The sequence below is a fragment of the Bordetella sp. FB-8 genome (genome assembly GCF_000382185.1).
In the GTDB taxonomy this organism is placed as follows: domain Bacteria; phylum Pseudomonadota; class Gammaproteobacteria; order Burkholderiales; family Burkholderiaceae_B; genus Bordetella.
Genome location: NZ_KB907784.1, coordinates 3669951 through 3725953, shown reverse-complemented (window position 1 = coordinate 3725953; position 56003 = coordinate 3669951). Strand labels below are relative to the sequence as shown.

Genomic DNA, 56003 nt, shown 5'->3' with positions numbered 1-56003 from the left:
GACGGCAAGGCACATGGCGCGGCGAGACGGCGGTTTCAAGCCTTGATGAGGGTGGCCTGTTCGGGCGCGGCCACGCGGAAATAATCGGCGGTGCGCATCACGATGGAGGCATCCAGCCTGCCCGCGTTGAAGGCGATCTCTTCGTGCCGGGTGCCCAGCGTGGGGTCCACCAGCAACTGTAGCTGCGCATTGAAGGTGAAGGGCGGAATGGCGCCGATCTCGCAGCCGGTCAGTTCGCGTGCCAGCTCGTGCGGCACCAGCGAAGCCTTCTTGCCGCCCACGGCCGCGGCCACCGCGTCCAGGTCCGCCTGGCGATCGGCGGGAAACACGGCCAGCACGTGCTTGCGCGTGTTGGAGGTGATCTTTACCCGGCACACCAGTGCCTTGGCGCCCTGGCTGACCTCGGTGCCGCGCAGGGCGGCCACTTCCTCGGACTTTCCGGCCGCCGCGTGCTGCACCAGCTTGTAGTCGATCTGATGGGCTCGCAGCAGTTCTTGCAGTTTGTCGTAGGTGGTCATGGATGGGTGTCGGGAGATGGCGTCCAGGGCGCGGCGCGCGGCCGCTTCAGGCCGGCAGATATTGCCGGGCGACGGATTCGAAATCCTTCAGGGTGGCGGCCTTCCAGACCTCGTCGCGGCCGAGTTCGTCGGCCAGGATGCGCGCCACCTCGGGCGCGGCGGCCAGCGCGGCGCGCACATCGAGGAACAGGGCGCGGTTGCGGCGCGCCAGCACGTCCTCGATGGTGCGCGCCAGCTCGAAGCGCGCGGCGTGGCGTACGTGTGCCTCGGTCAGGCCGCTGGCGGCGACCAGCATATGTTCGGTGCCGGGCAGAGCGCGCAGGGCAGGCAGGTCGGTGCCGTAATAGCTGTCTGGCGTGCCGGACTTGGCCGCCAGCCTGGCCGGATCGCCCGGCGAGCCGTGCAGCGGCAGCGACTCGGTACGGCAGGCTGCGGCCGGCAACAGGTGCTTTTCGATCGCGGTATCGAGCACGTCCTGGGCCATGCGGCGGTAGGTCGTCCATTTGCCGCCCGTCACGGTGACCAGGCCGGAACGCGACACGAGGATGGTGTGCTCGCGCGACAGCGTCTTGGTGGCGGCCTCGCCCGTATGTTTGACCAGGGGACGCAGGCCGGCCCAGACGCTGGTGACGTCGGCGCGGGTGGGTGCGCGGCTCAGGTAGCGCGCAGCCGTGCCCAGGATGAAATCCACGTCGGCATCCGAGGCCCTGGGCTCGAGCGGCAGGTCGGCGCGCGGCGCATCGGTGGTGCCGACCAGGGTGTGGCCGTTCCAGGGCACCACGAACAGTACGCGCCCGTCGTCGGTCTTGGGTATGAGTATGGCGTCCTCGCCCGGCAGGAACTCGCGCGGCAGCGTCAGGTGCACGCCCTGGCTGGGTGCCACCATGCCCGGAGCGTCGGGCTCGTCCATGCGGCGCACCGCGTCGACCCAGACGCCCGTCGCGTTGACCACGCAATGCGCGCGCACCGCGCCTAATTCGGCGCCGGTTTCCGCGTCTTCCAATTCAACCCCGGTGATACGGCCTTCGGCCTGCACCAGGCCGCGCGCGCGCACATAGTTGACCGCGGTGCCGCCCAGGTCTTGCAGGGTGCGCATCAGCGCGATGGCCAGCCGCGCGTCGTCGAACTGGCCGTCGTAGTACAGGATGCCCCCGCGCAGCGCCCGGCCGCCTTGCTGCTGAGCCAGGGTGGGGGCATGCGCCAGGGCCTGGTCGCGCGAGAGCCAGCGGCTGGGCTTGAGATTGAGACGACCCGCCAGCAGGTCGTAGATCTTCAGGCCTATGCCATAGAAAGGTTTGTCGATGAGGCGATAGGCCGGCACCACGAAGCCCAGCGGCCAGGCCAGGTGCGGCGCATTGCGATGGAGCAGGCCGCGTTCGCGCAGGGCTTCGCGCACCAGCGAGATGTTGCCCTGGGCCAGGTAGCGCACGCCGCCGTGCACCAGCTTGGTGGCGCGGCTGGAGGTGCCCTTGGCGAAATCGGCCCCTTCCACCAGCAGCGTGCGAAAGCCGCGCGAGGCCGCGTCCACCGCCGTGCCCAGGCCGGTGGCCCCGCCGCCGATGACCACCACGTCCCAGGGCGTTTGTGCAAGCGAGGAAAGCAGGACGGAGCGGTCCGACGTGTTCGGGAAAGAAGCGGGCAGGGTCATGTCTATGGGCATCGGTGGGCGCTGGCCGGCCAGCAAGGGGGCTGAAAAATCAGTAAATATGATGAAATATGCTGCAATGTATCGTACGGGTGTCGCGACGCAATCGTGCCACAATCTGACTCGAGGCGCCGCTTTCGCGAGCGTCCGTTCCAAGAAGGAGGTATGTCATGCTCAATCCTCTCGTCCTGTCACGGCGTGTGGCTCTGGTCCTCGGGGGCGCGTCCGTGTTTGCTTTGGCCTCGGGTGTGGCTTTGGCGGCCCAATCGGCAAGCGTAAGCCCGGCCCAGAAGGCCGGTATCGAAGCCCAGTACCAGCGCCAGGTGGCGCTCTGCAAATCCGGCCATACCAGCGAAGATTTGGCGACCTGCCTGAAGGAAGCCGGCGCAGCGCGCCAGCAGGCTTTGCTGGGCGGCTTGACCGAAGGCAGCCAGAACTATAACCAGAACGCGCTCGATCGCTGCAAGCTCCTGCCTGCCGACCAGCAGGCGACCTGCAGGGAAATGATGCAGGATCCCACGCGCACCGAAGGCAGCGTGGGCGGCGGCGGCGTGCTGCGCGAGTATCAATACCAGGTGCCCGCGCAGCCGAGCCAGACCGACTACGCGCCCGTCCCCGTTCCGGCGGCGCCGGCCCAGAAGTAGTCATCCGCCGCGTCCCTTCATGTCCGACGTCATCGCTCTGGTTTTCGATTTCGACGATACGCTGGCGCCCGATAGCACCACGGGCTTGCTGGAAAGCCTGGGCGTGGACACCGCGGCTTTCTGGAAAGAATCGGTCGGCCCGCTGCTGTCGGATGACGATTGGGATCCGGTTCCCGCTTATCTCTACCGCATGATCGAGCTGTCGCGCGCCGGCGCGCACGGTGGCCCGATCACGCGCGAGAAACTGCGCGATTGGGGCGCGCGTCTGCCTCTGCATGATGGCGTCACCACGCTGTTCCAACGCCTGCGCGATGCGGTGCGCGCCACCCACCCCAAGGTGCAGCTGGAGTTCTACCTGATCTCCAGCGGCATCGGCGACGTGGTGCGCAACACGCCTATCGCGCACGAGTTCACCGAGATCTGGGCCTCCGAGTTCGCCTACGGCGAAGACGGCGGCATTGCTTTTGCGCGGCGTCTGGTCAGTTTCACCGACAAGACGCGCTACATCTTCCATATTCAGAAGGGCATCATCGGAGCCGAGTTTCGCGGCAAGCCTTTCGAGGTCAACCGCAAAGTGCCCGCCGACCGCTTGCGCGTGCCGCTCAGGCAGATGGTGTTCGTGGGCGACGGCTATACCGATATCCCGTGCTTCTCGCTTATCCGGGGCCAGGGCGGCTACGCCTTCGGCGTATGGGACCCGCGGCACAAAGACCAGCGCAGCCGGGCCTGGGGCTTCATCGAGGAAGGGCGGGTGTCCAACCTCAACCAGGCGCGCTATGACGACAATGCCGAGCTGTACCAGCTGCTGGAAGTGGCCGTGACCAGCCTGGCCAGCGGCATCACCTTGAACGCGCGGGCCTATCGTGGCTGATATGGCGGCGGCCCAGGCGGGCCCGCCCGCTGCGGTGCCGGCCGTCGATCTGGATGAGCGCATGATGGCGCTGGCCTTGGAGCAGGCCGGCTTGGCCGCCGCAGCCGGCGAGGTGCCCGTGGGCGCCGTCGTGGTCGACGCGGTCGGCACCGTGCTGGGCACGGGCTACAACCGCACCATCACCGACAGCGACCCCACCGCGCACGCCGAGATCGTCGCGCTGCGCGCCGCAGCCGCGCATCTGGATAACTACCGCCTGCCTGGCCTGTCGCTATACGTCACGCTGGAACCCTGCGCCATGTGCATGGGCGCCATGCTGCACGCGCGGCTGGCGCGGGTGGTGTTCGGTGCCGCCGATCCCAAGACCGGCGCCTGCGGCAGCGTGCTGGACCTGGGCGCGATCGATCAACTCAATCATCACACCACCTTACGCGGCGGCGTCATGGCCGAATCCAGCGCAGACATTCTGCGCGGATTCTTCCGCGAGCGCCGACGCAAGGAAACCTAAAGCATGAACCAAAAAAAGCAGAACAAGAACGCGCGGGCCAAACATGGCGAGGCAGGACATCTGTGCGACGACGCGTGCGAACATCGCGACGACCCCCATCATCACGACGACGGGCACGGCGCCCATCCTCGCGCGCATGCCCCGATGACCCGCGGCGCCTATCTGATCTCTCCGTCGTCGGCGGTGCACAACCCCCAAGCGCTGGATCTGGCCTGCGAACGTCTCGCGGCCGAAGGCTTCAAGGCCGCCATCGACCGCGCCGCGAAAGCCGTGCACCAGCGCTTCGCGGGCACCGATAAGCAGCGTCTGGCCGGCCTGCAACGCGCCATCAGGCAAAAGCATCCCATCGTCATGGCCACGCGCGGCGGCTACGGCCTGTCGCGCCTGCTGCCCCTGATCGACTGGAAGGCCATGGCCGACAGCGGCAAGCGCTTCGTGGGCCTGAGCGACTTCACCGCCTTCAATCTGGCGCTGCTGGCGCGCACGGGCACGGTCAGCTATACCGGGCCTTGCGCCGCCTCCGACTTCGGCGCCGACAAGCCCGACGAACTTACCCTGGCCTTGTTCGGCGAGCTGATGCGCGGCGAGCTGGAAATCCTCAGCTTCGAGACCCGGGACGCAGACCCGGTGGACGCGCGCGGCATCCTGTGGGGCGGCAACCTGGCCATGGTGGCCTCGCTCCTGGGCACGCCCTATCTGCCCAGGGTCAAGAAGGGCATCCTCTTCCTGGAAGACGTGGGCGAACACCCTTACCGGGTCGAGCGCATGCTGGCCCAGCTATGGCAGGCCGGCGTGCTCGAGCAGCAGAAGGCCATCGTACTGGGCCATTTCAGCGACTATCGCCTGGCGGCGCACGATGCGGGCTACGACATGCCCGAGGTCGTCAAATGGCTGCGCAAGACGCTCAAGGTGCCGGTCGTCACGGGGCTGCCCTATGGCCACGTGCGCACCAAGGCTACGCTGCCGATCGGCCAGAAGGTGGGCCTCGCCACCGAGAAAGGCATGGCCCACCTGGTGCTCGACGAGCACGAGCATTGAGCGGCGCGGCCTAGGGCCGCGGCACCGCCAGCTCCCGCACAGGCCGCACCTCGATGCTGCCGTAGCGCGCGGGCGGTATTCCCGCCGCGATCTGGATGGCCTCGTTCAGGTCCTTGGCGTCGACCAGGTAGAAGCCGGCGAGCTGCTCCTTGGTTTCGGCAAAAGGGCCGTCAAAGAGCGAAGTCTGGCCGTTGCGCACGCGCACCGTCGTGGCGTGGCTGACCGGGTGCAGCGGTTCGGCGGCCAGCAGGAGGCTGATCCGGGCGCCTGATCGATCAAGCGCCCGGATCGTCGTCCCGCTCGATCACCCAGGCCGGCTTGCGCTTTTCCAGGAACGAAGCCAGGCCTTCGCGGCCGTCGGGCGTGGCGCGTTGCGCGGCCAGCCGGGAAATGGTTTGTTCGATGATCGGGGCTCCGATGGGCTGGCCTGCCACATCGCGGATCAGGCGCTTGCATTCGGCCATCGCCGCCGGGGAGGCCAGCATGAAAGATTCGAGCAGCTGGCGCACGCGCTGGTCGATCTCGCCGGCCTCGCACAGCTCGTGCACCAGACCTATGCGCCAGGCTTCGGCAGCCGTGATGACTTCGCCGGTCAGGAACCATCGACGCGCGGCCCGTTCGCCCATGGCGCGCAGCACATAGGGCGAGATCATGGCCGGAATCAGGCCCAGCCGGGTTTCGGTGAGTGCGAACTTGGCTTGCTGGGCGGCCACCGCCACGTCGCAGGCCGAGATCAGCCCCAGGCCGCCGGCCATGCAGGGGCCGTGAATGCGGGCGATCACCGGCTTGGGACAAGTGTGCACGGTGTGGAGCAGGGTGGCCAGCGCCTGGGCGTCGGCGCGGTTCTCGGCCTCGGGCGCCTGCGCGCTTTCCTTCATGCGATTGAGGTCGGCGCCGGCGCAAAAAGCCTTGCCGTGCCCGGCCAGGACAAGTGCGCGGATGCCCGGGTCTTCGCCCAGGACGTGGAAAGCCTGGGTCAGCTCGCTGATCAGCGTGGGGCTGAGCGCGTTGCGCACGTCCGGGCGGTTCATCCAGATCGTGGCGGTTTGCGGGCTGTAGACGACTTGAATGGTTTCAAATGAGTCAGGCACGGGGGTTCTCCTTGCGGTACGGCAGGATAACGCAGGTTCGCTACGCGGATATGGCATTGCCTGGGGCCTGTTAACGCGGAAAGGAGCCACGCACCGGCGGGTACCCCGCCCACTTCGAGGCGTAAAGGCCGATTCTGGAAAAGAACGTAAAATGCTTGGTTTTACTAGCATTTTTCGACGCCCCTCCGTGATCTCCACTGCCAATCTCACCATCCAGTTCGGCCCCAAGCCGCTATTTGAAAACGTCAGCGTCAAGTTCGGCGAGGGCAACCGCTACGGCCTGATCGGGGCCAACGGCTCGGGCAAGTCGACCTTCATGAAGATCATCGGCGGCGACCTGGAGTCGTCCAGCGGCAATGTGTCGCTCGATCCCGGCGTGCGCCTGGGCAAGCTGCGCCAGGACCAGTTCGCCTTCGAAGACCTGCGCGTGCTGGACGTGGTGATGATGGGCCACACCGAGATGTGGGCCGCCATGAACGAGCGCGACGCCATCTACGCCAACCCCGAGGCCAGCGAAGACGACTACATGCGCGCCGCCGACCTCGAAGCCATGTTCGCCGAGTACGACGGCTACACTGCCGAGGCGCGCGCCGGCGAGCTGCTGCTGGGCCTGGAGATCGCGGTCGACCAGCACAACCTGCCCATGCGCGAAATCGCGCCCGGCTGGAAGCTGCGCATCTTGCTGGCGCAGGCGCTGTTCTCCAACCCCGACGTGCTGCTGCTGGACGAACCGACCAACAACCTGGACATCAACACCATCCGCTGGCTGGAAGGCGTGCTCAATGGCTACCGCAGCACGATGATCATCATCAGCCACGACCGCCACTTCCTCAATCAGGTCTGCACCCACATGGCCGACCTGGATTTCGGCGAGCTGCGCATCTACCCCGGCAACTACGACGACTACATGCTGGCCTCGGCCCAGGCGCGCGAACGCCAGAGCAACAGCAACGCCAAGGCCAAGGAACGCATCAGCGACCTGCAGGACTTCGTGCGGCGCTTCTCGGCCAACAAGTCCAAGGCGCGCCAGGCCACCTCGCGCTTAAAGCAGATCGACCGCATCAAGGCCGAGCAGGTCGAGGTCAAGCCCTCGTCGCGCCAGAATCCCTATATCCGCTTCGAGCAGACCAAGGTCATGCACCGCCTGGCGGTCACCATCGAAAACCTGGGCAAGCGCTACACGGACGAGGCGGGGTTCGTGTTCAAGGGCTATTCGGCCATGATCGACGCGGGCGAGAAGGTCGCCATCATCGGCGCCAACGGCGTGGGCAAGACCACGCTGCTGCGCCTGCTGGCCGGCGACCTGGAACCCACCCAGGGCACGGTCAAGTGGTCGGAGAACGCCGACCTGGGCTATATGGCGCAGGACGTGTCGGACCAGTTCCAGCAGACCGACATTAATCTGTTCGACTGGATGGACGACTATCGCCAGCCGGGCGACGACGACCAGTCCGTGCGTTCGGCGCTGGGCCGCCTGCTGTTCTCCGGCGACGACCTGCCCAAGGCGCCCAAGGTGCTGTCGGGTGGCGAGAAGAACCGCATGACCTTCGGCCGCCTGATGCTGGGCCGGCACAACGTCATGCTGCTCGACGAGCCCACCAACCATCTGGACATGGAATCGATCGAGTCGCTGCAGTTCGCACTGGAAAAATACGAAGGCACGCTGTTCTTCGTCTCGCACGACCGCGAATTCGTCAGCGGCCTGGCCAGCCGGGTCATCGAGATCAAGGCCGACGGCAGCATCAACGACTACCGCGGCAACTACGAAGACTTCCTGACCAGCCAGGGCGTGGAGTAAACGCGCCTAAGCTCTGCTGGCGGTGGCGCTGTCGGGGCTGCTGCTCATTCGTCAGGGGAGTGCACCGTCGCCTCCCCGACCACCACGCTTTTCAGCCTATTGCGCAGCGCGACACCCGTCTGCGCGCGGTTCAGCTGCTCGAACGCGGAGCAGGCCGCTATTGCCGGTCGCAGAGGCGGCAGCCTGATTGGTTGGCGACACAGAGTTCGTTATGACGCTCTGGTCGATTTAGTTCCGCAACCCATCGATCCATCGCGCTGCCGCATCCGCCGTATCTTGCGGCGTCGTATTGAAGGCGATGGCCGCGCAGGGGGCACCCTGGTGCACCGCGTTCACCAGTTGCTCGAAGAGCAGCAGGCTCTTGGGCGGGATGCGCAGGCCGCCTCCGATGACGACGGCGTCATAGCTCACGTCGGCGAGTCGCTGCTTTACCGCATCGGCTGCGGACGCGTCCGGCTGCACGAGACATAGGTCGGCCGCCCAGCCGCGATCGGCCATCAACTGCATGCCGATCGCGATGCCGGCATGGATTTTCGCGGCGTCGAAACCGGGCGGGAGCGCCGGATCCGAAAAATCGACTGTCTCGGGCGATTGGCCGATGAACAGCACACGCTTGGTTTCGGTGATTGAGGTCATGATGGGTTCCTTGATGGTCGGCAGGTTTTCGAGGTTGGACGGAATCGCGTTATCGCCGGCCTCATGAAGGCGGCATGGCGGTTTGTCCCGGTGATTGAAGATTATTACGTCTCGAAATCGGTGCATAGACTAAAATATTGAGATTGTTCGTCTCAAATATGGAACCTTCTTGGACCTTCTCGCTCTCGCCGACTTCAACCTCGTTGCGGTCCACGGCGGTTTCGGCCGCGCCAGCCGCGCGAGCGGCCAACCCAAAGCCACGCTGTCTCGGCACGTACGCGAACTGGAAGACAGCCTCGGCGTACGCCTGATCGAGCGCGGGTCGCGCACCTTGCGGCTCACCGAAGAGGGCGCCGTCCTGCACGCGCGCACCGGGTCGAGAATCGGCGAGATCGCCGAAGCGCTGCAGGACGTCAAGGCCGGTCTCGGCCGTCCGAGCGGGCGGCTGCGGGTCAGCGTGCCCATGCTGTTCGCCCACACCAGTCTGGGCCCGCTCGCGGCCGCGTTCCGCGACGCCTATCCGGAGGTTCTGCTCGAAGCGTCGTCGGACGATCGGTTCGTCGACCTGGTCGCCCAGGCGTTCGATGTCGTCGTGCGCGTGAACCCGCCCGACAGCGATCTGGTAGGCCGATGCTTTCTTCGCAATCGCCAGGTGCTCGTCGCACCGCCCGGTCTTGCGCGCCCCGCCGCCGCTGCACAGGCGGGTCCGCCGGCCAGGTTTCCCGCCGTCATGCGCCCCGGGGTGTCCGACGACAAACCATGGCATGTCGTCGACGAGGCAAGCGGCCAGGAAGCGCAGTTCCATCCGCAGGCGGTATTGCGCCTGGCTTCACCCCTGTCCATTCGCGATGCCGTGATCGCCGGAGCCGGGGCGGCAATGATCCCGCGCTCGATCGCCGTCGACGCGCTTGCGTCAGGCCGCCTCGTAAGCTGGGGGCTTTCGGCAGAGCCCGCGGCAGAAGTCTGGGTGCTGCATGGGTCGCAGCGATTGGTCAGCCCGAAGGTGCGGGCGTTTGTCGACTTCGTCTGCGATTATTTCGACAAAGAGGCCAAGCGAGACGTGCTGACGCAGGGATGATGAAAGGCTTGAGCGGATCTTCAATAGATCTGCTCGATGTCTATAGCGAGACAGGCAACGGGGCCCGACGACAACAGGGCCTGCATTTCCCAAGGAAATTGGGAATATGGTCGAAAGCTGGTCCGATAACGGTCTCTTGTTGGCCAGAAGCAGACGCCCAGTGGCACGTAGCTTCGGACGTCCGAGGGGCCGCTTTATGTGCCAGATGCGGCAGTGGCTCCATCGCAGCCATTTCCCGAAATGCCGCGCGCCAGCGACCAACTGGAAATGAACATCCGACCGAGGGCGACCAGATCCGCATGCCCATCCGTAGCGCGCTGTGCGGCGCTTTCGCCGGTAAAGCCGTTTGCCGCGATGAACGTCCCCCGATAGATACGCCGGATGTCCTTCGACTCTCATGTATCCTGTTTGCACGGCGTAGACGGCGAACATCTTCTCGCCGGCGGGAGCTGCGCCGCAAGGGCGTGACATTGCAGTTGCTGTGGGAAGAGTGCGTCGCAGCAAACCCAGGCCAGCGGACCTTGCGCTACACGCAGTTCTGTCAGCGATACATCAGTTGTCGCCCTTTTCCGAAAAGTCGCGGACCTGCTCGACCGTCCAAAGCGGCTCGTCGGCATCCCGCGTTGCACGCTCACGCGCCCGCACCGCCATCCATCGCCGATAATCGGACACGGGATGCTCCTCTTCGAGTGCCTTTATGGCCGCATAGGCCTCAGAGCCGGGCACCTCGACCAGCATGTTGAACAAGGTGTTGCGACCGTCCTGCGCATTGTCGCGAAGCATCGGCGAATAGACACCCTTCCCAATGCGATCGGTATCCTCGTCAGTCCGGATGTAGCGGTGCATCAGAACATAGAGCCGCTTTAGGTCGCCGGGGTTGCGATATGCGCCAACGCGCGTGACGGCCACGCTCCTTGATCCGACGCGCACGCGTCTGGGATTCGAATGTCTTGCCGGCCCCTGGATCGGCAATTATCAGGACGCGGAACTCGTCTCCAATTTCATGCCACCGCTGAGGCCGGCCCGGACCGGGCATGAGAAAGTCCCACTCCTTCGAGTGAGGCGACATCGGCGAAAATCGCCGGATGAGTTCGACGATCTTCTCAGTCATGTCCGCGATCCCGCGTTGGCAGGGTAGAGATTGGGGAACCAGCGCTCGGCCACGTCGACAGGAAAAGCCAGGCGCAGGGGCGCGCGATGGGTCGCTGCGGTCAGCATCCCCCGTTCGACCAGCCCCGCCGTGACATTGCGCGCGCCGCGCTCCTCGTATCCGGTGAGCGCGGGAATCTTCGAGCGCTCGACTTCACCACTCATCACGGCTTCGCGCAGTACCGCAAAGCTGCCACGGAGCAGTCGCTTCGCCCGCACCTCCTCTTCGATGTGGATTTCGATGCGCGTCAGCAGCGTCGCGGGTTCGAGCAGTCCACTCATGAAACGGATCTGATCGACTGAGCGATCGAGGAAGAATTTGCAGAACTCGATCAGCCCGCGCTGAGTCAAGTTGCCACGCCCGTCGAGGCCACCTTCGCGCGGCCTATCGGCCTGCGCGAGCAACGCCTTGTAGCGTGCCTCATCGCGCGCCAAGCCCCGCGCCACTGACCAAAGGCTGGTTCCGACCCCGAGCCGCTTGAATAAGGCATGTGACATCAACCGCGCGACACGGCCATTGCCGTCGAGGAAGGGGTGGATCCAAAGCAGGCGATGATGGACGGCACCGACAGTCTGAATTTGCCGGGACCTGCTGAGCGGCGGCGATCCATAGGCCGCATCGAAACGCGACATGAAGCGAGGCAGGTCTTCATGCGGCGGCGGAATGTGCCGGCCGACCTGCACGTCTCGCTTGCGCCATGCGCCGGGAACGATCTCGAGCCGCTCCCCAGTCTTCTCGTCGGCAACGAAGAGCATCTCCGGCGGTAGCCGCGAGCAAAACTCTTCATGCAGCCACGACGCATAAGCCGCGGACGCCGGCCAAGCATCGGGATCGCGCCCCGTATCGATCAACCGCTGAACATGGATATGTGCGACCGCTTCCTTCTGCAGGTCACGCTTCTTGGGTTCGGTCGAAAAGTCGTTGGCAAGCGCCCGGTCGATGTCGCGCGGATGCGTGTCGTGACCCTCGATCAAATTCGAGTAATAGCAGTTCATCGAACGGACGAGATCACCGATCGAGTCTCGCAAGATGGGATGAATTCGGCCCGCCAGTTGATTCGCTTCTGCCACGAGCGGCAGAATGTCATCGTCAAGAAGCCGGGATGCCTCATCGGGAACCATCGGTCCCATGCTTGTCGTATCCATGGCAAAAGTGTACCGGATCTTATACCGGATCGACAACGGGGTTTTTCCATATAAATCAGTGGATTTTAAGGCATGATCGGCGCTATCTTACCGGATTACATGCCGGTTTATTTGCCGGTTTGAAGGCGATCGATGCCTGTGGTGGCTTTTCCATCGTTCAGACGCCGATGGACTGCGCGGCGCCAGGCCGGCCTACGGCCGCGCCTGAAGCCGTGTTCGTGGATGCCGTCGCTCGGATGAATGCAATTCCCACCTCGATCATCGACGCACTAACAGTGCAGGTGCCGAAAGGGTCTTGATTCGTTCGATCAGAGCCGCGACGCTTACCTTGAACGTCAATTCCGCTCCAGACGCTCCATTAGCAACACGCGCTCACGCTCGTTGCCGGTCCAGGCTATCGCCTGACGCAGGGCCGCACGTGCTTGTTCGACGCGACCCAGGCGCTGCAGCAGGTCGGCTCGCACGCTGGCCCACCAGGGATAGCCGTTCAGGGGCAGCGTCTCCACCAGCGCGAGAGCCTGCGCCGGGCCGCTGACGTGGCTCAGCGCAACGGCGCGGTTGAGCGCAACGACCGGGCTGGGTTGCAGCGCGAACAGCGCGTCGTAGAGCCGCAGCAATTGAGGCCAGTCGGTCTCTTCAGCGGAGCTGGAGCGGGCATGCACTGCCGCCAGCTCGGCCTGCAGGGCGAGGGGACCCGGCCCCTGTGGTCGCAGCGCATTCAGGCGGCGGCAGCGAGCCAAGGCCTCCAGGCCGCGATGCACCAGCAGGGGGTCCCAGCGGCGCCGGTCCTGCTCCAGCAACAGCACGGGACGGCCCAGCCCATCCGTGCGCGCCGGCAAGCGCGAGGCTTGCAACTCCATCAACGCCAGCAGGGCCTGTGCGTCTGGGTATGTCGGAAGCAGGGCGGCAAGGTGTCGCGCCAGTCGCAGCGCTTCGAGGCACAGGGTCGGCCGCGTCCACTCGGCGCCGCTAGTGGCGGCGTAGCCTTCGTTGAACATCAGGTACAGCACCGTGCAGACGGTTTCCAGGCGCGCGGCGCGCGCGGATGCCGGCGGCAGTTCGAAGGGCTCTCCAGCCAGTTGCGCCTTGGCGCGCGTGATGCGCTGCGCGATGGTGGCCTCTTTGGCGAACAGGGCGCGCGCGATTTCGGCCACCGTCAATCCGGCCACCAGGCGCAAGGTGAGCACCCATTGCGCCTCGCGCGCCAGCTTGGGATGGCAGGCGATGAACATCAGCTTCAAGGCGTCGTCGCCCACCTCGTCGGCCTCGCCGGCCAGCAAGATGTCCAGCGGGTCCGGTGCCAGGTGGGTCGCCAGGGCATCGGCATCGGCGCCCAGCGCCTGCTGTTCCCGCGCCGCCATCTGCTCGTGGCGCATCCGGTCCAGCAGCCGGTGCTTCGCAGCGGTCATCAACCAGGCGCCGGGCCGTTCGGGCCAGCCCTCGGCCGGCCAGCGCTGCAGCGCGGCCACCAGCGCGTCCTGGACGCAGTCTTCGGCCAGGGCCAGTTCAGCGCCGGCACGCAGCATGGCCCCGGTAAGGCGCCTGGCTTCCAGGCGCCAGACGGCCTCGATGGAAGGCGTCATCCGCCCTGCTTGATGGCGGCCAGTTGTTCGCGGATGATGCGCTCGGCATCGTCGGGCGGCAGATCGATGCCGCCCATCAGCGGGCGCACCTCGATGCAACATGACTGGCCGGGAAACGGCGCCGGGAAGCGCTGCGCCCAGGCCAGCGCTTCGTCGCGGGATCGCACCTCGATCAGCGTATAGCCGGCGATCAGCTCCTTGGTCTCGGCGAAGGGGCCGTCCATGATGTTCACCTGGCCAGCGGCGTCGTACTGCACGCGAAATCCCTGACTGCTGGGCTGCAGGCCGGCGCCATCGAGCAGCACGCCGGCCTTGGCCATCTCGTCGTGGAAGGCCATCATGCGCGGCACGAGCGTCGGATCATCGGGAAAGTCGCCTGCTTCGCTCAGGGCGGTGGCGCGAACTTGGATCATGTAACGGGGCATGGAAGTCTCCTGAAGTGGTTACCTTATACGACGAACGACGGCGGCTTATTTCGACAGGCTCCTTGGCTTTCGGCGTGGCATCGCTCTGGTCGTCAGCTTTTCGGTATGGGAGATCCGCTCAGCGAATATTTCTTCCGGGTCGCGATCAGACTTTCCGAAAAGTTGCCCACGCCTGAGTTCCTATGGCTTGCTTACGCACAACGTTATAGGAACGGCCAGCCAGTGACGATGTGGGCAACCCTGGCCAGCCGCTCTAGAGGCAAACGATGCGCATACCGGGATGGCTATCTCGCATTAGCATTCGGACTTCTGCGACAAGACCAATCCGATCGTATGACACTTGAACCTCTGTTCGTTTCCAATCGCGTTGTGGCCATCATTTTGCCGACGGCGGTGTTTGTCGAGTGGATCAACGCGGCAGATCCGACGCGGTCGGACACCCCCGTCACGCTGGCCGACGCACATAAAGAACCCTCCGCGTACCTGATTCCGACAGACGATAGCGATGATCTGGATCATCCGGGTGTGCGTTGGATTCAGCGCAACTGGAAGACGCTCTTCGAGCGTGTACTTGAGGACTGGTACACCGATCCGGAGTTATGGCCGCGCAATCGCACGCTCAAGATGTTTCGCGAGTGGTGCGAGGTTCGCATTCATTCGTTAGTGCTGGACTGCGGCGACACGGAAATTGAGTACGAGGACTGATCGCTCTGGACGACATCGGGCAGGCTCGGGCCGGGACCCTGGGCCCGATCAGTCGCTGTACCGCATATCCTTGGGCACCTCATAACGCCCATCCCGATATGGCAGCGTCGCGATCGACGGCTTGGCTGTCTTTGTGTGATCGACGCAGTTGCCGGCGGTCAGGGCGCTTACGGTCGTATCCGTCTTGGAAGTCACTCTCAGCGCCGCATAGCCGCTCTTGTCCGCGGCCCCCATGGCAAGGGTGCGCTCCGTTTCGTGCCGCGTGCCGGCGCAATTCTCGTCCCATTCGCCGCCCGACTCCTTCACCGTCAGGCCGCCGAGCACCTTGCGCAGCCTGGCGCCTTCCATCACATACAGGCTCAGCGCCTTGGCCTCGTAAGGGCTGGCGCGCGACATATTGTCGTAGTCCACGCGGATGCCGAAGGCGCGCAGTTGCGGCGTGAGCTGATAGGGCGCGGTGTCGATGACGAGGTCCCTGATCGCCACCGCGTCGAACTGCAGCGCCGATTTCTCGAACCGATGCGCCACGATCGCTCCGGTGGCCGTATCGGCGACGAGCACTTCGAGATCGTCGGTGCCCTGGATGTCGGTATTGCCCGGCCGCGTCAAGGGCAGCGCTGCGATCGTCAATGCCTCGTTGGCCGGCCAGGCCTTGCAGACCGCGGCGCGGTCCTGGTCGAGCGCACGGCCCGGCTGCAACTGTTGCGTCCACCTCGCGAAATTATCTTCGCAGCTGGCGTGGGCGAGCAGGGGCGCGCAGGCCAGGGCCAGGCCAAACAGAGTGCGTTTCATATCCGGTGCCACCTTCATCGAATAAGATAAGGGATTACCCTTGGTTTGAGATAAAATGCTGGGCTTCGCCCGCAGTGGCGCAATGGTAAGCCCGGCGATCGGGCAAGGATAGTCGGCGGCATGAGCACCCATGTGCATCCGGAATCGCCCCAGAGCGTGCTCAAGGTCACGCTGCGGATCGTTCCCTGCGTTCTCTTCACGTTCTTCTGCTATTTGATGGTCGGCCTGCAGCTGGCGGTTCTGCCGGGCTATGTGCACGACGTGCTGGGCTACGGACCGGTGATGACCGGCCTGGCGGTGAGCATGCAGTCCATCGCCACGCTGATCACGCGCGCGCCGGCCGGCAAACTGTCCGACACCATCGGCCCCAAGCGCTCGGTGATGCGCGGTCAGGTCGTCGGTGCGGCCAGCGGCGTGCTGCTGCTGATGGCCTATGCCTTCGAGCGCAGCCCGGCATTCAGCCTGGGCGCGCTGCTGGTGTCGCGCTGCATGCTGGGCCTGTGCGAAAGCCAGGTTTCCAACTCGGGCATCACCTGGGGCCTGCTGCAGGTGGGCAATGCGCATACGGCCCGCGTCATTTCCTGGAACGGCGTGGCCACCTACGGCGGCCTGGCGCTGGGCGCGCCCCTGGGCGTGCTCGTGGCAGGGGATTTGAGCTTCGGCGCCATCGGCGCCGCGGTGCTGGTGCTGGGGCTGCTCAGCCTGGCGATCTCCTGGTCGCGTCCGGCCCCGCCCATGCAGCACGGCGCGCGCATGGCCTACCGCAGCGTCGTGGCGCGTGTGCTGCCCTTCGGCGGCGGCCTGTGCCTGGGCACCCTGGGGATGGGCATGCTGACGATCTTCGTCACCCTGTACTACGCCAGCCATCATTGGGAGGGTGCCGCCTCGGCGCTCACCGTGTTCGGCTGTGCGCTGATCCTGGTGCGCCTGATCTCGGGCAACTGGATACCGCGCTTTGGCGGCTTCAAGGTCGCGGCCGGTTCGCTGCTGGTCGAGGCGCTGGGCTTGGCCTTGCTCTGGCTGGCGCCCAATCCCGAGTTGGCGCTGGCCGGCGCCGCGCTCACCGGCATGGGTTTCTCGCTGGTGTTCCCGTCGCTGGGCGTGGAGGTCGTGACTCGCGTCTCGCCCGGCAGCCGCGGCGCGGCCATCGGCGTGTTCTCGGTTTTCTTCGACGTGGCGCTGGCGGTGGCCGGACCCCTGGCGGGCTACATCTCCACGAACCACGGCTACGCCGCGATCTACCTGGTGGCAGCGTGCGGCTGCCTGGTCGCGGTCGTGCTGGTGGAGGCGATGCGGCGCGGCCTGCCGTCCGCGCGTCCCGCCTGAACGCCGGCCGGTAGCCGCCGCGGTTGCAGCGCGTGCGGGATCGCTACGGATGAGGCCTCAGCAGGATTGAGTTTCACAGGCGCCCGAGCTTGCCGCACCGGGAGCCTGCGGGGCGCGGTCCGATACCTCGCAGGCGGATCGAGAACCCGCAGCCGTCCAATCAAAAGACGCTCAATGGTTATGCCGCGGCGTCTTGCGCGCAATCCCACGGTACTTCAGCGCGAATTCCAGCGTGGCGCCCTCGGACAGCTGTCCGGTCTTTTCGCGGAACAGCTCTTCCCACGGCGAATGGCTCTCGGGAATGGGCGGGGCCGGCTGCGTGCGCTTGCGCCGCGCGATTTCCGCTTCGCTGACCAGCGCATTGCACGACCCCGCGTTCAGATCGATGCGGATGATGTCGCCGGTCTGCAGCCAGGACAGGCCGCCGCCCGCGGCGCTCTCGGGCGACACGTTCAGGATCGATGGGCTGTCGGAGGTGCCCGACTGGCGGCCGTCGCCCAGGGTGGGCAGGGTCATGACGCCGCGCTGTATCAGGGCGTCGGGCGGCTGCATGTTGACCACCTCGGCCGAGCCGGGCCAGCCCAGCGGACCCGCCCCGCGCATGACCAGGATGCAGGATTCGTCGATGTCCAGCGCCGGGTCGTTGATGCGCTCGTGATAATCGTCCGAGCCGTCGAACACCACGGCGCGCACCTCGAATACGCCCTCCTGGCCGGGATGGCTCAGGTACTGCTTGCGAAAGTTCTCGGAAATCACCGAAGTCTTCATGATGCCGAAGTCAAAGAGATTGCCGCTCAACCCCAGGAAGCCGGCCTTTTCCATCATCGGTTCGGCGTAGGGCCAGATGACTTCTCGGTCGCGGGACTCGCGTCCTTGCAGGTTCTCGGCGAGCGTGTTGCCGGTGACGCTCATGCACTCGCCGTGCAGCTTGCCTGCGTTGTGCAGCTCCCACATCACCGCGGGTACGCCGCCGGCGCGGAAGAATCGCTCGCCCAGGTACTTGCCGGCCGGCTGCATATTGACCAGCAGCGGCAGGTCGTAGGCGTGGCCGCTCCAGTCGCCCGCAACGAGCTCGACGCCGGCATGCCGGGCCATGGCCATGATGTGCACCTGCGCGTTGCTTGAGCCGCCCGCGCAGGTGACCACCGACAGCGCGTTGAGAAAACTCTCGCGCGTGAGGATCTGCGACGGGCGCAGGTCTTCGTAGGCCATCTCGACGATGCGCCGACCCGTCTCATAGGCCATCTGCCCGCGTTCGCGATACGGGGCGGGAATGGCGGCGCAGCCGGTCAGCGACAGGCCCAGCGCCTCGGCCACGGCGTTCATGGTCGAGGCCGTGCCCATGGTGTTGCAGTGGCCCGCGGACGGGGCGCTGTCGCAGGCGCGCCGCAGGAACTCGTCCTCGTCGATTTCCCCGGCGGCCAGCTTGCGCCGGTTCTTCCAGATCACCGTGCCTGAACCGGCCAACTCGCCGTCATGCCAGCCGTCGAGCATGGGGCCGCCCGACAGGACGATGGCGGGTATGTCGACGGCGCTGGCCGCCATGACGCAGGCCGGCGTGGTCTTGTCGCAGCCGGTGGTGAGCACCACCGCGTCGATGGGGTAGCCGTAAAGCACTTCCACCAGGCCCAGATAGGCCAGGTTGCGGTCCAGCGCGGCCGTGGGGCGGCGGCAGTTCTCGAAGATGGGGTGGACGGGAAACTCGATCGGGACGCCGCCCGCGTCGCGTATGCCGTCGCGCGTGCGCTGGGCCAGCTCCAGGTGGATGCGGTTGCAGGGCGACAGGTCGCTGCCGGTCTGCGCGATGCCGACGATGGGGCGGCCCGAACGCAGCTCGTCAGGCGTCAGCCCATAGTTCATGAAGCGCTCGAGATACAGCGCGGCCATGTCGGAGCGGTGCGGCGCGGCGAACCACTCGCGCGAGCGGAAGGGTTTCTTGGGTTGTCTGGACATTCGTGTCGCCCTCGGATTCGAACGGGCCGGATCAGGCCGGGCCCGCGGTCTTTTTCGGCAAGCTCAAGGTCAGCAGAAAGCCGATCAGCAGCATGGCCACCAGGAAGTAGATGCCGGCCGCATAGCTGTTGAAGGCCGAGTGCAGCCAGCCTACCGCGAAGGGGCCGAGGAATCCGCCCAGATTGCCCAGGGCATTGATCAGGCCGCGCGCGCCGCCGGCCACTTCCGCGGGGAACAGGATGGGCGGCATGGTCCAGAAGATCGGCGAGGCCGACTGCATGAAGACGCCGCAGGCCACCAGCAGGGCGAACGAGACCCAGACGTTTTCCTTGAGCAGCGTGGAGAGCAGGAAGCAGACGGCGAACCCGATGATGGGCTGGGCCACGTAGCGGCGCCGGTTGCCGCTGGTGTCCGAGCGCCGGCCGAAGTAGTACAGGCCCGCGAGCATGGCGATGTAGGGAAACATCGACAGCAGGCCGACTTCGGTCATGCCGGACTTGGTCAGGTTCTGCAGCAGCGTGGGCAGCCACAGCGAAAAACCGTAGATGCCGGTCTGGTAGCAGAAGTACACCAGGACCAGCTTCCAGAGGTTGCCGTCGCGCAGCATCACGCCGTACGAGGGCTTGCTGCCCTGAGCCTGCAACTGGCGCTGCTCGTCGGCGAGCCTGGCGTTCAGGTAGTCGCGCTCCTCGCGCGAAATCCATTTGGCCCGGTCGGGCGTATCGCTGATCAAGGGATACCAGACCAGGATGAGCAGCAGCGACAAAATGCCTTCGGCGATGAATACGGAGCGCCAGCCCCACTGGCTGATGATCCAGCCCGACAACGGTCCGGTGATGATGGACGCGATGGCGATGTTCATGATGAAGTACGAATTGGCGCGCCCGCGCTCTTCGTTCGGGAACCAGTGGGTCAGGATGACGAAGATGGCCGGCCAGACGCCGCCTTCGGCCACGCCGATCAGAAAGCGCACCGCGATCAGCTGGGTGGAGTCCTGCACGAATCCGCACAGAATGGACAGGCCGCCCCAGGCCAGGATCGACAGGCCGATGAAGTTCTTGGCGCTGCGATGCTCGGCCAGATGGCCGCCCGGCACTTGCAGCAGCACATAGCCGATGAAAAAGATGCCCGCCGCCAGCCCGGAAAGCCAGGGCGTGATGTGCAGCGCTTCGTTCATGCCGCCGGCCATGGCAAAGCCGATGTTGGTGCGGTCCATGAAGGAAAAGATATAGACCAGGATGGCGGGCGGGATGATGCGCCACCAGCGCCCGGCCGGAACCGTGCCGGCTGTCGTATTCGTCATGCTTTGTCTCCTTTGCTTTGTTATGCGGGTGAAAACAACAGTCCGCGCTCGGCCAGGTTGGCCATGAGGGCGCTCAGGCCGAACGACCAGGGCGGGATCCGGTCGCTGCGGCTGACGCGATTGCTGAGCGTGCCCAGCCTGAGGCTGGATATGCGCACCAGATCCCCTTCTTTGTGGGTGAAGCCGGCGCCGGGCGCGCCGCGATCCTGGATCGGCGCGAACAGGGTGCCCAGAAAGAGTACGAAGCCATCGGGATATTGATGGCTTGCGTTCAGGGTCTGCCCGACCAGGTCCAGGGGGTCGCGCGTGATCTGGTCCATCGAGCTGGTGCCTTCGAGCACGAAACCCTCCTCGCCTTCCACGCGCAGGCGCACGATTTCCTTGCGTACATCGTCCAGGCCGAAGGTCTGGTCGAACAGGCGCAGGAAGGGGCCGAGCGCGCACGAACCGTTGTTGTCCTTGGCCTTGCTCAGCAGCAGGGCGCTGCGGCCCTCGAAATCGCGCAGATTGACGTCGTTGCCCAGCATCGCGCCCCGCACCTGACCGCGGCTATTGACCGACAGCACGACCTCGGGCTCGGGGTTGTTCCAGTCGGATCCGGGGTGCAGGCCGATGTCGGCGCCGGTGCCCAGCGCCGACAGCACCGGCGCCTTGGTGAAGATCTCGGCATCGGGGCCGATGCCCACTTCCAAGTATTGCGACCAGAGATCCTGCCGGATCAGCAGGTTCTTGAGTTCGGCGGCCTGTTCGGTGCCGGGCTTGATATCGGCCAGGTTGCCGATGTTGCCCAGGATGTGTTCGCGAATCCGGGCTGCCCCTGCGGGGTCGCCCTTGGCGCGTTCTTCAATGACGCGCTCGATCATGCTGGTGGCGAAGGTCACGCCGGCCGCCTTGATGACCTGCAGATCGCAGGGTGCGAGCAGCCAGGGGCGGCTGCGGTCGAGCGGGCCGGCGGCGCTGTTGGCCAGCAGATCGTCCAATGCGCCGATGCGCCGGCCGGGCGTCTGCCGCGCGCGCGCGACCGGATCGAGGGATTCCAGCAGGGCGGTCATCGTCGGGGCGGCGGCGCTGATGTCGTAGACGCCGTCGTCGCGTAGGGCCACCACGGCCGGGCCTGCCGGCCTGCCAGACTGCTCGGGTACCCAGGCGCGGCCTACCAGCGTTCCCGCGTACAGATCGGCGGGCAGCGTTTGCGCGGCGGCCAAGGGCAAGGAACCTGCCATTGTTTGTCTCCAGCTTGTTGTGTTTGATATTTGCCGCACTGTAGGAGTGGTACTCATCAAAATCCAATCAAATATTTGCTAAATTCCATTCCAATTTGTTATGAGTCACGCAGCCATGATCGAAAAAAACACCGCTTTGTCCTGGGATCAGGTGTGCGCGTCCCTGCGCTTTCGGCACCTGCAGTTTCTGGACATCCTGGGCCGCGTGCGCAACTTGCGCATCACCGCCGAGCAAATGCACGTCACCCAGCCGGCGGCCACCAAGACCCTGGCGGACATCGAGGCGATCTTTGGCGCGCGCCTGTTCGAGCGGCTGCCGCGCGACATGCGGCCGTCCGATCTGGGACTGTTCGTGCTGCGCTATGCGCGCGCCACGATGGCCGAGGGCAGCCGCTTCGTGAGCGAGTTCGAGACGCTCAAGCGCGGCGGTCATGGGCATGTGACGGTCGGGGCGATCTCCGGCTCGGCGGCGCGGCTGATGACCGAGGCGATCCAGGAGATCCACCGCCTGCGGCCCTTGCTGGTGGTGAAGGTGCTCGAGCAGAGCAGCGACCAGCTCATCGTCTGGCTGGAAGAGAAAAAACTCGACATCATGCTGGGGCGCTTCACCCAGACGCGGCATCAGTCGCTCTACGACTACGAAACGCTCGCGGGCGAGACGGTCTGGATCGTCGCCGGCGCGCATCACCCGCTGCTGTCCGATCGGGCGGGCCCGGATCTGGGCGCGCTGGTGGACTGGCCCTGGATTCTGTATCCGCCCGCCACGGCGCTGCGCCAGTTGTTCGAGGAGACTTTCGCATCGGCCGGCCTGGTGGTGCCCGCGGGAACGGTCGAGACGCCGTCTTTTTTTTCGGCCTTCGAGCTGCTGCAGGCCACGCCCATGCTGTCGATGCAGCCGCAGGCCATCGTCGAAAAATATGTGGACAAAGCACTGCTGGGCCGCATCCCGGTTCCCATTCGCGACACCATGCCCGATTACGGCGTGATCACGCGCAAGGGCGAAGTGCCGTCCCGCTCGATGCGCGAATTCATCGACATCCTGCACCAGGTGGCGGGGCAGCCATGACGCATACGCTGGCCGCGCTTTGCACCCACGAGGAAGACATCAAGAAAAGCCGCTTCCTCGCCTATGCCGGGCCGGTGTCATTGGTGGCCGAGGCCATGGCCCTGTTCGCGCGCCACGGGGACCCGGCCGCCACGCACAATTGCTGGGCTTATCGCATCGGCAACGCATACCGCTTCAACGACGACGGCGAGCCGGGCGGCACGGCAGGGCAGCCCATTTTGCGCGCCATCGACGGCCAGGGGTTCGATCGCGTGGCCGTGCTGGTGGTGCGCTGGTACGGCGGCATCAAGCTGGGGGCGGGTGGCCTGGTGCGCGCCTACGGCGGCTGCGCGGCCAACTGCCTGCGGCTGGGCCAGCGGGTGGAGTTGATCGACACCGCCGTGGCGCATTGCCGCTGCGACTTTGCCGAGCTGGCCCTGCTGCATGCCCGCCTGGCGGGCATGGGCGTGACGGTGCTCGAAGAGCATTTCGACGAGCACGGCGCGGCGCTCGCGCTGGAGGTGCCGCGCACGCAACTGGCCGAACTGGAGCAGGCCGTGGCCAACATCACCCGCGGGCGCGGGCAGTGGGAGGTTGAGACGGGCTGATCAGGCCCGTTGCATGACTGTTCAGTGGCCTAAGTAAGACTTCAAGGCAGCTGGCCTTTACCGGCTTCACGGCGCAGAGTCGGCAACCCGACGCCCGCCGCATCGAATCCGCCGTCGACGGCGAGCACCTGGCCATTCACATAGCTGGCATCCGATGCGCATAAATAGCCGATTGCCGAGGCAATTTCTTCCATGGTGCCATAGCGGCCAAGCGGAATGCTGTCGTGATAGTCGGCCCGGATTGCCGGCGAATGGACCTGCTTGGCCATCTCGGTTTCGACGGGACCCGGCGCGATGGCGTTGACCCGGATTCCCATGGTTCCGAATTCGACCGCCTGCTGGCGGGTAAGGTGGATGAGCGCGGCCTTGCTGGTGCCGTAGGCGACGCGCAAGGTGCTGGCGCGCAATCCCGAGATCGACGCGATATTGACGATCGACCCGCCGCCGTTCTTCAACATCGCCGGTACGCAGGCTTGCGCGCAAAGGAAGGCGCCGTCCAGGTTTGTCGCCATCACGTAGCGCCACTCCTCGAACGAGGTCTCGCCCAAAGGCTTGAACACCGCAACGCCGGCATTGTTCACCAGGGCGTCGATGCGGCCAAAGTGCGCCTCGATCCGCGCCATAGTCGACTGCACTTGCTCGGGGTTGGACACGTCGCAGGGCAGCGCGAGTACGCGCTTGTCATCTTGATATTCGAGTGCGGCCTTTGCGAGTTCCTCGGCATCGATGTCGAGCATGGCCACCCGATGGCCGTGAGCCAGGAACCAACGAACGGTGGCAAGTCCGATGCCGCGCGCGGCGCCCGTTACGACACTGACCGGCAGAGAGGAGTTGGGCGTTGTCATGTCAAGTTTTTGGAAATATTAATTCTGGTTAAACCTTAAGATGCCACCCCCATTCGTGTAAATCGCGTAAATTTAAACCTGAGGTTTAGCTGGATTTAATCTTGTTTTCTAAAAAGCGGGTGCAATGATTCGACTTCCCGTTCCTTTGAGCAGCCTGGAGGTGTTCGCCGAGGCAGGAAGACTTCAGTCGTTCCGCCAGGCGGCGATCGCGCTGTCTTTGACGACCAGCGCCGTCAGCCAGTCGATCCGGAAACTGGAGGATCGACTCGGATGCCGGCTGTTCGAACGGCTGGGCAATCGCGTTCTTTTGAGCGAGGAGGGCGGCAGGCTGTTGCGCGAGGTCGAGATCGGCATCGAGCACATGCGGGTCGGACTCGAATCCGTGCGGCCGAGCCACCCTGCGCCGATCTCGATCATCAGCCCACCGGCCATACTGGGGCTGCTGACCCCGGTCATTCACGAATTGCTTTCGCTCGAAGCGTCAGAAATCCGGCTTATTTCCGAAGAAGTTCCCGGCTCATCGTCCTTCAGAAATTTTGACGTCGCGATCCTGTATGGCAAGCATGCGCCGCAGCATGCCGATCTGGAAAGCCTGGGAGTGGATGTGTACACGCCGGTCAGCCGACCGGATGTCGCAGCCAGGCTGACTCACGTCAAGGATTTCTCGACAATTCCGCTGCTCGTGAACGATGCCGCGCCGGTATCGTGGGATAACTGGCTGACCTTGAACAGGATCGTGGCGACTTCAACGAAAAGACTGCATTTCAACCGTACTGCGCACGTCGTAGCGTCACTGCTGGACGGAAGCGGCGTCGCCCTGGAGTCGCTCCGCCTGGTTTCCCCGTACATCGAGCGCGGAGAGCTTGCGATTTGCCCGGTTGCCGATGGATTGCGGGCAATCTCACGCGAGCTGACCTTTCTGTATGTCACGCAGAACCCGCTCAGGCGCGATCAAGCGCAGCGCGTAGCGGAACTTATCAGAGCGCGGTGCATGACTTCCAAAGACGGGCTGATAGTGCCTGGACCGGCCGCACAGATGACCTCATAGCTTCTGATTGCGTGCGTTCTTGGTATCGCCGGCCATCTCATTCCTGTTCAAGCGTGGAATGCCCTGCCATGGGTGTTCGCATGGCAGGGCACGGCGCGCTCTCTACTTGGCAGAGTGTCGAATAGCCTCATACGCGGCGGGCACGTTGACCGAGTTGTGCGCCCAGTCGAACAGGCTGTATTGGCCGTAGTGGGACATGCCGGCTGCCTCGAGCGTGGCTTGGACCGATCCCCCCGCGGCGATGGCTGCACTGACCGCAGCATCGAGCTCGCGCAGATACCGAATCGGAAAGTCGATATCCGCAGGTCGCATGGGGCGGCCGTGTCCCGGAATGATCGTCGCGTCTTCGGGGAGGAAGTCGCGAACCTTCGTCAGCGTCTCGATCGTGTCCCGGTGACGCCCTTCAAGAAGCCACGGGAGCGCCGGAGACGGGGCCTGGATCATGTTGCCGACCCACAGGACCTTCGCATCTGGCGTCCAGATCACCAGGTCGCCTGGCGTTTGCGCAAATCCAAAGTGACGAATCTCGACCGTTCGACCGCCAAGATCGACACTGATGAGGTCCGACACCGTAATGTCGGCGCTGCGCGACTGCACCCGCTCGATACCCTTGCCTTTGCCCATGAGGCCGAGCATGAAGCGGCGATCCTCTTCAAAATTCTCGTCCATGTAGCGCTTGGTCGCGGGATGATGGATGACCACGGTGCTTTCCGGAAACACGTAGTTCCCGTAGGCGTGGTCGCCGTGATAGCTGGTGTTGACCAGGAAGCGAATCGGCTTCGAAGTTTCCTTGCGAACCAGTCCGATGAGCTGGGAAGCGAGATCGCCGTTCAACATGGCTTCGACCACCAGGACGCTTCGTTCGCCGATGACAAAGCCCCCAGTCGTAGCGACGTGATCCTTGACGAATACGTCGTCAGGCATCACCGCAAATACGCCGGGTGCCATCTCTTTCGAGGTCAGGTTTACCGACGCGGCATCCCAGGGAGGCGTCGTCTCGTGCTTGTCATCGTTTTGGGTCATGGTTATTACTCCAGTTGCAGGGTGTATGAATGTCGGCAAGTCCGCCGATCACGGCCGACCCGCGCTCAGGTCTGCCCAGATGCAATCGACTTGCGCCGGGACCCCGGTCTTGGTCGACATGCAGCGCTGGCCAGTTCCCGAGGCCTGCCAGGATTTCAGCGGTTCAGCGGGGGCGCGGCAGGAAAATCCACCGGCACCAGGGTGGTGGCGTGCAGGAAGTTGGTGATCATCTTGTCGCCGACGGCGACGATCGCGTCCACCAGGTTTGCTTGCGTCCAGCCGGCCGCGAAGAAGGCCTGCACCAAGGCGGGATCGGCGTGTCCACGCTCGAGCGCGATGTTGCGCACAAGCCTGGCCAGCGCATCCAGGCGCGGATCAAATGACACGCCACCGCCGCGAATCTCCAGGATCTGGTCGGGCGTATAGCCAAGCATGCTGCCAACCGCGGTGTGCGCTGCGAGGCAATAGGCGCAGTTGTTGACCTGGCTGACCACGAGGTTGATGACCTCGCGCGCCTTCGGGCTCAGCGAACTCTTGGCGCTATTGAGCGCCAGGTACGTCGCCAGCGCGGTCTCCGAATGCGCGAAGGTGGCAAACAGGTTCGGGACGAAGCCGAACTTCTTCTTTATGCCGTCGAAGATGGCCTGGTTGGCGGGCGAGACTTGTTCGTAGGTAGGTACGGTTACGGTGTTCATGGTGGACTCCAGTGGCAGTGATGAATCGGTGGAGTGAACTATGATTGATGAACGGGATTGCCGGTAGACTGGAATTTGGCCTAACATAGATTCCAATCTGGAATTAATAGGAGCGGCCCGTGGATCGCATGTCTGCCATGCACACTTTTGTGCGCGTCGTGGAAACGGGCAGCTTCTCGGCCGTGGCGCGGGAACAGTCCAGCACCCAGAGCGCCGTGAGCAAACAGGTGGCGGCTCTGGAGCGGCATCTGGGTGCCAAGCTGCTGACGCGAACGACGCGAATGCTCTCGCTCACCGACGACGGCGAACGTTATTTCGAAGACGCCCGACGGCTGGTCGCCGAGGTGATGGAGGCCGAGAACCAGTTGCGCCGGGGCGAGCAGCAACTCACCGGCTGGCTCCGAGTGGCCGCTTCGGCCGGATTCGGCACGCGTGTGCTGCGACCGCACGTGCATTCGTTTCTCACCGCCCACCCCAGTGTCAAAGTCGATTTCAGGCTCAATGACGGCTTCATCGACCTGGTCGAGCAGGGCATCGACGTCGCCGTACGCATCGGCAACCTCGCCGACAGTACGCTGGTCGCGCGGCGCATCGGCACCACCCGGCTGGCCGTGCTCGCGAGTCGGTCGTTTATTGCGTCCATGACGGCGCAGCGGCCGGCACCGCAGATCCCGGCAGACCTGCAGGCCCACCCGTGCATCGTCTACACGGAACTGCGCACCCGGAATCTTTGGGATTTCAGTACTCCCGACGGGTCTACGGCTTCCGTGCGCGTCGAGGGGCCCTTGCAGACGAATTCAGAGGAGATCTTGCGGACGGCTGTCGTGGATGGTTTGGGCATTGCCTATGCGCCGACCTGGCTTTTTCAGGACTTGATCGCCAGCGGCGATGTGCAGATTCTGCTTGCGGGCTGGCAGCCCAGGCCATTGCCGATCAACCTGGTGAGCCCGCCCGAACGCCGCCGCGCCGCCAAGGTACGTGCGTTCGCGGACCATTTATCGGCAGCACTCGCGGACTGCCCAGCGTGTCGTTGAAGCCAGAAGGTATCAGCGATATTTTTGGAGCTATCGGCGGATGACCTGCCGGCCGCCCGGCAGCGAATCAGCCGGTCCTCACTTCACCCCACTGAACGAAACCGATCCGTCCCAAGCGCCTTCTGCTGCGCCAAGTGGATACGGATCCGACCCAAACGGACCAGCCACGGCGTGGCCGGCAGGGCGCGCACGCTGATCCGGGTGAAGATCAAGCCGTCGCCAATCCGTACTTGAAAAACTGCCGATCTTGCTCGGAGTGTGAGATTCCCCAGAACGACCGTTCGCGACCGGCGCAAATGGGTCGGGTTGCAACCTCTGCGCGACGACGAACTAGAGCCGGCCTTATCGGTCGGAGTGCGGCCATTTTCGGTCGTTCGCTTGAGTGCCTATGAGGACGCACGAACGGTCGGTCTACATTCGGGAACAGACCATTTTCACATCTATTGTGTCATCAGCTGCGTTACGGGTTCTGTGCGTCCTCGTGCTTCAAGTTTGGATCACTGCTCAAGTTGTACTTTTTCGGATCCATGTTTCTACCAACCCAAAGTAAGAATGCAGCAACATTAGGATGCTTGCGCCCCACAATGGCAATGTAATTAACCATTGCCTTCATAATTGCTCCGAACGCGCATTCCTCAGGGTCCATATCAACGAACCCATCTTCTTCCTTGTCCATATGCTTCATATCGTTGATGAACAGAACGTCGTTAATTGCGCGTCCATGCTCTGCACGAGTACGTTCTGCGCCGCCGTTGCAAATTTCCTGCTTAATTAAAGCGTCTGTGAAGTTGGATTTATCTTTATTAAATGCAAGCTGGGACAAGATTACGTCGGCTGCTCCAGCAAGAGTAATCACGGCAAAGCGGTCACGACCAGAAATGAATAGACCAATAGCCGCCTGAAGCTGACATTCCGCTAGTTGCAGACGAGTATATTCTCGGACTGTCATGTTCTCGGCCTTTGTCTCATAGGAACTGCTCGATACTGTTCCATCATCGCCTCACCGTCAGAATTTTTCCAGACCCATTGCAGTACGGCCTTGACGAACGCTTCATCTTGTCCTTTCAGAGCTATGTAGTCGCTAATAGCGCGCACTAGCGCATCTGTGGCTAGTCTCTCCAAGTCAAGTTGGACTGTGGGTGTGTCGTTGTGAGAGAGATGTTTGTGAGCGCTGATGCCCAGTCGATTCTCGATGTGATGGTGGGCAGACTGTCTTGCCGGTGTCGCGCCAGCTAGCTCTCTATGAATACGACACATGTAATCCACAAAGGGCTCCTTTCCTTCGCGTCTAACAAGCTCGTCAAGTATGCCGCTTGCAGCACCGGCAAGCGTGATTACAGCCGAGAAATTTTGTTGATTAAAGAATATTTCAGTTGCTGTGACAAGCTGTGAGCGTGCGATATCGAACTTATGAAATCGCGGCATCCTTGGCTCCTCCATCAGAAAATAATGTTTAAATAGACGAGAAAATCGATACCAAGACTCACATTGACCATCAAAGAGCAATAGTCCGCTAAAAACATGAGATCCAAAATCGTCTTTACTCAAGACTATAGCTACAACGTAACGGCAACTCATCCCACTCTTGGGCAATTAGGCGATGGCAGGCTTACCTTTGGACCGGGTAAAGGCACAACCCTGCAATTCAGACTGAGCACACTCAAACCCATTGATTGCCAAACACTTGATGAGGTTCACGCAATCACCGAGGATGGTCAGCACTTCACTCTCTTTAACTGCCAGTTTGAACAGTTATTTCTCTCGTGCGACTACATCGTTAGCATGGAGGCAACCGATGCCTTCGTTCTGGTAGAAGTCGAAGTTCTTGATATATCCCCCTGGTTTTTTGAATATCAGCGTATGCAGGGTAAGCCAGGAGCAAAGATCGAATGGATTAATACACCTCACGAGATAAATGCGAGTTTGATGCTTGATGAAAAGAACCTCACGATCAAAGCTTATCCGCATACCAGCATCGACCAGACAAACGATGGTCATTTAATTAAAGATTCGGTCTTCTTCAGCATTGAGAGCACCATGCCCTTGAGCATAAGTAAGGTGCGAAGATACACGACCGACTTGCTGGCTTTATTGAGCATCCTTCTGGGCTCGCCCGCTTCAATTTCGAGTGTTGGCGTAAAGTCTGATCACGGCAGTTCGGGCTACGTCTTCTTTCCGTATTATGAGCCTGAAGCGGAAGCTGGCACACGCAAGAAGGAAAGTCATGATTATTTCCTCAAAAAACCCATCTTTGAAGCCAACTGGCAGACGATAGTCCAGAACTTCTTTGCCTCAGAGTTGCGCGATCCGCTTTGGTTGCGACTATCAGGGATGAAGCGATACAAGGATTTCTGGGAATACAAGGTCCTAGGCTATGTCACCCTCTGGGAAGCTTACGTATCATCCCAAACACAAAATCTTGGCAAGAAAGATCTCGCCATACCCACAAAGGCAGTCAAGCGTTTTCACGAAAAACTAGACGAGAATAAGTTTTCTCTGACCAACGAGCAGGTTCTAGGGGTGAAAGCTTTAGCCGGCTCGGTGTTCCAGAGTCGTGAATACACACTCCAAGAAAAAACTGAGATTGTCATCTCTCAGACCGACCCCGACATAGTCAAAATTATCAATTTGTCTTCGGCTGCTCTTGTCAGACTCAGGAAAATTCGCGATGCGATAGCGCATGGCGATGTCATCACCATACCGTCTGGTGAGCATCCTCTTCTATCCACCCGCATTGAGAAGCTGACCCTGCTACTCACCTATTACGCCTTTATCGAGTTTGGCCTGAAAAAGGACGATTTTCTTGCATGTCTGTGCTCGACATGGACGAGAATGGTCAGAGGCGCTAGCCTCAACCAGGCGCATCTGGATAAAGTAATAGGAGCTGCGGAGTTCATTACTCTTACAAGTGAAAATCTTCTCGCACTAAAGCCACTGGCAAACGGCCAAGCGTTTCGTTGTTTCTACAGGAACGACCAAGGGGAGGTCGCCTACTCTCATGAGGATACGAGGACTTACTCCGTCAAACGTCAGTCTAGCGCCTTAGAAGACAACCCTGACTACAACAAGGTATTCAATAATTACGATAAGAAGATCCGGTATGTCCCCAATCTTTACTTTGAGGATGGTCAAGACAATCTTCATTTCATCGCTGTCATTCTTTTTGAGTGATGCCAAGCTAGTGTGAGCGTCCGGCGCAAAGAAAAGCGACCGTCCTTTATGAGTTGGGCTACGATTTCTCCGCTACGACGAATATTGAACAGGCCTTATCGGTTTCTAGACTGTAAGCGCCCGGCGAACCCATCTTTTCTGTAGTTTTGTTGTCGGCTAGTGTCCACCTCTTTTAGGTGGACACCATGGCAAGGACAGAATTAAGCGTGGTTCGCCAACGGCGGACATATCCCAAGGCGTTCAAGGCCCAAGTTGTGGCCGAGTGCGGCGAACCGCAATCCTCGATCGCCAGCGTGGCGCTGACGCATGGCCTGAACGCGAACCTGGTGCATAAATGGCTGAGAATTGCCCAAGCGCGAGCAGGTTCTGAGCCGGCCTTTGTGTCGGTGGTGCCGGCAGGCCGGACGCAAGGGGTGGGGCAGCCGATAGAACTGGAGATCAGGCGAGGCGGCGTGCAAGTCTCTGTACGTTGGCCTGCCAGCGACGCGATCGCCTGCGCGGCCTGGCTGAGCGAGTGGTTGAAGTGATCCGCGTCGATGCGATCTGGCTGGCAACGCAGCCGTTGGACATGCGTGCCGGTGCCGACAAGGCCCTGGCGCGCGTGGTAGCGGTGTTCGGCGCAGCCCGCCCGCATCATGCCTACTGCTTTACGAACAAGCGCGCCAACCGCATGAAGGTGCTGGTGCATGATGGCATCGGTGTGTGGCTGGCGGCGCGGCGCTTGAACCGAGGCAAGTTCACTTGGGCGACAGAGCTTCACGGCCCGCAGGTGGGCCTGGATGCCGAACAGTGGCAAGCTCTGGTGCTGGGCCTGCCATGGCAACACGTGGGTCAGGCGGGCACGATATCGGTGCTGTAGCGAAGGGCAATCGGGCAAGACGCCAATGGTGCCGGCTCTGAGGCTGGGCGATACTTGCACCCATGAACACGGCAGCTCCTTCCCTGGACGATCTGGACGCGCAACAACTGCGTGCGCTGGCGGCCGAGTTGATGGGCACGCTGGCGCGTAAAGATGAAGCGATCGCGCAGCACGAAGCCGAACAGATACGCAAAGATGAAGCCATTGCTCGTCACGAAGCCGAGCAAGCCCGCCAATTGCAAGTCCTGCTGCACAAGCAGACGCACATTGACCAACTGACGCAGGAACTGGCGCTCTATAAGCGCTGGCGCTACGGGCGTCGCAGCGAACAGCTCGATGCCGCGCAAGGCAGCCTGCTGGAAGAGACGATGGACGCGGACATGGCGAGCATCGAGGAAGAACTCGATGCCATCCGTGAGAAGGTGGCCGGCCACCCCGTCGAGCGTCAGCAACCGCGCCGCATGCGCCTGCCGTCGTCGTTGCCGCGCACCGAGATCCACCACGAACCCGAGTCCACGACGTGCCGCTGCGGCTGCACCCTGCAACGCATCGGCCAGGACACGAGCGATCGGCTGGACTACACGCCCGGCATCTTTACCGTCGAGCACCACATCCGGGGCAAGTGGGTGTGCCAGCACTGCGAGACGCTGGTCCAGGCACCGATCCCCGCGCAGATCATCGACAAGGGCATCCCCACCGCGGGCCTGTTGGCCCAGGTGCTGGTGGCCAAGTACGCCGATCACCTGCCGCTGTATCGCCAGGAAGGGATCTTTAGCCGTGCGGGTCTGGCGCTGCCGCGCTCGACTCTGGGCCAGTGGGTCGGCATCTGCGGGCTGCGCTTGCAGCCGCTGGTCGATGCGCTCAAGGCCGAGGTGCTCGAGCGGGGCGTGCTGCATGCCGACGAGACGCCGGTGCAGATGCTCAAGCCCGGCAACGGCAAGACGCATCGGGCCTACCTGTGGGCCTACACGCCAACGGCCTACGACAGCCTGCGGGCGGTGCTCTACGACTTTACGCCCAGTCGCGCGGGCGAGCACTGCCGCACATTCCTGGATGACTGGCGCGGCAAGCTGGTGACCGACGACTACTCGGGCTACAAGGCGGGCTTCGCGGCGGGGATCACGGAACTCGGCTGCATGGCTCATGCCCGGCGTAAGTTCCACGAACTGCACGCTAACCATCAGAGCCAGATCGCCGGCGAGGCGCTGGAGTTGTTCGGGGCACTGTACGGGGTGGAGCGCGAGGCGCAACACTTCGATCCTGATCGAAGGCGAACACGACGCCAGGAACAAGCCAAACCGATCGCCGATACGCTGCATCGCTGGTTGATCGCGCAGCGCCTGCGCGTGCCCGATGGCTCGGGCACGGCCCGCGCCATCGACTACAGCCTCAAGCGTTGGGAGGCGCTTACGCGCTATCTCGACGACGGCCATGCACCGATCGACAACAACTGGGTCGAGAACCAGATCCGGCCTTGGGCTATCGGACGCTCGAACTGGTTGTTTGCGGGATCGCTGCGCGGCGGCCAGCGCGCGGCCGCGATCATGAGCCTGATCCAGTCGGCACGACTGAACGGGCATGATCCCTATGCTTACCTCAAGGACGTGCTCAACCGTCTACCGACTCAGAAAAACCATTTGATCGGCGATCTGTTGCCGCATCGGCGGCAACCTGCCGCCTGAACTCAACCGTCAAGACGGGTTCGCCGGGCGCTTACTCTAGACTATGCAAATAATACGTATTGCTGGCCGTGTCTTACCAGAATCTCTTAAGGTATCTGTATATTTTCCTGGCCCTATAAACTGGAAAATGGAAGAATCCAACATCACACTCGAATTTCAAATCGAAATTAAAAATTCGAACGTGGAGGTTATTTGCCAGCTAGAAGAATGGAGATCTGAGCTCTGGCCTGAAATCTATCGCCGCGCACTAGATTTGTGCCGAGCCATGGTTGATCTGGTTGGATTCAGGAAGGGCTGGGGGGTAAGTGTCATTCTTGAAACACGTATTGAACCTGATGGCGAAAAATTATCGATTGCACAAACGGACGATGCACTTTCAAAAATTTGTACGGCCTACACGCTTGAAGATGGATTTGGAAAGGTATGTGCAGAAGTCATAAAAAATCCGCAGCTCTTTATGGCGCTACGCGAGTTGATCACTGCCATTTCGTTACCCCATGTCTCACCCGTGGAATGCGCTCGATCGATGGATAGGCTGAAGCATTTGGTTGTAAAGCCAGGTACGAAGGACGGTGTAGCTTGGGAGCAATTCAGAACGACACTGCGAATCGGCGAAGACTATTTGAGGTTCATTACAGACACATCAAAAAATCATCGCCACGGTCACCCTGGATACACACCAGGAACAGTGACCTCAGAAGTTGTGCGTCGTTCGTGGGTCATCATGAATCGCTTCTTCGAGTACCTCTTAAGTGGTTCCCAAACACTAGATCCGGGGGCTTTCCCGATGATCGTCGAATAGATCTTCTCAGACACCACTAATGGAATAACGACTTTGCGTAGCGTGAAGTCCCACTCTTCTTTTCGCCCGACTTGCACGGGCTCTTCAGCAAGGTATCCCTGGAAGGGAGGTGGGCCTCCCAAAACGCGATGAAACGCCTTTTGATGCGTATTGCAGATGCGACTACCTCATTAATAGCCTTCTTCACCATAAGCAATCCCTCCTTTCCACTGAATGTAGACAGCCAAGCAATTAACTCCGAAGTGACAAATCCCACAATAAAACTCGTGGGGTCAAAACAAAGATAAACATAGCCCGCCATCATCAGTCTCAGGAGGCCACCTCTGAGAGACACAAAGTGTGTTTCGGCTCGTTCATTTTATCGCCAAAGCAATGGCAGGTGCGCAGGGTTGCGTCTTAGGATCGCCGAATGACCGATACGGGTCGAAAACGGACTGCCGCGGACATATGCTGCATGAGCTGAACAGGACCAGAATGCCCAAGAACTCTGGTCTATTCAGTGCTTGATATTCCTCGTATCCCCTTGCAAGCAGGGGAGCGAGCGAGACTCGAACCCGCGTAGCGGTTCAGGAGTCCGTATCAGTCGTACAGCCCCAGCGAGCGCGCATACAGTCGCGTCAGGCCGAACAGCGCATCGATATTCGGCGTTTCGAACTTCACGTGCCGGGCAATATCGCGCACGGTGCCGACCAGCGCATCGAGTTCTATCTTGCGGTTCGATTCGACATCCTGCAGCATCGACGTCCGAAACGCCCCCAGCTTGCGCGTGACGGCATGGCGGTCCTGCGGCGTGCCGGGGATGTTGATGCCGATGCGCCGGCCGATTTCCCAGGCTTCGAGCATGCAGCGCGAGGCGAACTCGCGCACCGGTTCGTCGTCGACGATGCGGTCGGCCGTGGCGTGCGTGATCGCCGAGATCGAATTGATCGTCATATTGCCCAGCAGCTTGAACCAGATGTCGTGCTGGATGCGCTCGGCCGCGTCGATCTCGAAACCCGCGCAGCGCAGGGCGGCGATGGCCGCTTGCGCGCGCGGCGTGTCGGCGCCGCCCGCGGGCTCGCCGATGATCAGGCGCTTGCCGGCCACGAGCCGCACCACGCCCGGTTCGGGCGTGGCCGCGGACAGGTGCACCACGCAGCCCAGGACGCGCGCAGTGGGAATGGCGGCGGCGATGCTGCCGTCGGCATCGGCCGAGGGCAGGGGCGTGCCGGCCAGCTCGGGAGCCAGCCCGTGAAAGAACCACCACGGCACGCCGTTCATGGCCGAGAGCACGGTGGTGTCGGGCCCCAGCAGCGGGGCGATGCGCCGCGCCACGTCGGGCAGGGCGGTGCTCTTGACCGCGACGACGACCAGGTCCTGCGGGCCGAGCTCGGCCGGGTCTTCGACGGCGCGTATCGCGATCTGGCGCGAGCGCGGCGCGCCGTCCACGGTTTCGGTCAGGGTCAGGCCGTTCTTGCGCACCGCGTCCAGCGTGGCGCCGGGGCGCAGCACCGCGCTGACGTCCTCGCCCGCGGCCGCGAGCCAGCCGCCCATCATGCCGCCGATGGCGCCCAGCCCGTAGATGCAGATCTTCATGCCCGGCCCTTGCTCAGTATTTGTAGGAATCGTCGATGCGGTCGATCTGGCGGATCAGTGCGTCGAACGAATCGCGCCCGGCGCCGAAACGCACGTCGAATTGCAATGCGTCCTGGCTGCACTGTTTCTGGATATCGACCGGAATGGGCGTGGTCGGCCCCAGCGCGGCGCCGGCCACCTGCAGCTCGCAGGCGCGGTTCAGCGTCCACATGTAGCTGAAGGCCTGCGGCAGATTGATGCCCCAGGCCAGCAGCCCGTGATTGCGCAGGATCACGGCCTGGCGGTTGCCGATGGAGCGCACCACGCGCGGGCCTTCGTCGGCGTGCACAGTGATGCCTTCGAAGTCGTGATAGGCCACGCGGTCGTACAGCATGGCCGCGTAGAAGTTGGACATGTCCAGCCCGGCCTGGCTGTTGGCCACCGCGCAGCCCGCCGTGGTGTGGGTGTGCATGACGCAGTGCGCCTCGGCGATGCCCTGGTGGATGGCCGAATGCAGCGTGAAGCCCGCGGGGTTCACCGGCCATTGCGAGTCGCCGATGATGCGGCCTTCCAGGTCGATCTTGACCAGGTTGGAGGCGGTCACCTCGCTGTAGTGCAGGCCAAACGGATTGATCAGGAAATGCCGCTGCGGGCCGGGGATGCGCAGCGTGATGTGGTTGTAGATGAGCTCGGTCCAGCCCAGCATCGCGAAAATGCGATAGCAGGCCGCCAGTTCCAGGCGCAGGGTGCGTTCTTCGGTGGTTATCTTGTCCATGGCGGCCTCGCTGCGCTTAACTCTGGGCCTGGTCGGCCTTGGCACGCGCCTCGGCGATCTCTTGGTGGACCTGGGCCATGTCGACATTCTTGACCTGATCGAGCAGCTCGTTGAGCTGGCCTGCCGATAGGGCGCCAGGCTGCGAGAACAGCATCACCTGCTCGCGAAATACCATCAGCGTGGGAATCGAGCGAATGTTCAGGGCGCCCGCCAGTTCCTGCTCGAGATCGGTGTTGATCTTGGCGAAGGTCACCTCGGGATGCGCCTCGGAGGCTTTCTCGAACACCGGCGCGAAGCCGCGGCAGGGGCCGCACCAGGGTGCCCAGAAATCGACGATCAGCGTGCCGTCGGGTTTTTCCACGGCTGCCTGGAAGGTGTCTTGGGTCAGTTCGACGATACTCATGGCCTTGTCCTTGCCGCGCAGGGGGCGCGGATGAGAAGTGGGGGCGGGCGTGCCGGAACATCCGGGCTTGCCCGCACGCTAATACGTTAACAGGTTAATTAGTTCGCCTGCTTGAGCGCCGCGACGATTTCATACGAGCGTAGCCGATCTTCCAGGCGATAGAAGTCGGAGACGACCATGATTTCGTCTGCATGGGTGTCGGCAAGCAGGTTTTGCAGGCCGCGGCGCACCGTGTCCGGCCCGCCCACGATCGCTGCGCCCAGGCGCTGCGCCACCGCTTCGCGCTCTCCGGGGGTCCACAGGCCGTCCATGCTGGCCACGGGCGGCTGCAGAGGGCGGCGGTGATTGCGCACCATGCCCAGGAATTTCTGCTGCTGAGTGGTCGCGAGAAACTGCGCCTGTTCGTCGGTATCGGCCGCGACTACTGGCACGCCTACCATCGCGTAGGGTTTTTGCAGCGTCGCGGACGGCTTGAAGAGATGCCGGTACAGCCGCATGGCTGCCATGCCTTCGGGCGAGAAATGGCCGGCGAAGGAAAAGGGCAGGCCCAACTCGGCCGCCAGGCGCGCGCTGAAATCGCTCGAACCCAGCAGCCAGATGGGAATCTGGGTCAGGCCTTCGCCGGGATAGGCATGTACCGCCTGGCTCACCTGCGGTTCGGCCAGAAAGCCACGCAACTCTTCCAGCAGCTCGGGAAAATCCATGCCGCTGTGGGGTCCGCGGCGCAGCGCGCGCTGGGTCAGGCCGTCGCTGCCGGGCGCCCGGCCCAGGCCCAGGTCGATGCGGCCGGGAAAGAGCGACTCCAGCGTGCCGAACTGTTCGGCGATCAGCAGCGGCGCATGGTTGGGCAGCATCACGCCGCCCGAACCTACACGCAGCCGGCTCGTGTGTGCGGCGACCTGTCCGATGAGCACGGCGGTGGCGCTGCTGGCCACCCCCGGTATGTTGTGGTGCTCGGCCAGCCAGAATCGCTGGTAGCCCAGTCCTTCGACGTGCCGGGCCAGTTGCACCGTATTGCGAAAGGCATCGGCGGCCGTGCTTCCTTCGACGATGGGCGCCAGATCCAGCACCGACAAGGGAATCTGTGTCAGGTCGCTGCTCATGGCTCAGCCCGGAAACGCGGCGAAGCGGATGATGAACAGCGCCGACACCAGCCAGGTCGCCGCATGGACCTCTCGGATGCGGCCGGTGAAGGCCTTGAGCACGGCGTAGCTGATGAAGCCGAAGGCCAGACCGTTGGCGATAGAGTAGGTAAACGGCATGATCAAGGCGGTGAGCGCGGCCGGCGTAGCCTCGGTCACGTCGCTCCAGTTGATCTCGACCAGTTCGCGCATCATCAGGCCGGCCACGTAGAGCAGGGCCGGGGCCGTGGCGTAGGCAGGCACCGAGCTGGCCAGCGGCGAGACAAAGAGCGCGGCCAGGAACAGCACACCCACCACCAGAGCGGTCAGGCCGGTACGGCCGCCCGCCTGCACGCCCGAGGCGCTTTCGATGTAGGCCGTCGTGCTGCTGGTGCCCAGGAAGGAGCCGAACAGGATGGCGATGCTGTCCGAGAACAGCGCGCGGCCCAAGCGGCCCGGGCGGTCAGGGGTGACCAGGCCGGCGCGTTTGGCGATGCCCATCAGCGTACCGGTGGCATCGAAGATCTCGACCAGCACGAACACCAGGATCACGTGAAAGAAGCCCGTGTTCAACGCGCCGGCGATATCCAGTTTGAACAGCGTGGGCGACAGGCTGGGCGGGGCGGCGAACACGCCGTGGAACTGGTTGTGGCCCAGCAGCATGGACAGCAGGGTGATGGACAGCACGCCGATCAGGATGGCGCCGCGCACGCGCATGGCATCCAGCACGGCGATGATGAAAAAGCCCAGGATGGCGAAGATCGGCCCCGGCGCGCTCAGGTCGCCCAGCGTGACCTTGGTGGCCGGGTTGGCGACGATGATGTCGGCGCTGGACAGGGCGATGATGGCCAGGAACAGTCCAATGCCGGCCGCGATGGCGCTGCGCAGCGAGTTGGGGATGCCCTTGATCAGCCAGGCGCGCACGCCGGTGAGCGTGAGAACGACGAAGATCGCGCCGGAGATGAACACCGCGCCCAGCGCCTGTTCCCACGTGTAGCCCATGCCCTTGACCACGGTGAAGGCGAAGAAGGCGTTCAGGCCCATGCCCGGCGCCATGCCGATGGGCCAGTTGGCGACCAGCGCCATGATGAGTGTGCCGATGGCTGCCGCCAGGCAGGTGGCGACGAAGACCGCGTTGCGGTCCATGCCGGTGGACGAGAGAATGGCGGGGTTGACGAAGATGATGTAGGACATCGTCAGGAAGGTCGTCAATCCCGCTACGATTTCGGTGCGAACCGTGGTGTCGTGCGCGCGTAGTTGAAAGATTTTTTCGAACATGGTCGTCGGCTTTTTTTAGGGTTGGACGGCGCGTATTTTCGCACCGGTTTAAAATCCGAGTCGATGATTATTCTGGGATTCGAAAGTTCCTGCGACGAAACGGGCGTCGCCGCGGTCTGCACCGAGCGCGGCTTGCTGGCGCACGCCCTGCATACGCAGATCGCCATGCACCAGGAATACGGTGGGGTGGTGCCCGAACTGGCCTCGCGCGACCACATCCGGCGCGTCGTGCCGCTCACCCGCCAGGTGCTGGGGCAGGCAGGTCTGGCGCTGGCCGATATCGGCGCCATCGCCTACACCGCCGGCCCCGGGCTGGCGGGCGCGCTCCTGGTGGGCGCCAGCGTGGCCCAGTCGCTGGCCTGGTCGCTGGATCTGCCGGCCATCCCCATTCACCACCTCGAGGGCCATCTGCTCTCGCCGCTGCTGGCCGATCCGTGCCCGGAATTCCCTTTCGTCGCCCTGCTGGTCTCGGGCGGGCACACCCAGCTCATGCGGGTCGACGGGGTGGGGCGCTACCAGCTCCTGGGCGAAACCCTGGACGATGCCGCCGGCGAGGCCTTCGACAAGTCCGCCAAACTCCTGGGCCTGGGCTACCCCGGCGGTCCCGCGCTGTCGCGCCTGGCCCAGCAGGGCGACGTCACCCGCTTTGACCTGCCGCGTCCCATGCTCCACAGCGGCGATCTGGATTTCAGCTTCAGCGGCCTGAAAACCGCAGTGCTGACCCGCGTGAAGGCGGCCGAGCGACAGCCGGGCGGCCTGGACGAGCAGACCCGCGCCGACCTGTCGGCGGCCACCCAGGCGGCCATTGTCGATGTCCTGATCGGCAAGTCGGTCAAGGCGCTCAAGCTAACCGGCCTCAAGCGTCTGGTCGTGGCCGGCGGCGTCGGCGCCAACAGCCTGCTGCGCAGCAAGCTGGCGCAAGCGCTCAAGCCCTTGACGGCGCAAGCCTATTTCCCGCCGCTGGAGCTGTGCACCGACAACGGCGCGATGATCGCCTTTGCGGCCGCCGAGCGCGTCAAACACGGCCTGGCGACCCTGGAAAAGGGAAACCACGCTTTCACCGTGCGCCCGCGCTGGGATCTGGCCGATATTTGCGAGGCCTGAGCCGGGCGACAGCGTTATCGTGCCCCCCGAGGCGTTTTTCGATGGGTCTTACCGGCCGTGCAGCACATCCGGCAGGGCGCCTGCGCCACGGCTTGCGATGGCCTGCTTGCCTGAACCGATGCCTTCGTTCCCGCAGGTGCTAGCCCCGCGGCACAATTGCACCTCGATCTGATTCCGAGGCCGCGCGACTCCAGCGTGCGCCGGGACCCGGCTCATGCTTTTTTCTTCGAACCGATCCTGCTTTCGGTCCCGGCGGCCAGCCGTTGGATGTTCGCCCTGTGCCGATAGATCAGCAGCGCCGCAACGGCCACCAGGGCAGCGGTCACGGGCGGATGCACCGCCCAGCCCAGCCTGGCGCCCAGCAGGTAATACAGCGGCGTGCAGACCGCGGCGATCAACGCCGCCAGCGACGAATACCGGAACACCACGGCCATCGCCAGCCAGGTCAGCGCCACCATCAGCGCCAGCAGGGGTTGTATCGCCAGCAGCACGCCCAGCGCCGTGGCCACGCCCTTGCCCCCCTTGAAGCCCAGGGAAACCGGATACAGATGCCCCAGAAACACCGCCAGGGCCGCCGCCGCATAGACCGGCCATGACAGGTCGGGAGCCAGGTGGCGGGCCAGCCACAGCGCGAACCAGCCCTTGGCCGCGTCGCCCAGCAGCGTCAACGCGGCGGCCGGCTTGCTGCCCGAGCGCAGCACGTTGGTCGCGCCCGGGTTCTTCGACCCGTAGCTGCGCGGATCCTGCAGCCCCATCAGCCGGCTTACCACCACGGCGAAGGGAATCGATCCGATCAGGTAGGCCAGCACGACAAGCGCGGCGGCGAAATAAGGCGAGGAAGCGTCGAAAGCCATGATGAGCCCTGGGCGTGGGAACGGTGCTGCGGATTCTACCGTGTCGCAAACCTGCCGCCGCAGGGGCGGACGCGGCCCGCCTGCCGTACAATCAGTTGCCCTGTGTTGCAAGAGTTCGCCGGGGCTACAGGCTTGCAAGAAGGGCTTGCAAGACGGCTACGCCAGACCTCCCAATTCGAAAACAGACAATGCGCATCCTGGTTTCCAACGACGACGGCTACAACGCGCCGGGAATAGAGGCGCTGGTTCGCGCCTTGTCCGGACTGGGCGAGATCACCGTGGTCGCGCCGGAAACCAATCACAGCGGAGCCTCCAACTCCCTTACGCTCAATCGCCCGCTGTCGGTGCGCACCGCGGCCAACGGTTTTCATTACGTTAACGGCACCCCTTCGGACTGCGTGCATGTGGCGCTGACGGGCGGCCTCATGCCGGACCGTCCCGACCTGGTGGTCTCGGGTATCAACAACGGCGCCAATATGGGCGAGGACACCCTGTACTCCGGCACAGTGGCCGCCGCCAGCGAGGGATACCTTTTCGGCATTCCCTCCATCGCCTTTTCCCTGGCCGAAAAAGGCTGGGCGCACATCGAGGACGCCGCCCGCGCGGCGCGCCAGGTCGTCGAGCGGCAGCTGGCCGCCCCCATGGGGGCCGTGCTGCTCAACGTCAACATACCCAGCCGCCGCTTCGAAGACCTGGCCGGCTATGTCGTCACGCGGCTGGGCAAGCGGCATCCTTCAGAGCCCGTGGTGCGCAGCACCACGCCCTATGGCGACACGGTCTACTGGATAGGGCCGGTGGGCCAGGCCGCCGACGCCGCGCTCGGCACGGATTTTCATGCGGTCGCGCAGGGCTGCGTGGCGCTCACGCCGCTGCGGCTGGACCTGACCCAGCATGAGCAGCTCGATGCCATGCGGGGATGGGCGCGCGGGTTGGCGGCATGAGCGCGCGGCGTGAAGGGGGCGTATGAGCAAGAGTCTGACGCCCGACGAAATCGAACGCCAGGGCATGGCCGGCCGGCGCACAGGCCGCGGCATGACCGGTGTAGGCAAGGGTTTTACGCCGGCCAACAGCAATACACGCATTTCCTCTGGCGCCGTGACGCGTTCGAACAATGCGCCCGCCGCACCGACGGGCTCGCCCAGCGGCGGCAACCTGGGATTGAATTCCGACAGACTGCGCCATGCCATGGTGCAGCGCCTGCGCGCGCAGGGCATCGTCGACGAGCGCGTGCTGAGCGCCATGGCGGTGGTGCCGCGGCACCTTTTCGTCGATGAGGCGCTGGCCAGCCGCGCCTACGAAGACGCGGCCCTGCCGATCGGGCATGGCCAGACCATCTCGCAGCCCTGGGTGGTAGCCCACATGCTCTCGGTCGTCTGCGAAAATCGCCAGCCGGTGCGCGTGCTCGAGGTTGGCGCCGGTTGCGGCTATCAGGCGGCGGTGCTGGCTCAGTTCGTGCGTGAAGTCCACGGCATCGAGCGCATCCGGGGCCTGTACGACCTGGCGCGTGACCGCCTGCGCATCCAGCGGCTTGCGGCCCGCGTCAGGCTGACTCACGGCGATGGCATGCTGGGCCAGCCTGGCTCGGCGCCATTCGATGCTATCGTTGTGGCAGCAGCAGGTCTGGCCATTCCCCATGCTTTGCTGGAACAATTGTCCATGGGCGGTCGCCTGATCGCCCCCGAAGGCGGCGCCGAGCAAAGGCTGGTGCTGATGGAGCGCACCGGGCCGGCCAACTGGAGCCGCCGCGAACTCGATGCGGTGCGCTTCGTGCCCTTGAGGGCTGGAATACAATCTTGAGCAAACAGGAGAATCGTATGCTCGACGGGCAGTTTGCACCGAATCACGCAATACCGCCTGGCGCGTGCGCGCGCTTTACCCATCGAATTTTCCCACTGGCCGCTGTGGCGGCCATGCTGGCGCTGGCCGGATGTTCGTCCACGCCGAACCAGCCGGCGCCCATCGTCAGCCTGGGTCAGTCTTCTTCCGGCGCTACGCCGGGCGGTACCTATGTGGTCAAGCCCGGCGACAGCCTGTTCGGCATCGCCCGGCGCAATAATGTCGATGTCGCCAGCCTCGAACGTGCCAACAACATCACCAATCCCAACCACCTGATCGTCGGTCAGGTGCTCACCCTGCCGGGCGGCGCGGCCGCCGCGCCCGCGGGACCGATGGGGGCTGCGCCGGTGGCGCCCCCTGTCTCCAGCAAACCGCTCGAACCGGTGCCGCTCGGGCAGCCGCCGGCGGGCGGGCAACCGCCCGGGCAACCGGCGCAGCCTCCTGCCAATAACGAGGCCGTGCCTGCCGTGCCGCCTGCAGCGTCGGCGCCCGCGCCGGCGCGCGCCAGCGACGCCAACCTCATTTCCTGGGGATGGCCGGCGCAGGGCAGCGTGATCCAGAAATTCAGCCCTCCCAAGAACCGGGGCATCGACATTTCCGGAAATCCGGGCGATCCGGTCTATGCCGCCGCCGACGGTACGGTGAAATATGCGGGCAACGGCATTCCCGGCCTGGGCAATCTGGTCATCATCGAGCACGCGAACGGTTTCGTGACGGCATACGCCCACAACCAGACCCTGCTGGTCAAGTGCAACCAGGTCGGACAGGACAAGGGTTGCCCCAAGGTCAAGCGGGGCACCAAGATCGCCACGCTGGGTGAGACCGACGCCACCACGCCCATGCTGCATTTCGAGATCCGCAAGCAGGGCGAGCCGGTGGATCCCTTGCAGTATCTGCCGCCGCGGTAATAGGGCGATGACTCCGACCCTGGTCTTCGACCTCGAAACCTTGCCCGATGTCGCAGGCCTGCGCCGCCTGAACGGCTGGGGTCCCGAGGTGCCCGACCTGGAGGTGGCCGAGCGCGCTTTCGCCGCGCGGCGTGAGGCGACCGGCAGCGACTTTCTGCCCCTGCATCTGCAGCGCGTGGCGGTGGTGGGCTGCGTCTTTCGCGACGACCAGGGTTTTCGCGTCAAGACGCTGGGCAATCCCGACGATCCCGAACCCGTGCTGCTGGCCGGCTTTTTCAAGACCATCGAGCGCTATACCCCGCGTCTGGTGAGTTGGAACGGTTCCGGCTTTGACCTGCCCGTGCTGCATTACCGCAGCCTGATCCACGGCGTGCCTGCGCCGCGCTATTGGGACACGGGCGAGGACAATCGCGACTTCAAGTACAACAACTACATCAGCCGCTACCACAACCGCCACATCGACCTGATGGACCTGCTGGCCAAGTACAACGGCCGCGCCAACGCGCCGCTGGACGACCTGGCCAAGCTCTGCGGTTTTCCGGGCAAGCTCGGCATGGATGGCAGCAAGGTCTGGGAGGCATGGAACAATGGCCAGGCCGACGCGGTGCGCGCCTATTGCGAGACCGACGTGGTCAACACCTGGCTGGTGTACTGCCGTTTCCGCTTCCTGCGCGGCGAACTCGATGCCACAGCCTATCAGGCCGAAATCGATCTGGTGCGAAGCACGCTGGCCGCCAGCGATGCGGCGCACTGGAAGGAATATCTGGCGGCCTGGGACGCCGCCTGATTGTCCGTGGCAGGGTGGGGCGTCGTGCCGCGGCGTTGCCTTGTAATCTTTCTGGCAATCAACTGAAACGACCTCGCCGCCGTTGAAATCCACCCGTAACCGCGCGATCCGCACAATGAGGCGGTGTTTCAACCCTTCGAGGAGATCCTCATGACCCGTATCCCCCTTCGCGCTCGCGTCGCCAGCATTGTCCTCGCCGTGGCTGCGGGCGCCGGCGCGACGTCCGTCTTTGCCCAGTCCGCCCCGGCGGGCACGCCGCCCCCTCCGATGCCCCATGCGTGGCATCACGGCCCCGAACATGGCAAGCGCATGATGTGGCGCGACGCGATGATGATTCCCGGCCTGGGTCCCATCGGTAAGCGCCAGGTCCAGGAGCTCAAGCTCACCGCCGCGCAACAGGCCCAGTTCAAACAGGCGCAGGCCGCCCAGCGCACCCTGTTCGAAGCTCGCCGCGACGAAATGACCCGCCAGCACGTGCTGCTCGACCAGCAGGTCACCTCCGGCAAGCTCGATCCGCGCGCGCTCATGAGTGCGCAGGAAGCCAACCAGCAGCAGTTCCAGGCGCAGGTCGGCCAGGTGCGGGACAAGTGGCTGGCCGTTTGGGATGGCCTGAGCGATGCTCAGCGCACCCAGGTGGTCGGCTTCGTCAAGGCACGCGAGTCCAGGATGCAGGCCATGCGCGAACGCCATCAGGAGCGCAAGGGTCCTATGCCTTCCCCGGCCGGTGCGGCCCCCGCCGCCCACGACTCCTCGCCCAGCTGATCGCGCTGTCCGATTTTTCCGGCACGAGAGCCGGCTCCCCGGGTCCACAAAGGCCCGTGGGGCCGGCTCTTTTACAATAGCGGGTTGTCTATCTGGATGGCCGAGATGCCGGAAGTTCTGAATATCGAATCCCTGGACCTGGAAGCCAGGGGAATCGCCCGCCGCGAGGGCAAGGTCGTCTTCGTGGAGGGTGCCTTGCCGGGCGAGCAGGTGCTGGCCTCGTCGGTGCGGCGCAAGCCGTCTTACGAGATCGCGCGCGTGGACGAAGTGCTGCTCCCTTCGTCGCAACGCGTCGCGCCCCGCTGTCCGCATTTCGGCGTGTGCGGCGGCTGCGTCATGCAGCATCTGGAACCCACGGCCCAGGTGGCCATCAAGCAGCGCGCCCTGGAGGACACCTTCGTCCATATCGGCAAGCTCAAGCCGGCGCGCATGCTGCCGCCGCTGCAAGGCCCTTCCTGGGGCTACCGCTATCGCGCCCGCTTGTCGGTGCGCTGGGTGCCCAAGAAAGGCGGCGTGCTGGTGGGCTTTCACGAGAGAAAAAGCAGCTACGTGGCTGACATGCGCGAATGCCCCGTGCTGCCCAGGCACGTCAGCGACATGCTGATGCCGCTGCGTGCAATGATCGCGTCCATGTCCGCCCCGGCCCGCATGCCGCAGATCGAGGTGGCGCTGGGCGAGAAGGTCACCGTGCTGGTGCTGCGGCATCTGGAGCCGCTCACCGACGGCGACCTCGCCGTGTTGCGCGCGTTTGCTCGCGAGCACGACGTGCAGTGGTGGCTGCAGCCCAAGGGGCCGGACACCGTGCACTCGCTCGAGTCCGAACATGCCGACGCGCTGGCCTACGCGCTGCCTGAGTTCGGCCTGCGCATGCCTTACCGGCCCACCGATTTCACGCAGGTCAACCACGCCATCAACCGCGCCCTGATCTCGCGCGCATTGACGCTGCTGGACCCGCAGCCCACCGACCGCGTGGCCGACCTCTTCTGCGGCCTGGGCAATTTCACCTTGCCGCTGGCCACGAAGGCGCGCGAGGCCGTGGGTGTCGAAGGCAGCAAGGCATTGACCGACCGGGCCATGCAGGCCGCGCAGTTGCACGGCCTTGCAGCCAGCACGAGCTTTTCCACGCTCAATCTGTTCGAGGTCAATGTGGACTGGCTGCGCGGCCTGGGGTATTTTGACCGCATGCTCATCGATCCGCCGCGCGAAGGCGCCCAGGCGGTAGCCCAGGCCCTGTCTCTGCTGTCGCCGGTCGAACGGCCCAGGCGCATCGTCTATGTGTCGTGCAACCCCGCCACGCTGGCGCGCGATGCGGCGATCATGGTGTACGAAGGCGGTTATGCGTTGCAGATGGCGGGAGTGATCAATATGTTTCCGCACACCGGCCACGTGGAGTCGATCGCGGTGTTCGAGTCGCAGGACGAGGCGGCTGTGCTTGCTGCTCAGGAGCAGGCGGCTGCGAAGGCGGCGCAGCTTGAGGGCACAGAGGCGTGATGGCTGCGCTCTACACGCTTGCCTGTCCGTCGTTGGCCGGCGGCGATAGAGACGATACGGCGGGAGCACAATCCGCAGTCCGGCAGGGTCCGGGCCCATTTCACCTTGGCTTTCGGCTGCCATGCCGTGCCGGACGAAGGCTATAACGATCTATCGAGGCTGCATCATGCCCTGTACCAGGGGCCATTGGCACGGCATCTGAATCTGGACATTCCTTACGTGCCTCACATCACGCTTGGTGTTTTCCACGACAAGGCTTTGGCCAAGCATCTGTGCGATCGGCTCAATGAGCGTCGGCTCGCGGTCTCAGGTGTGGTGGATGTGCTTTCGATTGCGCAGCTGGAGTCGGATGGGGTCCGCGATCTGGCGGTGTTTCAGCTTGCGGGTTGAGATGTTCTTGATAATGTATTCGTTGAGGTTCTTGAGGCGTCGATCGCGTCGCGCCGACCAGGCCACCCCCAGGCCCCCTGGACACGACAAACGTCTCAAGAACCCAATCAATCAAACCACCAACCTGCGCATCATCAAGCACCCTCCAGTTCGTCGATGATCGGGCACTGCGGCCGACTGTCGCCGTGACAGTTCTGGGCCAAATGCTTGAGCGTATCGGCCATCTGCTGCAGCTCGGCCACTTTGCGCTCTAACTCCTGCACGTGCTGCAAGGCCACGCGCTTTACGTCGGAACTGGCGCGTTTACGGTCGTGCCATAAAGCCAGCAGTTCGTGCATCTGTTCCACGGAAAAGCCCAGACCGCGCGCGCGGCGCACGAAGCGCAGGGTATGTAGGTCCTGCTCCGTGTAGATGCGGTAGCCCGACGCCGTGCGGCCGGCCGGGACGATGAGGCCTATGGACTCGTAATAGCGGATCATCTTGGCCGAGATGCCGGTGGCCTGGGCAGCTTGTCCGATATTCATGGCGTATCTCCGGGATATTCAGACGCCGGCGCGCGCGGGCCGGAACGTCTTCAGTCGCAGGGCATTGCTGACCACGAACACGCTGGACAGGGCCATGGCGCCGGCCGCCAGCATGGGCGAGAGCAGCAGGCCGAATGCCGGGTACAGCACGCCGGCCGCCAGCGGAATGAGCGCGATGTTGTAGACGAAAGCCCAGAACAGGTTCTGCCGGATATTGCGCAGCGTGGCGCGGCTCAGGGCGATGGCGTCGGCCACGCCGCGCAGGTCCTTGCCCAGCAGCACGACCTGCGCGGCCTCGATGGCGATGTCGGTGCCGCTGCCGATCGCCAGGCCCACGTCGGCGGCGGCCAGCGCCGGCGCGTCGTTGATGCCGTCGCCGACAAAAAGCACCTTGCTGCCGTTGCGGCGCATGTCGGTGACGGCCTGCATCTTGCCTTCGGGCAGCACCTGCGCGCGCACATCGTCCACGCCGAGCTGGCGTGCCACGGCTTGCGCCGTGTCGCGATGATCGCCGGTGATCATCGCGGTGCGCAAGCCCAGCGCGTGCAGGGCAGCGATGGCTTGCGCGGCCGTGGGCTGCAGCGGATCGGCCACGGCCGCGATGGCGCGGATGCGTCCGTCGACAGCGACAAAGATCGGCGTCTTGCCCGCGCGGGCCCAATCGGCCGCCGTTCCGGACAATTTCGATGCATCGATGCCGCGCTCGTTCATCAGGCGCTCGGAACCGGCCAACAAGTCGTGGCCGTCGATCCGCGCCGAGATGCCTGCGCCGGAGACGGCCTGAAAGTCCGAGACGGGCGGCAGCTCGAACCCGTACTTCCGCGCCTGCGCCACGATGGCCCGTGCGATGGGATGTTCCGAACGCAACTGCGCCGAGGCCAACAGGCGCAAGGTAGGCGGTACATCGGGCGAGGTGCCGTTTGGGGCGGTGTCCGGGCCGCTGGTGGCGCCATCAAGGTAGCTATGGACTGCGCCGGCCTCATCGGTTTCCATCCAGTCCGTCAAGGCTGGCCGGCCCAAGGTCAGGGTGCCTGTCTTGTCAAAGGCCACCACGTCCACCTCGCGCAGCAATTGCAGCGCATCGCCCTGGCGGAACAGCACGCCCAGTTCCGCCGCGCGGCCGGTGCCCACCATGATGGAAGTCGGCGTGGCCAGGCCCATGGCGCAGGGGCAGGCGATGATGAGCACCGCTACCGCGTTGACCAGTGCATGGGGCAGGGCGGGCGCGGGACTCCAGATCATCCAGGCGGCGAACGTGGCGAGCGCCGCCGCCAGCACAGCCGGCACGAACCAGCCTGTGACGCGGTCGACCAGAGCCTGGATGGGCAGGCGCGCGCCCTGGGCGGTCTCGACCATGCGGATGATGCGCGCCAGCGCGGAGTCGGCGCCCAGGCTCACGATGCGCAGGGTGAAGCTGCCGGTGGTGTTGAGCGTGCCGCCGGTGACCGGCGCGTTCAGGGTTTTTCCCACGGGCACCGGCTCGCCGGTGAGCATGGATTCATCCACGTACGAGCTGCCCTCGATCACGACGCCGTCGGCGGCAATGCGCTCGCCGGGTCGCACCAGCACGGCATCGCCGATGCGCAGTCGCCCGATGGGCACGTCATGCGGCTGGCCGTCGCGCATCACGCGGGCCGTCTGCGGCTGCAGGCTCACCAGCCGTTGTATGGCCGCGCCCGTGCGCCCCTTGGCGCGCGCTTCCAGCATGCGGCCGAGCAGGATCAGGGTGACGATGACGGCGGCCGATTCGAAATACACCTGACGAGCGCCCTCGGGCAGTATCTGCGCGGCGAAGACGGCCGCGCTGGAATAGAGCCAGGCCGCACCGGACCCCAGGGCCACCAGCGTGTTCATCTCAGGGGCCAGGCGCCACAGGGCCGCCAGGCCGTCGGTGAAGAAGCGCCTGCCCGGGCCGGCCAGCACGGCGCTGGTCAGGATGAATTGCACGATCCAGTCGCCGCGCTCGCCCAGCGTGGCATAGATCAGATGATGCCAGGCGGGCAGCAGATGGCCGCCCATTTCCAGGACGAAGACGGGCAGGGCCAGGGTCAGGGCAATGAGAAAGTCGCGGCGCAGGCGCTGCGCCTGGGCGTCGCGCGCCTGCGCCAGTTCGCGGGCATGGTCGTCCTGCGCCGTAATGGGTCGCGCTTCGTAGCCTGCCTTGAGCACGGCCGCGACAAAGTCTTCGGGCTTGCCTGCTGACGGGTCGTAACGCACTTGCGCACGCTCGGTGGCCAGATTCACGGTCGCTTCCTGTGCGCCGGGCACCTTGGACAGCGCCTTTTCGACGCGGCGCACGCAGGAGGCGCAGGTCATGCCGGTGACGGCCAGTTCGAGTTCGGTGGATGGGTTCATTTGCTTGTCGGACACCATGCCCGCGATAAGGGTACGACGCTAGTCTCGACCTTCCTATCATGGGAAGGTCAAGGCTTATTTTAGTCTTGACATTGCCATAATGGGAAGGTTTAAGCTGGGTATGGAATTTCACCAGGAGTCCACTTCATGAGCACCGAATTCATCGTTCCCGACATGACCTGCGGCCATTGCGTCAAGACCATCACCAGCGCCGTGCAGGCGGTGGCTCCGGCAGCCCAGGTCACGGCCGACCTGGCCAGCCACCGGGTCGCCATCGAAGGCGCCGATGCCCAACGAGCGCGCGAGGCCATCGAGGATGCCGGCTACGAAGTCCAGGTCGCCTGAATCGGCTTTGCCGCCGCGACATCGCGAGACCGAAGCGGGGGCGCAAAAAGGTAAAATCCGGTTTTGATCCCCCCTCTTCGGCCGCATCGTGTCCCTCGTCCAGCATCTGCCCGGTTCCTCCGTCCTTTCCGTCTTCCGCCGCGAACGCCTGCTTGCTCAATTGAAGCAGGTCGGCCTGCCGGTCGCCGATGTCTCGGCCCGCTACGAGCACTTTGTCCTTACCGATGTCGAGCTTCAGGCGCAAGACGCCAGGCGCCTGGCCGATCTGCTGGACTACGGCGATCCGGCCGGCGCGGATGCCGCGCCGGGCAAGGCGCTGCAATTGCTTGTCATCCCGCGCCTGGGCACCGTGTCGCCCTGGGCCAGCAAGGCCACCGACATCGCTCATAACTGCGGCCTGGCGGCCGTGCGGCGCATCGAGCGCGGCATCCGCTACACCCTGACTGCCGAACGTGGCCTGCTGGGCAGCAAGGCTTTTGACGAAGGCGCCCTGGCCCGCGCCGCCGCCTGCCTGCACGACCGCATGACCGAAACCGTGGTCGACGCCGCATTCGACGGCCAGGCGCTGTTCGCGCCGCTGGCCGGCAAGCCGGTGCGCACGGTGCCGGTGCTGGCCCAGGGCAGCGCTGCGCTGGTCCAGGCCAATGTGGCGCTGGGTCTGGCCCTGTCCGAGGACGAAATCGAGTATCTGGCCGAAGCTTTCGCCGTGCTCGAACGCGACCCGACCGACGTCGAGCTGATGATGTTCGCGCAGGCCAACAGCGAACACTGCCGCCACAAGATCTTCAACGCGCAATGGAAGATCGACGGCGCCGAGCAGCCCAACACGCTCTTTGGCATGATCCGCGCCACGCACAAGGCGCAGCCCAACGGCACCGTGGTGGCCTATTCCGACAACGCCGCCGTCATGGAAGGCGGCGCGGCGCAACGCTTCGAAGCGGGCGTTCCCGGCCTGGCCGGCGCAAGCCCGGTGTATCGCCGCCGCGCGACCACCGTGCACACGCTGATGAAAGTCGAGACGCACAATCACCCGACCGCCATCGCGCCGTTTCCCGGCGCATCCACCGGCGCCGGCGGCGAGATCCGCGACGAGGGCGCCACGGGCCGCGGCTCCAAGCCCAAGGCCGGCCTCACGGGCTTTACCGTGTCGCACCTGCGCCTGCCCGACGCGCCGCAACCCTGGGAGGCCGATCATCACGGCCTGCCCGATCGCATTGCCACGCCGCTGTCCATCATGATCGACGGTCCCCTGGGCGGCGCGGCCTTCAATAATGAATTCGGCCGGCCCAATCTGCTGGGCTATTTCCGCACCTATGAGCAGACTACGGAACTGGTCGCCGAGCAGGGCGAGGGCAAGATGCGTTGGGGCTACCACAAGCCCATCATGATCGCCGGCGGCCTGGGCAGCATCGATGCGGACCTGACCCAAAAAGACCCGATCCCGCCGGGCGCGCTGCTCATCCAACTGGGCGGCCCGGGCCTGCGCATCGGCATGGGAGGCGGCGCCGCCTCCAGTATGGGCGTGGGCAGCAACTCGGCCGACCTGGACTTCGACTCCGTGCAGCGCGGCAACCCCGAGATCGAGCGCCGCGCGCAGGAGGTCATCGACCGCTGCTGGCAACTGGGCACGGGCAACCCCATCATCGCCATCCACGACGTGGGCGCGGGCGGCCTGTCCAACGCTTTCCCCGAACTGGTCAACGACGCCGTTCGCGGTGCGGTGTTCGACCTCAAGCGCGTGCCGGTCGAAGAGTCCGGCATGTCGCCCGCCGAAATCTGGAGCAACGAGTCGCAGGAGCGCTACGTGCTCGCGATCCTGCCGCAGGACCTGGACCGCTTCGACGCCATCGCGCAGCGCGAGCGCTGCCCTTATGCGGTGGTCGGCGTGGCCACCGAAGAGCGCCAGCTGCGCGTGGTCGACGGCGAAGGCCTGCCGGGGTTGGACGCGATTCAGCCCAAGCCCGCCGACGAGGTGCGCCCCGTGGACGTTCCCATCGACGTCATCCTGGGCAAGGCGCCGCGCATGCTGCGCGATGTCAAGCGCCTGCCCGGTGCGACCGGCGAGCTCGATCTGGTCGGCATCGATCTGACCGAAGCCGCCTATCGCGTGCTGCGCCATCCCACGGTGGCCAACAAAACCTTCCTTATCACCATCGGCGACCGCACCGTGGGCGGCCTGTCCGCGCGCGACCAGATGGTCGGCCCCTGGCAGGTGCCGGTGGCCGACTGCGCCGTCACGTTGTCCGACTATGAAGGGTTCCGCGGCGAAGCCATGTCCATGGGCGAGCGCTCGCCCATTGCGGTGATCGACGCGCCGGCTTCGGGCCGCATGGCCGTGGCCGAGGCGCTGACCAACCTGGCCGCCGCCGATGTGGCCCAGGTCGAAGACATCAAGCTATCCGCCAACTGGATGGCCGCCTGCGGCGTTCCGGGCCAGGACGCCGCGCTGTACGACACGGTCACGGCCGTAAGCGAACTATGCCAGGCCGTGGGCCTGTCCATTCCGGTGGGCAAGGATTCGCTCTCCATGAAGACGTCATGGAAAGAGGGCGATGAGTCGCGCCAGGTGGTGGCGCCGGTCTCGCTCATCGTCACCGCTTTCGCACCGGTCAAGGACGCGCGCGCCAGCCTCACGCCGCAGCTGCGCACCGATACCGGCGGCAGCGCGCTCATCCTCATCGACCTGGGCCAGGGCCGCCACCGCATGGGCGGCTCCATCCTCGCGCAAGTCTACGGGCAGGTGGGCGAGACGGTGCCCGATATCGATCGCCCGCAGGACCTGCGCGCCTTCTTCATCACCATCCGCACCCTGGCCGAGGCCGGCATCATCCTGGCCTACCACGACCGTTCCGATGGCGGCCTGTTCGCCACGCTGGTCGAGATGGCCCTGGCCGGTCGCACCGGCGTGTCGGTCAACCTGGACATGCTCACCTTCGATCCCAGCTCGGCCGACTGGGGCGACTTCAAGATCCGCGCCGAGCAGGTGGCCGTGCAGCGCGAGGAGCTGACGCTCAAGGCCTTGTTCTCGGAAGAAGCCGGCGCCGTGATCCAGGTGCCGATGTCGCAGCGCGACGCCGTCATGCAGGTGCTGCGCGGCGCCGGCCTGTCCAAATATGCCCACGTGATCGGCGGCCTGAACGACAGCGACGAGATCGAGCTCTACCGCGACGGCAGGAAGATCTGGAGCCAGCCGCGTGCCGATCTGGGCAGCGCCTGGAGCGAAGTCAGCCGCGACATCATGGCGCTGCGCGACAACCCCGTGTGCGCTCAGGCCGAGTTCGACATCTGGAAGGACCCCGCCGATCCGGGCCTGGCCCCGCGCGTGGCCTTCAATCCGCAGCAAGACATCGCCGCGCCCTTCATCGCCACCGGCAGGCGCCCGCGCGTGGCCATCCTGCGCGAGCAAGGCTGCAACAGCCAGGTCGAAATGGCCTGGGCCTTCGATACCGCCGGCTTCGAGGCGGTGGACGTGCACATGACCGACCTGCTGGCCGGCCGCGTCGACCTGGCCACCATGCAAGGTCTGGTGGCCGTGGGCGGCTTCAGCTACGGCGACGTGTTGGGCGCCGGCGAAGGCTGGGCGCGCACCATCCGCTTCAACGGCAAACTGTCGGACCAGTTCGCGCAATATTTCGCCCGGCCCGACACCTTTGGCCTGGGCGTGTGCAACGGCTGCCAGATGATGGCGGCGCTCGCACCCATGATCCCGGGCGCCGAGCACTGGCCGCGCTTTACGCGCAACCAGTCGGAAAAATACGAAGCCCGCCTGTCGCTGGTGGAAATCGCCGAATCGCCCTCGATCTTCTTTGCCGGCATGTCGGGTACCCGGGTTCCGGTAGCGGTGGCGCACGGCGAGGGCTATGCCAACTTCGCGCAGCAGGGCAGCCCGACCCGGGTTGCCGGTGCGGCGCATTTCGTCAATCACTACGGCAACCGTACCGAAGCCTATCCCTACAACCCTAACGGCAGTCCCGCAGGACTGGCCTCGGTCACCACGGCCGACGGCCGCTTCACGGTCATCATGCCGCACCCCGAGCGCGTCACCCGCAACGTGATGATGTCCTGGGCGCCCGAAAAATGGGGTTCGGCGGATACCGGCGGCCCGTTTTCGCCGTGGATGCGCATCTTCCGCAATGCGCGGGTGTGGTTGAAGTAAGCTAGACAGTTCAACGCGATACCTGGAGCCGCTCATGAATGCCCGCATTCCCGACGATGCCTTGCCGCCAGCACTCGATCCCCAGGCCCTGCAGGCCTACGTCGACGAAAAATGGGACGGCCAGATCATCCCCGCGCTGACCACCTACATCGAGATTCCCGCCAAGAGTCCGTCCTTCGATGCCGACTGGGAAAAGAACGCCTATATCGAGCGCGTCATCCGGGACGCGGCGCAATGGGTCGAATCGCAAAAAATCCACGGCTTGACGCTGGAGATCGTGCGTCTGCCGGGCCGCACTCCCGTCATTTTCTTCGACGCCCCGGGCACCCGTTCGGACAACGGCGACACCATCCTGCTCTATGGCCACCTGGACAAGCAGCCCGAATTCAACGGCTGGCGCAAGGACCTGGGTCCTTGGACGCCCAAGCTCGAGGAGGGCAAGCTCTACGGCCGCGGCGGCGCCGACGATGGCTATGCCGTCTACGCCTCGATTACCGCCATCATGGCGCTGGATCAGCAGGGCGTGCCGCGCCCGCATTGCGTGGGCATTATCGAGACCTGCGAAGAGTCCGGCAGCTACGACTTGCTGCCTTATGTCGATGCGCTGCGTGACCGACTGGGCAACGTGGCCTTGGTGGTATGCCTGGATTCGGGCGCCGGCAACTACGACCAGTTATGGATGACCACCTCGTTGCGCGGCCTGGCCGCCGGCACGCTGGAAGTGCAGGTGCTCGACGAAGGCGTGCACTCGGGCGATTCCAGCGGCGTGGTGCCCTCGACCTTTCGCATCCTGCGCCATGTGCTCGACCGCCTGGAAGACAGCGGCACCGGCCGCCTCCTGCCCAATAGCCTGCATTGCGAAATCCCCGCCGAGCGTATCGCGCAGGTCAAGACCACGGCCGGCATCCTGGGCGACGCCGTATGGGAGCGTTTCCCCTGGAGTTGCGGCGCCAACGGCAGCTTCGTGCTGCCCATGACGACCAATCCCGAAGAAGCGCTGCTCAACCGCACTTGGCGTCCGACCCTGTCGGTGACGGGCGCCGAAGGCCTGCCGCCCTTGAGTTCGGCCGGCAACGTGCTGCGTCCGCGCACGGCCTTCAAGCTGTCACTGCGCCT

General features: G+C 64.2%; 56 protein-coding genes (2 of these 56 cut by a window edge). 29 read left to right on the top strand and 27 right to left on the bottom strand.

Annotated elements, in window-relative coordinates; all coding sequences use genetic code 11:
* The 3 genes in view from H143_RS0117765 to H143_RS0117755 are tightly spaced (at most 46 nt apart) and all read right to left on the bottom strand, a layout consistent with a single transcriptional unit that may run on beyond the window.
* Window positions 1–15 carry the start of an NRDE family protein gene (locus H143_RS0117765; protein ID WP_019939613.1) on the bottom strand. 783 nt of this gene lie to the left of the window's left edge, so 15 of the gene's 798 nt are visible here — the first part of the coding sequence; the start codon lies at window positions 13–15; its stop codon lies off the left edge, out of view.
* A 20-nt stretch (window positions 16–35) separates the two neighbouring features.
* Complete coding sequence (locus H143_RS21065) at window positions 36–518, bottom strand: YbaK/prolyl-tRNA synthetase associated domain-containing protein (RefSeq protein ID WP_019939612.1); 483 nt, start codon at window positions 516–518, stop codon at window positions 36–38.
* A 46-nt stretch (window positions 519–564) separates the two neighbouring features.
* A complete protein-coding gene (locus H143_RS0117755) occupies window positions 565–2166 on the bottom strand; it encodes a glycerol-3-phosphate dehydrogenase/oxidase (RefSeq protein WP_026350204.1) in 1602 nt (533 codons plus the stop codon).
* A gap of 167 nt (window positions 2167–2333) precedes the next feature.
* Between H143_RS0117755 and H143_RS21060 the strand changes: the two genes are divergently transcribed.
* The 4 genes from H143_RS21060 to H143_RS0117735 all read left to right on the top strand — a co-directional run bounded on the left by H143_RS21060 (window position 2334) and on the right by H143_RS0117735 (window position 5224).
* A complete protein-coding gene (locus tag H143_RS21060) occupies window positions 2334–2807 on the top strand; it encodes a hypothetical protein (protein WP_019939610.1) in 474 nt (157 codons plus the stop codon).
* 19 nt (window positions 2808–2826) lie between these two features.
* On the top strand, window positions 2827–3678 hold the full coding sequence (locus tag H143_RS0117745; RefSeq protein ID WP_019939609.1) for an HAD family hydrolase: 852 nt from the start codon (window positions 2827–2829) through the stop codon (window positions 3676–3678).
* Between the two features lie 64 nt (window positions 3679–3742).
* A complete protein-coding gene (tadA, locus tag H143_RS0117740; protein WP_155803673.1) occupies window positions 3743–4186 on the top strand; it encodes a tRNA adenosine(34) deaminase TadA in 444 nt (147 codons plus the stop codon).
* A 3-nt stretch (window positions 4187–4189) separates the two neighbouring features.
* A complete protein-coding gene (locus H143_RS0117735) occupies window positions 4190–5224 on the top strand; it encodes an LD-carboxypeptidase (RefSeq protein ID WP_019939607.1) in 1035 nt (344 codons plus the stop codon).
* Between the two features lie 10 nt (window positions 5225–5234).
* On the opposite strand, the gene H143_RS21055 is transcribed toward H143_RS0117735, so the two are convergent.
* Both H143_RS21055 and H143_RS0117725 read right to left on the bottom strand, forming a co-directional pair.
* Window positions 5235–5429, bottom strand: coding sequence for a YciI family protein (locus H143_RS21055; RefSeq protein WP_019939606.1), 195 nt, complete (start codon window positions 5427–5429; stop codon window positions 5235–5237).
* Window positions 5430–5499: 70 nt separating this feature from the next.
* Window positions 5500–6255: an enoyl-CoA hydratase/isomerase family protein gene (locus H143_RS0117725; RefSeq protein WP_051094513.1), complete on the bottom strand. Its 756-nt coding sequence runs from the start codon at window positions 6253–6255 to the stop codon at window positions 5500–5502.
* A 247-nt stretch (window positions 6256–6502) separates the two neighbouring features.
* Here H143_RS0117725 and H143_RS0117720 point away from each other — a divergent pair, with 247 nt between their 5' ends.
* Window positions 6503–8113, top strand: a complete 1611-nt coding sequence (locus tag H143_RS0117720) for an ABC-F family ATPase (RefSeq protein ID WP_026350201.1) — start codon at window positions 6503–6505, stop codon at window positions 8111–8113.
* Window positions 8114–8341: 228 nt separating this feature from the next.
* Here the strand turns inward: H143_RS0117720 and H143_RS0117715 are convergent, their stop codons facing one another.
* Window positions 8342–8749: a hypothetical protein gene (locus tag H143_RS0117715; protein WP_051094512.1), complete on the bottom strand. Its 408-nt coding sequence runs from the start codon at window positions 8747–8749 to the stop codon at window positions 8342–8344.
* Window positions 8750–8918: 169 nt separating this feature from the next.
* Here H143_RS0117715 and H143_RS0117710 point away from each other — a divergent pair, with 169 nt between their 5' ends.
* Entirely contained in the window at window positions 8919–9827 is a 909-nt protein-coding gene (locus H143_RS0117710) for a LysR family transcriptional regulator (RefSeq protein ID WP_019939602.1), read from the top strand.
* Between the two features lie 552 nt (window positions 9828–10379).
* On the opposite strand, the gene H143_RS22705 is transcribed toward H143_RS0117710, so the two are convergent.
* Together H143_RS22705 and H143_RS0117700 are read right to left on the bottom strand one after the other, a co-directional pair.
* Window positions 10380–10736, bottom strand: a complete 357-nt coding sequence (locus H143_RS22705; RefSeq protein ID WP_019939601.1) for a hypothetical protein — start codon at window positions 10734–10736, stop codon at window positions 10380–10382.
* A 198-nt stretch (window positions 10737–10934) separates the two neighbouring features.
* Window positions 10935–12122: a Fic family protein gene (locus H143_RS0117700; protein WP_026350199.1), complete on the bottom strand. Its 1188-nt coding sequence runs from the start codon at window positions 12120–12122 to the stop codon at window positions 10935–10937.
* On the opposite strand from H143_RS0117700, the gene H143_RS23300 reads away from it, so the two are divergent.
* Window positions 12080–12421, top strand: coding sequence for a chemotaxis protein CheB (locus H143_RS23300; RefSeq protein ID WP_155803436.1), 342 nt, complete (start codon window positions 12080–12082; stop codon window positions 12419–12421). The two genes, H143_RS0117700 and H143_RS23300, sit on opposite strands and share 43 nt — an antisense overlap.
* Window positions 12422–12457: 36 nt before the next feature.
* Here the strand turns inward: H143_RS23300 and H143_RS0117695 are convergent, their stop codons facing one another.
* Together H143_RS0117695 and H143_RS21050 are read right to left on the bottom strand one after the other, a co-directional pair.
* Window positions 12458–13705, bottom strand: coding sequence for an RNA polymerase sigma factor (locus tag H143_RS0117695; protein ID WP_019939599.1), 1248 nt, complete (start codon window positions 13703–13705; stop codon window positions 12458–12460).
* Window positions 13702–14130, bottom strand: a complete 429-nt coding sequence (locus H143_RS21050) for a YciI family protein (protein WP_019939598.1) — start codon at window positions 14128–14130, stop codon at window positions 13702–13704. The genes H143_RS0117695 and H143_RS21050 overlap by 4 nt, the downstream gene beginning before the upstream one ends.
* 333 nt (window positions 14131–14463) lie before the next feature.
* Here H143_RS21050 and H143_RS0117685 point away from each other — a divergent pair, with 333 nt between their 5' ends.
* Window positions 14464–14835, top strand: coding sequence for a hypothetical protein (locus tag H143_RS0117685; RefSeq protein ID WP_019939597.1), 372 nt, complete (start codon window positions 14464–14466; stop codon window positions 14833–14835).
* Between the two features lie 48 nt (window positions 14836–14883).
* On the opposite strand, the gene H143_RS21045 is transcribed toward H143_RS0117685, so the two are convergent.
* Complete coding sequence (locus H143_RS21045; RefSeq protein WP_155803435.1) at window positions 14884–15627, bottom strand: hypothetical protein; 744 nt, start codon at window positions 15625–15627, stop codon at window positions 14884–14886.
* Between the two features lie 120 nt (window positions 15628–15747).
* On the opposite strand from H143_RS21045, the gene H143_RS0117675 reads away from it, so the two are divergent.
* Window positions 15748–16953 carry an MFS transporter gene (locus tag H143_RS0117675; RefSeq protein ID WP_019939595.1) on the top strand — a complete coding sequence of 402 codons (1206 nt, stop codon included), beginning with the start codon at window positions 15748–15750 and terminating at the stop codon, window positions 16951–16953.
* 171 nt (window positions 16954–17124) lie between these two features.
* Here the strand turns inward: H143_RS0117675 and H143_RS0117670 are convergent, their stop codons facing one another.
* The 3 genes from H143_RS0117670 to H143_RS0117660 are packed head-to-tail and all read right to left on the bottom strand — an operon-like array spanning window position 17125 to window position 21432.
* Window positions 17125–18906, bottom strand: coding sequence for an IlvD/Edd family dehydratase (locus tag H143_RS0117670; RefSeq protein WP_019939594.1), 1782 nt, complete (start codon window positions 18904–18906; stop codon window positions 17125–17127).
* Window positions 18907–18937: 31 nt separating this feature from the next.
* Window positions 18938–20209, bottom strand: a complete 1272-nt coding sequence (locus H143_RS0117665) for an MFS transporter (RefSeq protein ID WP_019939593.1) — start codon at window positions 20207–20209, stop codon at window positions 18938–18940.
* Window positions 20210–20229: 20 nt separating this feature from the next.
* Window positions 20230–21432, bottom strand: coding sequence for a fumarylacetoacetate hydrolase family protein (locus tag H143_RS0117660; RefSeq protein ID WP_019939592.1), 1203 nt, complete (start codon window positions 21430–21432; stop codon window positions 20230–20232).
* Window positions 21433–21547: 115 nt separating this feature from the next.
* On the opposite strand from H143_RS0117660, the gene H143_RS0117655 reads away from it, so the two are divergent.
* Together H143_RS0117655 and H143_RS0117650 are read left to right on the top strand one after the other, a co-directional pair.
* Window positions 21548–22498: a LysR family transcriptional regulator gene (locus H143_RS0117655; RefSeq protein WP_019939591.1), complete on the top strand. Its 951-nt coding sequence runs from the start codon at window positions 21548–21550 to the stop codon at window positions 22496–22498.
* Window positions 22495–23085: a YigZ family protein gene (locus H143_RS0117650; protein WP_019939590.1), complete on the top strand. Its 591-nt coding sequence runs from the start codon at window positions 22495–22497 to the stop codon at window positions 23083–23085. The genes H143_RS0117655 and H143_RS0117650 overlap by 4 nt, the downstream gene beginning before the upstream one ends.
* A 41-nt stretch (window positions 23086–23126) precedes the next feature.
* Here H143_RS0117650 and H143_RS0117645 read toward each other — a convergent pair whose 3' ends face one another.
* Window positions 23127–23930 (bottom strand): SDR family NAD(P)-dependent oxidoreductase, encoded by an 804-nt coding sequence (locus H143_RS0117645; RefSeq protein WP_019939589.1) that lies wholly within the window; start codon window positions 23928–23930, stop codon window positions 23127–23129.
* A 124-nt stretch (window positions 23931–24054) separates the two neighbouring features.
* Here H143_RS0117645 and H143_RS0117640 point away from each other — a divergent pair, with 124 nt between their 5' ends.
* Window positions 24055–24978, top strand: coding sequence for a LysR family transcriptional regulator (locus H143_RS0117640; RefSeq protein ID WP_019939588.1), 924 nt, complete (start codon window positions 24055–24057; stop codon window positions 24976–24978).
* A 102-nt stretch (window positions 24979–25080) separates the two neighbouring features.
* Here the strand turns inward: H143_RS0117640 and H143_RS0117635 are convergent, their stop codons facing one another.
* Window positions 25081–26001 (bottom strand): MBL fold metallo-hydrolase, encoded by a 921-nt coding sequence (locus tag H143_RS0117635; RefSeq protein ID WP_019939587.1) that lies wholly within the window; start codon window positions 25999–26001, stop codon window positions 25081–25083.
* A 155-nt stretch (window positions 26002–26156) separates the two neighbouring features.
* Complete coding sequence (locus H143_RS0117630) at window positions 26157–26696, bottom strand: carboxymuconolactone decarboxylase family protein (protein ID WP_019939586.1); 540 nt, start codon at window positions 26694–26696, stop codon at window positions 26157–26159.
* A 128-nt stretch (window positions 26697–26824) separates the two neighbouring features.
* Here H143_RS0117630 and H143_RS0117625 point away from each other — a divergent pair, with 128 nt between their 5' ends.
* Window positions 26825–27730 carry a LysR family transcriptional regulator gene (locus H143_RS0117625; protein WP_019939585.1) on the top strand — a complete coding sequence of 302 codons (906 nt, stop codon included), beginning with the start codon at window positions 26825–26827 and terminating at the stop codon, window positions 27728–27730.
* Between the two features lie 460 nt (window positions 27731–28190).
* On the opposite strand, the gene H143_RS0117620 is transcribed toward H143_RS0117625, so the two are convergent.
* Both H143_RS0117620 and H143_RS0117615 read right to left on the bottom strand, forming a co-directional pair.
* Window positions 28191–28679: a hypothetical protein gene (locus tag H143_RS0117620; protein ID WP_019939584.1), complete on the bottom strand. Its 489-nt coding sequence runs from the start codon at window positions 28677–28679 to the stop codon at window positions 28191–28193.
* Window positions 28676–29278, bottom strand: a complete 603-nt coding sequence (locus H143_RS0117615) for a hypothetical protein (RefSeq protein WP_155803434.1) — start codon at window positions 29276–29278, stop codon at window positions 28676–28678. Before H143_RS0117615 ends, H143_RS0117620 begins: the two co-directional genes overlap by 4 nt.
* Between H143_RS0117615 and H143_RS0117610 the strand changes: the two genes are divergently transcribed.
* From H143_RS0117610 to H143_RS22565, 5 genes are all read left to right on the top strand, one after another.
* The gene (locus tag H143_RS0117610; protein WP_019939582.1) at window positions 29252–30901 is read left to right on the top strand and encodes a HEPN domain-containing protein; all 1650 of its coding nucleotides are present in this window, start codon (window positions 29252–29254) and stop codon (window positions 30899–30901) included. The two genes, H143_RS0117615 and H143_RS0117610, sit on opposite strands and share 27 nt — an antisense overlap.
* 185 nt (window positions 30902–31086) lie before the next feature.
* The gene (locus H143_RS0117605; RefSeq protein WP_155803433.1) at window positions 31087–31428 is read left to right on the top strand and encodes a transposase; all 342 of its coding nucleotides are present in this window, start codon (window positions 31087–31089) and stop codon (window positions 31426–31428) included.
* Window positions 31416–31760, top strand: a complete 345-nt coding sequence (gene tnpB, locus H143_RS0117600; protein WP_155803432.1) for an IS66 family insertion sequence element accessory protein TnpB — start codon at window positions 31416–31418, stop codon at window positions 31758–31760. The genes H143_RS0117605 and tnpB overlap by 13 nt, the downstream gene beginning before the upstream one ends.
* Before the next feature lie 62 nt (window positions 31761–31822).
* A complete protein-coding gene (locus tag H143_RS0117595) occupies window positions 31823–33442 on the top strand; it encodes an IS66 family transposase (RefSeq protein WP_019939579.1) in 1620 nt (539 codons plus the stop codon).
* Between the two features lie 127 nt (window positions 33443–33569).
* Window positions 33570–34244 (top strand): hypothetical protein, encoded by a 675-nt coding sequence (locus H143_RS22565; protein ID WP_155803431.1) that lies wholly within the window; start codon window positions 33570–33572, stop codon window positions 34242–34244.
* Between the two features lie 579 nt (window positions 34245–34823).
* Here the strand turns inward: H143_RS22565 and H143_RS0117585 are convergent.
* The 5 genes from H143_RS0117585 to H143_RS0117565 form a co-directional block, all read right to left on the bottom strand.
* On the bottom strand, window positions 34824–35819 hold the full coding sequence (locus tag H143_RS0117585) for a 2-dehydropantoate 2-reductase (protein ID WP_019939577.1): 996 nt from the start codon (window positions 35817–35819) through the stop codon (window positions 34824–34826).
* A gap of 13 nt (window positions 35820–35832) precedes the next feature.
* Complete coding sequence (locus tag H143_RS0117580; RefSeq protein WP_155803430.1) at window positions 35833–36660, bottom strand: class II aldolase/adducin family protein; 828 nt, start codon at window positions 36658–36660, stop codon at window positions 35833–35835.
* Window positions 36590–36976: a thioredoxin gene (gene trxA, locus H143_RS0117575; protein WP_019939575.1), complete on the bottom strand. Its 387-nt coding sequence runs from the start codon at window positions 36974–36976 to the stop codon at window positions 36590–36592. Before trxA ends, H143_RS0117580 begins: the two co-directional genes overlap by 71 nt.
* Before the next feature lie 98 nt (window positions 36977–37074).
* On the bottom strand, window positions 37075–38079 hold the full coding sequence (locus H143_RS0117570; protein ID WP_019939574.1) for an LLM class flavin-dependent oxidoreductase: 1005 nt from the start codon (window positions 38077–38079) through the stop codon (window positions 37075–37077).
* A 3-nt stretch (window positions 38080–38082) separates the two neighbouring features.
* Window positions 38083–39375, bottom strand: a complete 1293-nt coding sequence (locus tag H143_RS0117565; protein WP_019939573.1) for an NCS2 family permease — start codon at window positions 39373–39375, stop codon at window positions 38083–38085.
* 63 nt (window positions 39376–39438) lie between these two features.
* Here H143_RS0117565 and tsaD point away from each other — a divergent pair, with 63 nt between their 5' ends.
* Window positions 39439–40479, top strand: a complete 1041-nt coding sequence (gene tsaD / locus H143_RS0117560) for a tRNA (adenosine(37)-N6)-threonylcarbamoyltransferase complex transferase subunit TsaD (RefSeq protein WP_019939572.1) — start codon at window positions 39439–39441, stop codon at window positions 40477–40479.
* Between the two features lie 212 nt (window positions 40480–40691).
* Here the strand turns inward: tsaD and plsY are convergent, their stop codons facing one another.
* On the bottom strand, window positions 40692–41333 hold the full coding sequence (gene plsY, locus H143_RS0117555) for a glycerol-3-phosphate 1-O-acyltransferase PlsY (protein ID WP_019939571.1): 642 nt from the start codon (window positions 41331–41333) through the stop codon (window positions 40692–40694).
* Window positions 41334–41521: 188 nt separating this feature from the next.
* On the opposite strand from plsY, the gene surE reads away from it, so the two are divergent.
* From surE to H143_RS0117520, 7 genes are all read left to right on the top strand, one after another.
* The gene (gene surE / locus H143_RS0117550; RefSeq protein WP_019939570.1) at window positions 41522–42274 is read left to right on the top strand and encodes a 5'/3'-nucleotidase SurE; all 753 of its coding nucleotides are present in this window, start codon (window positions 41522–41524) and stop codon (window positions 42272–42274) included.
* 64 nt (window positions 42275–42338) lie between these two features.
* Window positions 42339–43130, top strand: coding sequence for a protein-L-isoaspartate(D-aspartate) O-methyltransferase (locus H143_RS0117545; RefSeq protein WP_051094511.1), 792 nt, complete (start codon window positions 42339–42341; stop codon window positions 43128–43130).
* 17 nt (window positions 43131–43147) lie between these two features.
* Complete coding sequence (locus H143_RS0117540) at window positions 43148–44077, top strand: peptidoglycan DD-metalloendopeptidase family protein (RefSeq protein ID WP_019939568.1); 930 nt, start codon at window positions 43148–43150, stop codon at window positions 44075–44077.
* A gap of 7 nt (window positions 44078–44084) precedes the next feature.
* Entirely contained in the window at window positions 44085–44864 is a 780-nt protein-coding gene (locus H143_RS0117535) for a 3'-5' exonuclease (RefSeq protein WP_019939567.1), read from the top strand.
* A 150-nt stretch (window positions 44865–45014) separates the two neighbouring features.
* On the top strand, window positions 45015–45626 hold the full coding sequence (locus H143_RS0117530) for a hypothetical protein (RefSeq protein WP_019939566.1): 612 nt from the start codon (window positions 45015–45017) through the stop codon (window positions 45624–45626).
* Window positions 45627–45731: 105 nt separating this feature from the next.
* Window positions 45732–47117 carry a 23S rRNA (uracil(1939)-C(5))-methyltransferase RlmD gene (gene rlmD / locus H143_RS0117525; protein WP_026350195.1) on the top strand — a complete coding sequence of 462 codons (1386 nt, stop codon included), beginning with the start codon at window positions 45732–45734 and terminating at the stop codon, window positions 47115–47117.
* Window positions 47118–47222: 105 nt separating this feature from the next.
* On the top strand, window positions 47223–47507 hold the full coding sequence (locus H143_RS0117520; protein WP_019939564.1) for a 2'-5' RNA ligase family protein: 285 nt from the start codon (window positions 47223–47225) through the stop codon (window positions 47505–47507).
* A 134-nt stretch (window positions 47508–47641) separates the two neighbouring features.
* Here H143_RS0117520 and cueR read toward each other — a convergent pair whose 3' ends face one another.
* Window positions 47642–48031 carry a Cu(I)-responsive transcriptional regulator gene (gene cueR, locus H143_RS0117515; RefSeq protein ID WP_019939563.1) on the bottom strand — a complete coding sequence of 130 codons (390 nt, stop codon included), beginning with the start codon at window positions 48029–48031 and terminating at the stop codon, window positions 47642–47644.
* Between the two features lie 18 nt (window positions 48032–48049).
* Entirely contained in the window at window positions 48050–50386 is a 2337-nt protein-coding gene (locus H143_RS0117510) for a heavy metal translocating P-type ATPase (RefSeq protein ID WP_026350194.1), read from the bottom strand.
* A gap of 147 nt (window positions 50387–50533) precedes the next feature.
* On the opposite strand from H143_RS0117510, the gene H143_RS0117505 reads away from it, so the two are divergent.
* The 3 genes from H143_RS0117505 to H143_RS0117495 form a co-directional block, all read left to right on the top strand.
* On the top strand, window positions 50534–50731 hold the full coding sequence (locus H143_RS0117505; RefSeq protein WP_019939561.1) for a heavy-metal-associated domain-containing protein: 198 nt from the start codon (window positions 50534–50536) through the stop codon (window positions 50729–50731).
* An 88-nt stretch (window positions 50732–50819) separates the two neighbouring features.
* A complete protein-coding gene (gene purL, locus H143_RS0117500) occupies window positions 50820–54887 on the top strand; it encodes a phosphoribosylformylglycinamidine synthase (protein WP_019939560.1) in 4068 nt (1355 codons plus the stop codon).
* A gap of 34 nt (window positions 54888–54921) precedes the next feature.
* Window positions 54922–56003 carry the 5' portion of a M20 family metallopeptidase gene (locus tag H143_RS0117495; RefSeq protein WP_019939559.1) on the top strand. Its footprint extends 388 nt past the window's final position, so the window shows 1082 of its 1470 coding nt (coding positions 1–1082); the start codon lies at window positions 54922–54924; its stop codon lies off the right edge, out of view.

Excerpts from the sequence above, each read along its gene's own strand:
- H143_RS21065 (WP_019939612.1), bottom strand. The coding sequence starts at position 518 with ATGACCACCTACGACAAACTGCAAGAACTGCTGCGAGCCCATCAGATC.
- H143_RS0117755 (WP_026350204.1), bottom strand. The coding sequence starts at position 2,166 with ATGACCCTGCCCGCTTCTTTCCCGAACACGTCGGACCGCTCCGTCCTG.
- H143_RS21060 (WP_019939610.1), top strand. The coding sequence starts at position 2,334 with ATGCTCAATCCTCTCGTCCTGTCACGGCGTGTGGCTCTGGTCCTCGGG.
- H143_RS0117745 (WP_019939609.1), top strand. The coding sequence starts at position 2,827 with ATGTCCGACGTCATCGCTCTGGTTTTCGATTTCGACGATACGCTGGCG.
- tadA (WP_155803673.1), top strand. The coding sequence starts at position 3,743 with ATGGCGCTGGCCTTGGAGCAGGCCGGCTTGGCCGCCGCAGCCGGCGAG.
- H143_RS0117735 (WP_019939607.1), top strand. The coding sequence starts at position 4,190 with ATGAACCAAAAAAAGCAGAACAAGAACGCGCGGGCCAAACATGGCGAG.
- H143_RS0117725 (WP_051094513.1), bottom strand. The coding sequence starts at position 6,255 with ATGAACCGCCCGGACGTGCGCAACGCGCTCAGCCCCACGCTGATCAGC.
- H143_RS0117715 (WP_051094512.1), bottom strand. The coding sequence starts at position 8,749 with ATGACCTCAATCACCGAAACCAAGCGTGTGCTGTTCATCGGCCAATCG.
- H143_RS23300 (WP_155803436.1), top strand. The coding sequence starts at position 12,080 with ATGCCTCATCGGGAACCATCGGTCCCATGCTTGTCGTATCCATGGCAA.
- H143_RS0117700 (WP_026350199.1), bottom strand. The coding sequence starts at position 12,122 with ATGGATACGACAAGCATGGGACCGATGGTTCCCGATGAGGCATCCCGG.
- H143_RS0117695 (WP_019939599.1), bottom strand. The coding sequence starts at position 13,705 with ATGACGCCTTCCATCGAGGCCGTCTGGCGCCTGGAAGCCAGGCGCCTT.
- H143_RS21050 (WP_019939598.1), bottom strand. The coding sequence starts at position 14,130 with ATGCCCCGTTACATGATCCAAGTTCGCGCCACCGCCCTGAGCGAAGCA.
- H143_RS0117685 (WP_019939597.1), top strand. The coding sequence starts at position 14,464 with ATGACACTTGAACCTCTGTTCGTTTCCAATCGCGTTGTGGCCATCATT.
- H143_RS21045 (WP_155803435.1), bottom strand. The coding sequence starts at position 15,627 with ATGAAACGCACTCTGTTTGGCCTGGCCCTGGCCTGCGCGCCCCTGCTC.
- H143_RS0117675 (WP_019939595.1), top strand. The coding sequence starts at position 15,748 with ATGAGCACCCATGTGCATCCGGAATCGCCCCAGAGCGTGCTCAAGGTC.
- H143_RS0117670 (WP_019939594.1), bottom strand. The coding sequence starts at position 18,906 with ATGTCCAGACAACCCAAGAAACCCTTCCGCTCGCGCGAGTGGTTCGCC.
- H143_RS0117665 (WP_019939593.1), bottom strand. The coding sequence starts at position 20,209 with ATGACGAATACGACAGCCGGCACGGTTCCGGCCGGGCGCTGGTGGCGC.
- H143_RS0117660 (WP_019939592.1), bottom strand. The coding sequence starts at position 21,432 with ATGGCAGGTTCCTTGCCCTTGGCCGCCGCGCAAACGCTGCCCGCCGAT.
- H143_RS0117655 (WP_019939591.1), top strand. The coding sequence starts at position 21,548 with ATGATCGAAAAAAACACCGCTTTGTCCTGGGATCAGGTGTGCGCGTCC.
- H143_RS0117650 (WP_019939590.1), top strand. The coding sequence starts at position 22,495 with ATGACGCATACGCTGGCCGCGCTTTGCACCCACGAGGAAGACATCAAG.
- H143_RS0117645 (WP_019939589.1), bottom strand. The coding sequence starts at position 23,930 with ATGACAACGCCCAACTCCTCTCTGCCGGTCAGTGTCGTAACGGGCGCC.
- H143_RS0117640 (WP_019939588.1), top strand. The coding sequence starts at position 24,055 with ATGATTCGACTTCCCGTTCCTTTGAGCAGCCTGGAGGTGTTCGCCGAG.
- H143_RS0117635 (WP_019939587.1), bottom strand. The coding sequence starts at position 26,001 with ATGACCCAAAACGATGACAAGCACGAGACGACGCCTCCCTGGGATGCC.
- H143_RS0117630 (WP_019939586.1), bottom strand. The coding sequence starts at position 26,696 with ATGAACACCGTAACCGTACCTACCTACGAACAAGTCTCGCCCGCCAAC.
- H143_RS0117625 (WP_019939585.1), top strand. The coding sequence starts at position 26,825 with ATGTCTGCCATGCACACTTTTGTGCGCGTCGTGGAAACGGGCAGCTTC.
- H143_RS0117620 (WP_019939584.1), bottom strand. The coding sequence starts at position 28,679 with ATGACAGTCCGAGAATATACTCGTCTGCAACTAGCGGAATGTCAGCTT.
- H143_RS0117610 (WP_019939582.1), top strand. The coding sequence starts at position 29,252 with ATGAGATCCAAAATCGTCTTTACTCAAGACTATAGCTACAACGTAACG.
- H143_RS0117605 (WP_155803433.1), top strand. The coding sequence starts at position 31,087 with ATGGCAAGGACAGAATTAAGCGTGGTTCGCCAACGGCGGACATATCCC.
- H143_RS0117595 (WP_019939579.1), top strand. The coding sequence starts at position 31,823 with ATGAACACGGCAGCTCCTTCCCTGGACGATCTGGACGCGCAACAACTG.
- H143_RS22565 (WP_155803431.1), top strand. The coding sequence starts at position 33,570 with ATGGAAGAATCCAACATCACACTCGAATTTCAAATCGAAATTAAAAAT.
- H143_RS0117585 (WP_019939577.1), bottom strand. The coding sequence starts at position 35,819 with ATGAAGATCTGCATCTACGGGCTGGGCGCCATCGGCGGCATGATGGGC.
- H143_RS0117580 (WP_155803430.1), bottom strand. The coding sequence starts at position 36,660 with ATGTCGACATGGCCCAGGTCCACCAAGAGATCGCCGAGGCGCGTGCCA.
- trxA (WP_019939575.1), bottom strand. The coding sequence starts at position 36,976 with ATGAGTATCGTCGAACTGACCCAAGACACCTTCCAGGCAGCCGTGGAA.
- H143_RS0117570 (WP_019939574.1), bottom strand. The coding sequence starts at position 38,079 with ATGAGCAGCGACCTGACACAGATTCCCTTGTCGGTGCTGGATCTGGCG.
- H143_RS0117565 (WP_019939573.1), bottom strand. The coding sequence starts at position 39,375 with ATGTTCGAAAAAATCTTTCAACTACGCGCGCACGACACCACGGTTCGC.
- tsaD (WP_019939572.1), top strand. The coding sequence starts at position 39,439 with ATGATTATTCTGGGATTCGAAAGTTCCTGCGACGAAACGGGCGTCGCC.
- plsY (WP_019939571.1), bottom strand. The coding sequence starts at position 41,333 with ATGGCTTTCGACGCTTCCTCGCCTTATTTCGCCGCCGCGCTTGTCGTG.
- surE (WP_019939570.1), top strand. The coding sequence starts at position 41,522 with ATGCGCATCCTGGTTTCCAACGACGACGGCTACAACGCGCCGGGAATA.
- H143_RS0117545 (WP_051094511.1), top strand. The coding sequence starts at position 42,339 with ATGGCCGGCCGGCGCACAGGCCGCGGCATGACCGGTGTAGGCAAGGGT.
- H143_RS0117540 (WP_019939568.1), top strand. The coding sequence starts at position 43,148 with ATGCTCGACGGGCAGTTTGCACCGAATCACGCAATACCGCCTGGCGCG.
- H143_RS0117535 (WP_019939567.1), top strand. The coding sequence starts at position 44,085 with ATGACTCCGACCCTGGTCTTCGACCTCGAAACCTTGCCCGATGTCGCA.
- H143_RS0117530 (WP_019939566.1), top strand. The coding sequence starts at position 45,015 with ATGACCCGTATCCCCCTTCGCGCTCGCGTCGCCAGCATTGTCCTCGCC.
- rlmD (WP_026350195.1), top strand. The coding sequence starts at position 45,732 with ATGCCGGAAGTTCTGAATATCGAATCCCTGGACCTGGAAGCCAGGGGA.
- cueR (WP_019939563.1), bottom strand. The coding sequence starts at position 48,031 with ATGAATATCGGACAAGCTGCCCAGGCCACCGGCATCTCGGCCAAGATG.
- H143_RS0117510 (WP_026350194.1), bottom strand. The coding sequence starts at position 50,386 with ATGAACCCATCCACCGAACTCGAACTGGCCGTCACCGGCATGACCTGC.
- H143_RS0117505 (WP_019939561.1), top strand. The coding sequence starts at position 50,534 with ATGAGCACCGAATTCATCGTTCCCGACATGACCTGCGGCCATTGCGTC.